The organism is Sinorhizobium sp. 7-81, from assembly GCF_030124405.1.
Classification (GTDB): domain Bacteria; phylum Pseudomonadota; class Alphaproteobacteria; order Rhizobiales; family Rhizobiaceae; genus Sinorhizobium; species Sinorhizobium psoraleae.
In genome coordinates this window covers 1-56211 of record NZ_JASKLT010000007.1, presented here as the reverse complement: position 1 = coordinate 56211, position 56211 = coordinate 1, and the positions used below count along the sequence as shown (strand labels likewise).

Genomic DNA, 56211 nt, shown 5'->3' with positions numbered 1-56211 from the left:
TTGTGCCAAGCAGGAAGATCATGAGATCGAGCGGGGCGTGGCTGTGGAGCATGGTCGGCAGGACGCGGGCTCCGTTGCGGTCGCAATCGGCGAGATGGTCGTCATAGGCTGTCGTGCGGCCGTTCAGCCCTTCGGCTATGACGTGCACACCCGGACCGAGGGCTTTTTGCAGCACGCTCGGCCAGCGGTCTTCCAACGCATGCCGGCCAAGGCCGCTCGCGTCATAGCCCCACGTCAGACTGTCACCGTAGCAAAGGACTGTCTTCATCGCTTGTGCCCGCGTTTACAGCGCCGCACGTCTTCTCAGACGCGCAAAGGACGCTGTAGCACTTTGAATCGCTGCACGTTTTTGTCCTTAAATCGGCTAAGATTTAAGGAAACCTGCAGCAGGGGAATGGACCGGCCAGAAAAGCCGGTCCGGATCGCATCAGACCAGCATGCCCATCGGGTTTTCGATGTAGCGCTTGAAGGCGGCGAGCAGCTCGGCGCCGAGCGCGCCATCGACGCAGCGATGGTCGGTCGAAAGCGTCACGGTCATCATGTTGGCGATGACCATTTCCTTGTTCTTGACGACGACGCGTTCCTCGCCGGCACCGACCGCAAGGATGGTCGCATGCGGCGGGTTGACGACGGCGGCAAAGTTCTTGACGCCCATCATGCCCATGTTGGAGACGGCCGTGGTGCCGCCCTGATACTCTTCCGGCTTCAGCTTGCGCTCCTTGGCGCGCTTGCCGAGATCCTTCATCTCGTTGGAGATGGCCGAAAGGCTTTTCAGCTCCGCCTGGCGGATAATCGGCGTGATCAGGCCGCCGGGAATGGATACGGCAACGCCAACATCGGCGTTCTTGTGCTTGACCATGTTCGTGTCAGTCCAGGATACGTTCGCATCCGGAACATCGCGCAGCGCCAACGCCAATGCCTTGATCACCATGTCGTTGACCGAGAGCTTGTAGACCGGCTTGCCGTCCTTCTCCGGGGCTGCGGCATTGAGCTGCGCGCGAAGCGCAAGCAGAGCATCGAGCTCGCAATCGATCGAAACATAAAAATGCGGGATCGTCTGCTTCGATTCGACGAGGCGCTTGGCGATCGTCTTGCGCATGCCGTCGTGCGGGACGAGTTCGTAGGAACCCGGCTCGAAGAGCTTGAGCACTGCGTCCTCGGACATGCCCTTGGCGAGGGCCGCCGGAGCGGGGGCAGCCGCGGCAGCGGCCTGAGGTGCAGCTGCCGGCTTGGCGCCACCGCCGGCAACAGCCGTCTCGACGTCCTTCTTGACGACACGGCCATGCGGGCCGGACCCGGCGATTGCGGAGAGATCGATGCCAGCTTCCTTGGCGAGACGGCGCGCAAGCGGCGAAGAGAATACACGCTTGCCATCCCCCGCAGCGGGTGCTGGCGATGGCGCTGCGGTCGGCTGGGCAACAGGTGCCGCAGCGGGCGCCGGCGCAGCGGTCGGCGCTGCCGGAGCCGGTTGTTCGGCTTTGGCGGCTGGTGCCGGCGCTGCCGCGCCGTTGCCACCCTTCGCAGCCGTTGCCACGTCCTCGCCATCGGCGGCTAGAACGGCGATCAGCGCATTGACCTTGACGCCTTCGGTCCCGGCCGGAACGACGATCTTGGCAACGGTACCTTCATCGACGGCTTCCACTTCCATGGTCGCCTTGTCGGTCTCGATCTCGGCGATGACATCGCCGGACCTCACCTTGTCGCCTTCCTTGACCAGCCACTTGGCCAGATTGCCTTCTTCCATGGTCGGAGAGAGGGCAGGCATCGTGATGTTGATTGGCATCGAAGCGCCCTCCCCTTATTTGTAGCAAACGGCTTTCACGGCATCGACGACCTCGGCAACGCTCGGCAGCGCCAGCTTTTCGAGGTTTGCGGCATAGGGCATCGGCACATCCTTGCCGGCGATCGTCAGGATCGGCGCATCAAGGTAATCGAAGGCCTGCTGCATGACGCGGGTGGCGATTTCGGTACCGACGGAGGACTGCGGGTAGCCTTCCTCGACGGTGACCAGCCGGCCGGTCTTCTTCACCGACTCGATCACTGTCGGAAGATCCATCGGGCGGATCGTGCGAAGATCGATGATCTCGACGTCAATGCCCTGCGCTTCGAGCTCGGCTGCAGCCTTGACGGCATAGGTCATGCCGATGCCGAAGGAAACGATGGTTGCATCCTTGCCGACGCGATGGATGCGAGCCTTGCCGATCGGCAGAACGAAATCATCGAGCTTCGGCACCTCGAAGGAATGACCGTAAAGGATTTCGTTCTCGAGGAAGATCACCGGGTTCGGGTCGCGGATCGCAGCCTTCAAGAGGCCCTTCGCATCAGCGGCCGTATACGGCATGACGACCTTGAGACCTGGAATGTGGCTGTACCAGGCGGCATAGCACTGCGAGTGCTGCGCAGCGACGCGGGCGGCCGCACCGCTCGGACCACGGAAAACGATCGGCGCGCCCATCTGGCCGCCCGACATATAAAGCGTCTTGGCGGCCGAGTTGATGATTTGGTCGATCGCCTGCATGGCGAAGTTGAAGGTCATGAACTCGACGATCGGCCGCAGACCGGTCATTGCCGCGCCGACGCCGACGCCGGCAAAACCATGCTCGGTGATCGGGGTATCGACCACGCGACGCGGGCCGAATTCCTGCAGCAGGCCCTGGGTGATCTTGTAGGCGCCCTGGTATTCGGCGACTTCCTCACCCATGACGAAAACGTCGTCGCTGGCGCGCATTTCTTCGGCCATCGCATCACGAAGCGCCTCGCGCACCGTTATCGAAACCATTTCCGTGCCGGCGGGGATCGCGGGATCGGCAGGAACTTCCGCCTTCGGCTGTGCCGCAACCGGCGCCGGGGCCGGCGCGGCGGCAGGCGCTTCATTCGCAGCAGGCTTCGGTGCCTCCGCCTTCGCCGTCGCAATATCGCCGGCAGCCTCACCGTCCTGCAGCAGCACGGCGATCGGCGTATTGACCTTCACGCCTTCGGTGCCGGCTGCGATCAGGAGTTTGCCGATCGTGCCTTCATCGACGGCTTCCACTTCCATCGTCGCCTTATCGGTTTCGATCTCGGCAATGACGTCGCCTGACGACACCTTGTCGCCCTCGTTCTTCAGCCATTTGGAGAGCGTGCCTTCCTCCATCGTCGGGGAAAGGGCGGGCATGAGAATTTCTACTGGCATGATTGTCCCTCCCCGGATCAAAGCAGGATGTCGGTGTAGAGCTCGGATACATCCGGCTCCGGATCAGACTGAGCAAAATCGGCGCTGTCCGCAACGATGTCGCGAACATCCTTGTCGATCTGCTTCAGCTCGTCCTCGCTCGCCCAGCCCTTTTCGGTAAGCCGGGCCTTTACCTGCTCGATCGGGTCATGCTCGGAGCGCATCTTCTGCACTTCGTCCTTCGACCGGTACTTCGCCGGGTCGGACATGGAGTGGCCGCGATAACGATAGGTCAGCATCTCGAGGATGATCGGCCCCTTGCCGGAACGGCAATATTGAACGGCTTCATCGGCTGCCGCCTTGACCGCGCGAACATCCATGCCGTCGACCTGATAACCGGGAATGCCGAAGGACGCGCCGCGCTGCGAGAAGTCAGTTTGCGCCGATGCGCGGGACACGGATGTACCCATGGCGTAGCGGTTGTTCTCGACGATGTAGATCACCGGCAGCTTCCAGAGAGCAGCCATGTTGAAGCTCTCATAGACCTGCCCCTGGTTGGCGGCACCATCGCCGAAATAGGCGAGGCTGACATTGTCGTTGCCGCGGTACTTGTTAGCGAAGGCAAGACCGGTGCCGAGCGAGACCTGCGCGCCAACGATGCCGTGGCCGCCATAGAAATGCTTTTCCTTGGAGAACATGTGCATCGAGCCGCCCTTCCCCTTGGAAAGGCCGCCGCGACGGCCGGTCAGTTCGGCCATCACGCCGCGTGCGCTCATGCCGCAAGCAAGCATATGGCCGTGATCACGGTAACCGGTGATGACCTGATCACCTTCCTTGAGCGCCAACTGCATGCCGACCACGACGGCTTCCTGACCGATATAGAGGTGACAGAAGCCGCCGATGAAGCCCATACCGTAAAGCTGGCCGGCCTTTTCCTCGAAACGCCGGATCAGCAGCATTTCGCGGTAGGCTTTGAGATCATCTTCCTTGGAGAATTCGGCGATGGTGCCGCCGGCGAAATCCTTTTTTGCGGACTTGGCAGCGGTCTTGCGGCTGGAGACGGACGCGGTTTTTCGCGGAGCCATTCATTCCTCCCAAATGGTTAGCCTTTGCCGGCTACCATAGGGAAAGAAGAGCGACACAGCAATGCCATATTTGCATGGCTATTATTCTGCGCAACTATTTGATTTTTATTCGGAATTTTCGATTAACTCAATTTAGGTTAATTCTGGTTGCGATGAAAAATAACGATCTCATCGCTCCGCGACATGTTGAGCGCGAGGCGAGCCTTCTCATCCAGCATATCTCGTTCCAGCGAACCGTCGCTCATCAGCTCGACCTCCTTTTCGAGGATTTTTCGCTGATGGGTCAGCTCATCCAATCGGGCTTGCCGCACGGCGATCTGTCGGTCGAACTCCTCTGTCGCTCTCAGGCCGTATCCTCCGTGGATCGAATGATAGCCGAAATAGGAAAGAAACGCGACCGCCATGAGCGGCACCACCAGCCGCCCCAATCTCCGTTTCTTGTGATGTCGTGTCCACATGATCCATGCCCTGATACGCAATACAAGACGATACTAACGTCGATTGATTAACCGACCGTTGACCATGAATGGCAGGAAAAATGAAACCCGCCTGCCGTGAGGCAGACGGGTCGAAATTAACAGATCGCGAAGTTTGGCGCGGGATTCGCCCTCACCCTGCCCTCGCCGCGAATGCAGGAAGAGGGAACTTCGGCCGCCGAGCTATCCGCTTGTCCCTTCTCCTGCCTGCGGGGAGAAGGTGCCGGCAGGCGGATGAGGGACGGCGTCGGGGCCGGACTTATTTAACCGCGCAGGATCGAGCGGCCGGCGTATTTGGCCTGCAGACCAAGCTGCTCTTCGATGCGGATCAGTTGGTTGTACTTCGCAAGCCGGTCGGAGCGCGCGAGCGAGCCGGTCTTGATCTGCCCGCAATTGGTGGCGACCGCGAGATCGGCGATCGTCGCGTCCTCGGTTTCGCCGGAACGGTGCGACATAACGGCGGTGTAGCGGGCCTTGTGGGCCGTCTCGACCGCATCGAGCGTTTCCGAGAGCGAGCCGATCTGGTTGACCTTGACGAGGATCGAGTTGGCAACCCCCATCTTGATGCCGTCGCGCAGTCGAGCCGAGTTCGTGACGAAGAGATCGTCGCCGACGAGCTGGACCTTGGAGCCGATCTTGTCCGTCAGCGCCTTCCAGCCATCCCAGTCGTCCTCGGCCATACCATCCTCGATCGAGATGATCGGGTACTTGGCAGCGAGTTCGGCGAGGTATTCCGCCATGGCGACGGGCTCCAGCGTGCGGCCCTCACCTTCGAGCACGTACTTGCCGTCCTTGAAGAATTCCGTCGAAGCGCAATCGAGCGCGACATACATGTCCTCGCCCGGCTTGTAGCCAGCCTTCTCGATCGACTTCATGATAAAATCGAGCGCCGCGGGGGCGGAAGCCAGGCCCGGAGCGAAGCCACCTTCGTCGCCGACATTGGTGTTGTGGCCGTCGGCAGCCAGCTGCTTCTTCAGCGTGTGGAAGACTTCCGAACCCATGCGCACGGCGTCCTTCAGCGTTTCCGCGCCGACCGGCATGATCATGAATTCCTGGAAATCGATCGGGTTGTCAGCATGCGCACCGCCATTGATGATGTTCATCATCGGAACCGGCAGGAGATGCGCGTTCGGACCGCCGACATAGCGGTAGAGCGGCAGGCCGGCCGCTTCCGCTGCGGCCTTTGCAACCGCCAACGAAACGCCGAGAATGGCATTGGCGCCGAGGCGCGACTTGTTCGCCGTGCCGTCGAGCTCGATCATGGTCTTGTCGATCTGGATCTGGTTTTCGGCGTCGAGGCCCCCGATCGCTTCGAAGATCTCTCCGTTGACCGCGTCGACGGCGCGCTCGACGCCCTTGCCGAGATAGCGAGTACCGCCGTCGCGCAGTTCGACCGCTTCGTGGGCACCGGTCGAGGCGCCCGAGGGAACAGCGGCCCGGCCGAAACTACCGTCTTCGAGATGAACGTCGACCTCGACGGTCGGGTTGCCGCGGCTGTCCAGAATTTCGCGGCCGATGATATCGATGATTGCAGTCATGATCTCTTCCCTGGTTAGGACGACGGTGTGGTCGGGCCTGTCTTAATTCATGGCCTCGAAATTACAATGGCGCGAAGGATGCAAATGCCGAAGCGCCATTGCGGTTCATGAAAATTTCACGAAGGCCGGCGCAGCTCAGGCCTTGGCAATCGCGTCGAAGGCAAGCAGCTTTTCAAGAAGCCGCGGCATGTCCTTCAGGTGCACCATATTGGGGCCATCCGAAGGCGCGTTGTCTGGATCTTCGTGCGTCTCGATGAAGAGGCCGGCGACGCCGACAGCAACAGCGGCGCGCGCCAAGGTTTCAACGAACTCGCGCTGGCCGCCGGTGGAGCCGCCCTGTCCGCCCGGCTGCTGCACGGAATGCGTGGCGTCAAAGATCACCGGCGCACCCAGCGCGGCCATGATCGGCAGCGAACGCATGTCGGAAACCAGCGTGTTGTAACCGAAGGAGGCGCCACGCTCACACAGAAGAACATTCGGATTGCCGCTCATCGTGAACTTGGCGAGCACGTTCTTCATATCCCAGGGCGCGAGGAACTGGCCCTTCTTCACGTTGATCGCGCGCCCGGTCTTGGCGGCCGCGACGAGCAGGTCGGTCTGGCGCGACAGAAAGGCCGGGATCTGCAAGATCTCGACCGTCTCCGCGACGATCGCGCATTGCTCTTCGGTGTGAATGTCGGTCAGCACCGGAAAGCCGAACTCCTTCTTGAGGTCCGCGAAAATATCGAGCGCATTGTCGAGGCCGATGCCGCGCTTGCCGGAGAGCGAGGTGCGGTTCGCCTTGTCGAAGGAAGACTTGTAGACGAGGCCGAGCCCCAGCGACTTGCAAAGCTCGACGAGCTTTCCGGCCATCATGAAGGCATGATCGCGGCTCTCCATCTGGCAGGGGCCAGCGATCAGCGCCAGCCGCTCCTTCTGCGAAAAGACCACCTGGCCGGCACCCTCGCCGACGACAACCCTGGCATTCGTTTCCATCATCACACTCCAAATGCGAAAATCACCCCTTGCCCCGGCGCTTCCGGAACAATGAGGCGTCCGCCCATTTCTGCAAATTCGATATCGTTCTTGGCAAAGAGCGCGCGCGTCGCTTCGAGGTCAGCGACACGGAACACGACGGCGCGCCCTCGCAGGCCGCGCTCGGCACTGCGGACCGAACGGCCGAAAAAGGCCTCCATTCCGGCAGCGTTGAGCACCGAAAGCTTGGCGTTGCCCGTTTGAATGTCCATGCCGAAGGAGTGGGCCGAAACCTCGCGGTCATCGACGCCTTCCTGCAGCAGATACTGGAAGTCGGTGGGATTTGGCTCCGACAACACAACCTCGGCAATGCCGAGCACACCGTTCTCATGACGATGAAGGGCGGTCTGCTCGACCGGCAGCGCGCGAATGCGCTGACAACTGAAGAGGAAGAAATCCGGGGAACGCAGATCCGCCGCAAATGCCAGCCGGAAGGAGCCGAGGCCTTCACGGCCGTCCGGCAACCGCATCGGCCGCGAGAATTCCAGCATGTCGCCGCCAGAGACGCCACTCGCGCGGAAACGCATGTGATCGGTCGCGGCATCGGAGGTTGCGACAACGATCGCCGACATGCCTTCCGGGCCTTGACGGAAGCGGAATGCCTGGTCACGGGCGACAAAGACATTGCCGGCGAGCGCCGCGGCCTCGCACTCCTCGCGCGAGGCGATGGCAAGCGGTTCCAGATAGGTGTTATCGGCGAAGAAAACGCACGCATTCTCCGTGCCGAAGGGATGGCGCGCATCGTCGGCAACCACAAAGCCGAGATCGCTCAAGCGCCGTCTCGCCTGCGCAAGCTCGGCCACCGGCAGCACGAGATGATCGAGCGGGCGGGTGGTGCGCTTGGATAAGCTCATGGCGTGTTCCCTGATGGCCGGTTCGTCGCTGTTTGCAACTTTTGCCGGCCGATTGCAAGCATGCCCCGATCGGGCAGACGCTGGACGATGGAGGATTTGGCGGCGAAGCACCGTGCCGCCCGAAAAGGAAGCGGCCGGTCCGTGAGGGCCGGCCGCGAAAGAAGCTACAATGTGAGAAGGCCCCGTTAGACGAGGCGCGATTGCTCCAGCGCCGCCTCGATGAAACTCGCGAAAAGCGGGTGCGGATCGAGCGGCCGAGACTTCAGTTCCGGGTGGTACTGAACGCCGATGAACCAGGGATGGTCCTGGTACTCGACCGTTTCAGGCAAAACGCCGTCCGGCGACATGCCGGAGAAGACCAGGCCACAGGATTCCAGCCGCTCCTTATAATCGTTGTTGACCTCGTAGCGGTGACGATGGCGCTCGGAAATGTCGGTCGAGCCGTAGATGTCGGCAATCTTGGTGTTCTGCTTGAGGGCCGCGCGATAGGCGCCAAGGCGCATGGTGCCGCCAAGATCGCCGGAGGCGGAGCGCTTTTCAAGTTCGTTGCCCTTCACCCACTCGGTCATCAACCCGACCACAGGCTCCTTGGTCGGGCCGAATTCGGTCGAAGAGGCCTTCTCGATGCCAGCGAGGTTGCGGGCAGCCTCGACGACGGCCATCTGCATGCCGAAGCAGATGCCGAAATAGGGAACCTTCCGTTCCCGCGCAAAGCGGGCAGCATTGATCTTGCCTTCGGAACCGCGCTCGCCGAAACCGCCGGGAACGAGAATGCCGTGGACCTTCTCAAGCCAGGGCGCCGGATCCTCCTTCTCGAAGATTTCCGATTCGATCCATTCGAGCTTGACCTTGACGCGGTTGGCGATGCCGCCGTGGTAGAGCGCTTCGATCAGCGACTTATAGGCGTCCTTGAGGCCAGTATACTTGCCGACGATGGCAATCGTGACTTCACCTTCCGGTGTGCGGATACGATGAGCAACGTCTTCCCAGGCTTCCATGCGTGGCTTTGGCGCCGGCTCGATACCGAAGGCGGCGAGGACCTCGTTGTCGAGGCCCTCCTTGTGATAGGCGATCGGCACGTCATAGATCGAGGCGACATCGAGTGCCTGGATGACGGCGGACTGGCGGACATTGCAGAAGAGCGACAGCTTGCGGCGCTCCGCTTCCGGGATCTCGCGATCGGCGCGAACGAGCAGGATATCGGGATGGATACCGAGCGCCTGCAGTTCCTTGACCGAATGCTGCGTCGGCTTGGTCTTCAACTCGCCGGCTGCGGGGATATAGGGCATCAGCGTCAGGTGAACGTAGACAGCGGTGCCGCGCGGCAGGTCGTTGCCGAGCTGGCGGATCGCCTCCATGAAGGGCATCGCTTCGATGTCGCCGACGGTGCCGCCGATCTCGCAGATGACGAAATCGTAATCGTCGTTGCCCTCGATGACGAAATTCTTGATTTCGTTGGTGACGTGCGGGATCACCTGAACCGTCGCGCCGAGATAATCGCCGCGCCGCTCCTTGTCGATGATGTTCTTGTAGATCCGACCCGTCGTGATGTTGTCGGTCTTCGTCGCCGAGCGCCCCGTGAAGCGTTCGTAGTGGCCGAGATCGAGATCGGTTTCCGCCCCGTCGTCGGTGACGAACACCTCACCGTGCTGTGTCGGGCTCATCGTGCCCGGATCGACATTGAGATAGGGGTCAAGCTTGCGCAGTCTCACCCGATAGCCACGCGCCTGCAGAAGCGCTCCGAGAGCGGCTGCAGCGATGCCTTTTCCGAGGGAGGAAACCACGCCGCCAGTGATGAATACATATCGCGCCATGGGAGTCACCGGATACCTTTTCACAAATGATTCCGCCACCGAAAAATTCGTTTATTGGAATTTTTCCGTCTTCGAAGGGGCAGATTTCACACAAAACAAAACCGGCGGATGAAACATCCGCCGGTGGGTTCTTCTGATTTGCGACCTTATTGGCCGCTCGGAACTTGCGATCCCGTATTGCCGTTGGCCGGCGTTTCGGTCGAGGGTGCGGCACCAGCGGGTGCCTGACCCGCGGCGGGCGCACCGCCGGCCGGCGCAGCGTTGTTGGTGCCGTTGCCGGCAGGCGGCTGCTGGGCGTTTCCGCCAGCCGGAGGAGTCTCACCGCCGCCGAGCGAGTCAAGCACGCCACCGCCGCTCGAGCTCGTGCCCGGGATGCGGTCGAGAATGTCGGTCGCCTGCGGCTCGTAACGGGAGAGAATGCCCATCGCGAGCGCCAGACCGAAGAAGAGGAAAGCGAGAACGGCTGTCGTGCGGGTCAGCGCGTTGGCCGTACCGCGGGCGGACATGAAGCCCGAGCCACCGCCGATGCCGAGACCGCCACCTTCGGAACGCTGAATGAGGACGACGCCAATCAGGGCGACGACGACCATGAGATAGATGACGAGTAGTACGGTCTGCATCAGCTTCCAGTCCTGCCCTCTTGGGCACACGAATCAAACCCGGCGCGAAACACGGCGTGGCCGGGCGCAAGTGGCGCCTCTTTATACCAAGCCGCCGGCTATTCCAACCCCCCGCCCGCGCGGAGGAACAATCAGGCTGTCAATTCTTTATATGCCCCGTAGATGGCGAGGAAGTCTTCCGCTTTCAAGCTTGCGCCGCCGATCAGGGCACCGTCCACGTTTGCGACGCCCATCAGTTCCTTGGCATTCCCGGGCTTGACGGAGCCGCCATAGAGAATGCGCATCTTGCCGCCTGCAGCCGCGAAGCGCGAGACCAGTTCGCTGCGCATGAAAGCATGCGCCTCCTCTACGTCCGATGCTGTTGGTGTGAGGCCGGTGCCGATCGCCCAGACAGGCTCGTAGGCAATCACCGTGTTCTCCGCCGTCGCGCCATCCGGCAGGCTTTCTACGAGCTGGCGCTTCAGGACATCGAGCGTCTTGCCGCCCTTGCGCTCATCGCCGGTCTCGCCGATGCAGACGATGGCAACGAGGCCGGCGGCATGAGCGGCTTCCGTCTTGGCGCGCACCAGCGCGTCACTCTCGGCGTGGTCGGTGCGGCGTTCGGAATGACCGACGATGACATGGGTGCCGAAGCAGTCGGCGATCATCTCGGCCGAGACGTCTCCCGTGTGGGCGCCGGACTGTTTCTGGTGGCAATCCTGCCCGCCGATCATCAGTGGACTGTCGTCGCAAAGGGCGGTGGCCACGTAGAGCAATGTTGCCGGCGGGCAGATCAGCGTTTCCACCTTTTCGGACAGACCGCCCTTGACGCCCTCAGCCATCGCCTTGATCTGGTCGAGCGAGGCACGTGTTCCATTCATCTTCCAGTTTCCGGCAACGAGCGGGCGGATATCGGGCGTCATGAAATTCCTCCGGGTCGGGTCTCTTTTCCGGCTAGCGGCCTAGCAAATCGCCGGGGCAAAAAAAAGCGCTTCGTCCGGAATAATCCGGCACTGCCGACGATCCCGCACCCGGCCGGAGACATATTCTCTGCTGCCCTGAAGTGTTCGGCGCGCCTTTGCCGCACTGTCGCGAACCAATTTTGCGGCATCGCCAACGAATAAAAACGGGGCGTCGTGCGTCTCATGCGGTGCACCGGCCGGCAGAAAGAATTGCGACCTGGATGCCCGGAGGTAGCGATGTTGCGCAACAGCGAGACCCGATTCGGATTGGTGACAATCGTGCTGCATTGGACGATTGGATTGCTGATCCTCGGGTTGCTCCTGCTCGGCTTCATCATGCGACGCACCGGGGTCGATCCGGCGTTACAGTTCGCGCTCTATCAATGGCACAAATCGTTCGGCTTCGCCGCGCTCGGGCTTGCCCTCATCCGAGCGATCTGGTGGCTCGTCGAACGAACCCCATCACCGCCCGCGAGCGTCAGTCCGCTCGAACGCAAGGCCGCTCGCCTGACACATGACATTCTGATCGTTCTTGGGATCGTCGTGCCGTTTACCGGTTGGGCGGTCGCCTCTGCGTCGACGCTGAACATTCCGAGCTTCTTTTTCAACATGATCGTCATTCCGCATCTGCCGCTGGCGAGATCGGAGACGTCGGAAAATTTTTGGACCTTCGCCCATGCGCTGCTTGCCTATGTGGCAATGGCCCTGATCGCGATCCACGCTGCGGCGGCGTTCTATCACCATTTCAAGCGAGGTGACGAGGTGCTTACACGAATGCTCCGCCCGGGAGTTCGCCCAGTTGGCGCGGGCTCGGGCGGCACCAGTGCGCGAAAACGTGACGACGCGGCTGTCGGGAGGAAATGATCGATGACGGTTACGATCAATTCGGCGGTAAAAGCGACGGTGTACATCGCTTTCATATTCTCAACATCAGTGGCAAACGCCCAGGCACCGGCACTTGCGGACGCCGCCGGAAGCTACCGTATCGCCAGTTCCTCGAGCATCCGGTTCAGCGTTGGGCAGGTCGGCGGAGGTGGCGGCATTGCCGGCAGATTCGCCAAGTTCTCCGGCGGCTTCCGTATCGATGGCGGCAATATCGAGCGCTCCTCCGTCGAGTTCACGCTTTACCCGGAAAGCGTGAGGGCGAGCGAGCGGCGGGTGGAGGATTTCCTGCGTTCCAGTGCTGTTTTCGATGCGGCAACCTTTCAAACCGTGACCTTCCGTTCGACCCGCGTCAGGCAAACGGGGCCTGCCACTGCAACGGTCGAAGGTGCGCTGACGGCACGCGGCAAGACACGCAAGGAGCGCTTTGCGGTTACGCTCATCGATTGGAACAGGCGCTCGATCTCCTTCACCATCCGTGGCAGCATCCGCCGTTCACCCTATGGGATGGACGTCGGCACGCCGATCTATTCCAATGTGGTCGAGTTCGACATGAGAATAATCGGGCAAAGGAGATGAAGGCCGCCCTGCCCTTATCTTTTCAAGGCCAGTGCGGTGCGCCGCCAGAAGTCAGAAACCATAGCCGGATCGCGCAGCTTTTCGAGTCTTTCCCATGAGGGGAACGACGCTTCGAAGATTTCCGGGCTCATGCGAGTGTCGTTGCATGGATTTACAGAGCCTCCAGCGTCCATGACGATGCGGTCGAGGGCGTCCAGTAACTTCGCCGTTGCGTCACCCTGATCGGCAAAATCCAAAGTCAAAGCAAAACCCGGCCGTGCGAAGGAAAGAAGGCCGCGAGGGACAATGTCGCCAAAGCGCCTTAGCACCGTCTGAACGGAAGCATGCCCGGCGCGGCGCGCCGTCTCCAATAGTCGCGCGGTGATCTCCGGTGCATTCTCGATGGGATAGACGCTTTGATGCTGGCACGGTCCTCTTGGACCATAGAGCCGATTCCAGTCGCCGATCGCATCCTGCGGATAGAAGTAGGAGGTCCATTTCATCGTCGAAACGGTCTCGGCGGGCCTTTCCCGACGAAAGCGGCATTCGTTCAGAGCTCTCAATGTAATCGTGTTCAGAGGATTGAACGGTAGGGAGAACGGTAAGGAAAACCGCAGTCTCTTGGGAATGTCCGGGAATTCGCAGGATCCATCCGCATGATCGCCGGCTAGAAAGACGCCCCGGCCCATCCGGCGCCCGGTCGCAAGCTGATCGATCCAGGCCACGGAGTATTCATGTTCTTCATCGATGCGCTCGGCGAGAGCGAAATATTCATCGAGATTGCCGAAGCGGATTGCATGCTGCTGGACATGCGGCGACGGCACCTTCATCAGCCGAAGATCGACGGTGAGGATCAGTCCCGTCAGCCCCATGCCGCCGATCGTGGCGGCAAAGAGTTCGGCGTTTTCGTTCACTGAACATACCAAACGCTCGCCGTTGGAACGCAACAGGGTCAGGCGTTGGACGTGATTGCCGAAGGTGCCGCGGGCATGATGATTCTTGCCATACACGTCGGTGGCGACGGCACCGGCGACTGTCGCAAATGCGGTGCCAGGCGTGACTGGCAGGAAGAAGCGGTGCGGGATCGCCCGAAGAAGGATGTCGTGGAGCGTGACGCCGCCTTCGCAGCAGATCAGGCCCGTTCCCGGGTCGAACGCCAGGATGCGGTTGTGCATCGCGCTGTCGATAAGAGTTCCGCCATTGTTGCGGCAGCAGTCACCGTAGCTGAGGCCGTTGCCGAACGGCAGGTATGCCATCGGTTCAATCGAGCCAACCTGATCCTCATAGTCGTCCGGAGACACGGCCCGGCGCGGCCGGTCCTCGATACGTCCCGAACGTTCGAACGCGTTCATCTTTGTTGCGGTCCGCTTCAAGACGTCCTCTACCGGCTGGCAATCCAATTCAGGGCGTCTCGCCAGTCGGTCATCCGAACCGGCGTACCATGCGAACCTGTCTCGAACAGCACGAAACGCGCCGGATAATCTCTGGCCCTGAGTGTGCGATAGAGCGCCACCTGATCCTCGGCGCGATAGACACTGTCGCGGCTGCCGTGGCTGAAAAACACCGGCAGCCTGGCCCTATAGGCGGCGCTTCCCACAAATTTCGGATCGGTCGCGCCACCCATGATCATCATGCCGCCGAGCGCCGCCACTGCCGTCTGTTCGCGAGCAACGCCCCAGCAGATGAAGCTCCCCATCGAAGCACAGGAAAGCACGACGGGCCGGCCGCCGGAGCGCTCGGCGGCGAAGCGGATCAATGCCGAGATATCGTCGACGCCCGCCGCATCGAAGGACCGCACGCTTGGAGCATAATAGGTGCCGCCATTGGCAAAGGCGAGATTCTTGAGGCGGTTGAAATTGCCGCCGAAGGAAAAATCGTTTGCACCGAGACGCCGGTCACCGCCGCGACCATGGATGAAGATCACCGTAAATGCGGCACCGCGGTCCGGACCGACGCGCATGACATTGAGCGAGCGTCCGCCAAGGTTGAGTGTCTCGTTGACCTGCGCGCTTTTGACCCCAAGGGAAACGTAGGCCCGCTTGACGCGCCTTTCCGGAATCTGGTCGCGCTCGTTGATATCGCGCAGTTCCTGATAGTCGACGACGCGGAAATCACCACCGTCGGTCTCTTCGAGCACATTGCGATAACCGAACAGCTCGTCCCTGTATGGCTTCAGGGGCGCTGCCTCGGCGGCGAGACCGACAAGAAGAAGGCTCGGGAAGAGAAGCCCTGCCATCAGACGCCGGACGGAAAAAACAGTTGTGGACATGAACAGCCGACGGGCTCCCTCGTTCGGTACATGCCTTGCCATCGCCATCTCGGCAAAGCAACACTGAAGCAGACAGCCCAAGCTCTTACGGTATTCTGCCTGTCCGAGATACCGAAATTCGCCTTTTGTTCGCGCTTGGCGCAAGACTCTGGCAGAATTCGGGTGATTCGCGCGACACAATGATGGCGGCAGCGTCCAGCTCTTGCTATGGGCCTCTGCGACGCCAGACGACAGGAACGATCTGAACGACCCCATGGACGACAGCAGCGATCTCTTTTCAGCAATGCCCCCGCAGCCGAAGCAGGCGGCAGCCAACGCGCCTTCGCGCAAGCCGGCACCACCCACGGCCAGCGAAGAACCGCGCCCTGCCCCGAAGACCAGCGACGGCAGCGATTACGACGCCTCGGCGATCGAAGTGCTCGAGGGGCTGGAGCCTGTGCGCCGCCGTCCGGGCATGTATATCGGCGGCACGGATGAGAAGGCGCTGCATCATCTCTTCGCCGAGGTCATCGACAACTCGATGGACGAAGCGGTCGCAGGTCATGCGAATTTCATCGAAGTGAGCCTCGACGCCGACGGCTTCCTCACCGTAACGGACAATGGCCGCGGCATCCCGGTCGAGAACCATCCGAAATTCCCCAACAAGTCGACGCTTGAAGTGGTGATGACGGTGCTGCACGCCGGCGGCAAGTTCGACGGCAAGGCCTACGAAACCTCCGGCGGTCTGCACGGCGTAGGCGTTTCCGTCGTCAACGCACTGTCGGACTCGCTCGAGGTCGAGGTCGCGCGCAACAAGAAACTCTACCGCCAGCGCTTTTCGCGCGGGATCCCGCAGGGCGGCCTCGAGGAACTCGGCGATGTCCACAACCGCCGCGGCACCAGGGTGCGCTTCCATCCGGATCCGCAGATCTTCGGTCCTCACGCGCATTTCGAGCCGGCACGGCTTTTCCGCATGGCCCGCTCGAAGGCCTATCTCTTCGGCGGCGTCGAAATCCGCTGGTCCTGCGATCCATCGCTGTTGGCGGAAGGTTCGGAGATCCCGGACAGGGCCGTCTTCCATTTCCCGGGCGGCCTCAAGGACTATCTCGCGGCAACACTCGGCAAGGAATTCACCGTCACGCGTGAGATCTTTGCCGGAAAATCGGAAAAGTCCGGCGGCCACGGATCGCTCGAATGGGCCGTCACCTGGTATGGCGGCGACCAGCAGGTTCACTCCTATTGCAACACGATCCCGACGCCGGAGGGTGGGACGCACGAGGCGGGCTTCCGCATTGCGCTCACCAAGGGACTCAAGAACTATGCGGAACTGACCCAGAACAAGCGCGCGGCGATCATCACCACCGACGACGTGATGATCTCGGCGGCGGGCATGCTCTCGGTCTTCATCCGCGAGCCGGAATTCGTCGGCCAGACCAAGGACAAGCTGGCGACCGTCGAAGCACAGCGCATCGTCGAAAACGCCCTGCGCGATCCTTTCGACCACTACCTCGCCGACAATCCGGCGGAAGCTGCAAAGCTTCTCGACTGGGTGGTCGAGCGCGCCGAAGAGCGTGTTCGCCGACGCAAGGAGAAGGAGGTTAACCGCAAGACGGCGGTGCGCAAGCTGCGTCTGCCGGGCAAACTGGCCGACTGCTCGCAGAACACAGCCGAAGGTGCCGAACTCTTCATCGTCGAGGGCGACTCGGCAGGCGGGTCGGCGAAGCAGGCACGCAACCGCGCGAACCAGGCCATCCTGCCGCTGCGCGGCAAGATCCTGAACGTCGCCAGCGCGGGGCGCGAAAAGCTCAGCGCCAACCAGCAGATCGCCGATCTGATCCAGGCGCTCGGCTGCGGCACGCGGTCGAAATATCGCGAAGAGGACCTGCGCTACGAGCGCGTCATCATCATGACCGACGCCGACGTCGATGGAGCCCACATCGCGTCACTGCTCATCACCTTCTTCTATCAGGAGATGCCGGAACTCATCCGCGGCGGTCATCTCTACCTCGCGGTCCCCCCGCTCTATCGCCTCAGTCAAGGCTCGAAGACGTTCTATGCGCGCGACGATGCGCATCGCGAGGAGCTGATGCGCACGGAGTTCAACGGCCGCGGCAAGGTTGAAATCGGGCGGTTCAAGGGTCTCGGCGAGATGTTGCCGGCACAGCTCAAGGAAACGACCATGAATCCGGCAAACCGGACACTACTCAAGGTCGAGATCGACGACGTCGATTTCGAGGGTACGCGCGAGGCCGTCGACAATCTGATGGGAACCAAGGCCGACGCCCGTTTCCGCTTCATCCAGGAACGCGCGGTTTTCGCCGACAACCTGGACATCTGAGCGGAAGGGCGACGCGCGCCTTTCCGATCAGGCAGCCTGCCGGACCGACTTTTCCATGAAGAGGCTCAGTGGATCGGGCAGGTAGCTCCCGAAGGGCGGGCGCTCCTCATAGCCGAATGCCTTGTAGAGGCCGATCGCCTCCGGCTGATAAATGCCCGTTTCCAGCCGGATTGCCGCAAGCCCGCGCGTTTCTGCCTTGGCTTCGAGAGCTGCAAGAAGGTGCTTGCCGATCTTCAGGCCTCTCACCTCGGGGTCGACGAACATCCGCTTGATTTCCGCCGTGCCGTCGCCCGCCTCCACGAGCGCGCAGCAACCGACGATTTCACCATCGCGCCGTGCGACGAAAAAGGAAACGGTCGGCTTCTCCAGCGTGGAGAGATCGACAAGGTGGTTGCTCTCTGCAGGGTAAAGCGACGCCGCGTAGGCATCGGACAATTCGAGCAGACGGACGACGGCCGGCTGGCGGGGGCTTTCCTCGGCAATGGTGACAGCGGTCAATTTCAGTTCCTCGACAGACGCTTTGCAGCACAATGGATAGCGCCGCATTTCAACCGGACCAATACGACAAATGGCGCAGGATTGCGGATCGCAGATTACAAAACGGGTAACAGGCGGAAACAATTCTTTTTGCCGTCGCAACAAGTTTGCCCTACTCCCGAAAGAATCGGTCCGTCATAACAACTGCCAGACTATGCGCCCGCTGCCTGCTCAAACACCGGAGAGACCATGAAAGCCGCCCTCATCGTCATGACGATTCTCGGCTGCGACGACAATGTCAGCCAGTGCCACTATATCTCGACCGTCAATGGCAGTTGGCAGTCGGTTACCCAGTGCGACACGGAATCTGAGCAGGAACTCCCCAGGTTTTCGGACAAGAACTATCCGGTCGTTGTTGCCGTATGCGAAACCTCGGGGCCGGACATGATGGCATCCACCGCCCCTCAACAGGATGTCGCCGCCGCTCCGCAGCAGACGACAGCAGTGCCGCTGCAAACAACAGCCCAACCGCAGCCGCAGCCGCAGCCGGATGAAGCGAAGCCGGGCATGCCTAAGCGAGCCCTGGCCTTGCTCAGCGGCGCCGTCCCGGATCGGGAGAAGCTAAAGGCGATCGTCAGCGCACCCGTCCACTATATCGAAGATGGCTATTCGTGGGTCGCACGTCGTTTCGCCGACTGACCGGACCCCTGCCGGCATCGGTGGAGCCCCGCGCACGAAATGCTCAGGCAGCTTGGCGCGCGGCCACCAGTGCATAGTTTCGCGCAGTTTTTCGCTGCTCGGCGAAAGCGAGGCGTTCCACGAGTTCCGCCATCGCACTCAAGGCTTCCGAAGGCTTAGGCTGGCGGCGAATGTGCGCAAGGAGAGCCGCGGCGACTGATTGCGGTGCGCCATCGGCACCCGCGCCGATGTCCTTTCGCCAGAGAAGCACGGCCTCCGCAAAGGCTTCGCTCACGTCGCGACCGAGCCCGGCACTTTCGAACAGTGCGCGGATCGGATGGACGCGGCCACCTGAAAGGATCGCGCGAACGCGCTTTTCCGCGACACCTGAGAGATCGACGATCGCGGCCGAGAAGAATTCTGTTCGACCGCTGCAGAGCGCGTTGAGGAGGAAGGCCGGCGTCAGGCGGCCTGCCTCGCGCAAATGGGTGGCAAGGTCAGGCAACTCCTTTTGCGAAGCGGCCTCGATGATTGCAAGGGCAGCCGTGTCGCAGGCCTCTCGCGCGACGCGCTGCACACGCCCTTCACCGATCACCGCCTGCACAAGTCCGCAAATCGCGAGCGCAGCGCCGACCTTCTCGACCAGCTCATGGCGGGCCTCGCTCGGGAGGTCATCGCGCGCCAACAACCGATCGCGCACCGCCGGCGCATTGCCAAGACGGTTGGCGATCCTCTTCAACGACCAGCGCGACAGCGTTGCACCCTCGTTCTCGAGCAGGATCAACACCTCGTCCTCGCCGCCGATCTCCGCGATGGCTGCCGCGACCGACCGGGACACCGCGGTACGGGCCGCGATCAAGGCGCGTGTCTCTGCCGTTCCCCGCGCCGCCAGATCGACGAGGTCTTCATCTGTCAATACGGGCGAACGGGAAATGGCGATATAGGCGATCTCGGGCTGGTCTTCCGCGAGCGCCATGACGATCGCGCGTGGAACCGTCGAGCAATCCGCCAGCGCCTCGATCAAAGAACGCCGCACCTTCGGCGAAGGATCGTCGAGCAGAAAGGTCATGGCCATTTCGGCGGCGCGCCGGTCGATCCCGTTCATCTCGGCTTCGACATAGGCGCGGCCTAGCGCGCTTGCGGCGCGGACGCGATCGCTCGTTCTCGCCGTTTCTACCCAGCGAAGAAATGCTTGTATGATCACCTATGCCCCACTAGACACCGAACAGCCCCAATGTTCGGAGCCTAGCGGCCAAAGGTTTAAGATTGGTTCACCATGTCTGTTAACCGCCAGCAAACCATCAAGCCGCTCCTCTATCTGCCGGCAACCGCATCGCTTCCTGAGCCGGGCATCCTGAGCGCGGTTCAAGCCATCGTTGTCGAGGCGACGGGCGACAACGGAATACACGAGATAGCCGGAGCCGCTGCAGCCAAAAGTGCATCTTTGCTTCGATTTGCGAGGATCGGGCCGATCGAGACCATCACCGAGGCGGGTCTCGATTCGCTCCTTGCGTCGAGGATTGATGGTGTGGTCCTTGCCGGATGTCGCGGGCCTGCGGATATCCAGAATCTGGATGTGTTGCTTAGAGTTGCGGAAGCAAACGCCGGAATCGCAGCCGAGGGCACGGCGATTCTTGCGGAATATGCGACGACGCCGCAAAGCGTTTTGTCGCCTCACTCGCTAGCGGGCGCTTCGCCGCGCCTGGCGGGACTGATCTTCAACGCATCAGCACTTGCCGAAGCGACCGGTTGCAGCGAACTGACGGGGGAGACTGACACGGCGTCCGTTATCGTTGTTGGCCGCGCAGCGGCCGTGCTCAGGGCGCGGGAGGCAGGAATTGCCGCCTATGACGTGCTGCCGGCTCATGCGCTCGACGACGCTGCCGTCAAACGATATTGCGCGACGAGCACGAGGGACGGCTTTTCGGCGGTGGTCGTGCAGCCGCAACAGGTCGCTCTGCTCGATCCATCGGCTTCGCTGTCATCTCGTCCTACAGCTGGCGCTCAGCGGTAGGGTCGGAATCTGGCGTCAGCGCCTGGGCCGTACCATCTCGAAGACGTCGCCGCCATCGCAATAGTCCATGTAACCCAGTCGGGCGAGCGGCCTGACGGTCGCCGCGTCGAACCGGCCATCGCGGATCGCTTCATCGCGGATATGAATGCCCACGACCTCACCGAAGACGACATAGCTATCGGAAACCACGCCATCGAGGCTCTTGGGGCGGAATATTTCTGTCATGCGGCATTCGAGCGCCGCGAAAGCCTCGCCGACGAATGGTGCCTTGACAAGGGTGCCTTCGACCGGCGTCAACCCCGCGACTTCGAACTCGCTTTCGCCGTGTGGTGCAGCAACTGAAGTCAGGTTGACGGCGGCGCTCAAGTTGCGGCTGGCAAAGCTCGCGGTGAACTCGCCGGTCTCCTCGATATTGCGCACGGAATCCTTGTAGCCGCTCGAGGAGAACATCACGAGCTTCGGGCGGTCGCTGATCGCGTTGAAGAAGGAATAAGGGGCGAGGTTTTGCGAGCCCCCTGCGGCCCGCGTACCGATCCAGCCGATCGGCCGCGGCGACACGATAGCCTTGAAGGGATCGTGTGGCAGGCCATGCCGGTTCGCGGCCGTGTCGTAGAACATCAGGTCTCTTCTCCGACCCAGGTGACGATTTCGGCGAGTTCCGGCCGGGGGCGTTCGGTCGGCGGCACCATGGCGGTGCCGATGTGAATGAACCCGGCAACCCTTTCGCCTGGCCCGACACCGAGCAGAGGATAGGCCCTCTCGTCGAAGGCGAACCATTCGGTGAGCCAGTTGGACGCATAGCCGAGTGCATTCGCGGCCATCAGCAGGTTGAGGCAGACGGCCCCCGCGGACATCACCTGTTCCCACTCGGGGATCTTGAAGTGCGGCGCGGCCTTGCTGACCACGGCGACAACGACCGGTGCGCGCGTCAGACGCGTCTCTTCCACCTTGATCAGGTCCTCGGGAAGCTCGGGTCTCGCGGCAAGGGCCATCTTCTTCAACTCAGTGCTGATGCGCGCCCTCTCCTCGCCGCGATAGACGATGAAGCGCCAGGGTGCGAGCTTGCCGTGGTCCGGCACGCGCGACGCGAGCGTCAGCATTTCCTCGACCTCGGCCTTGCTCGGGCCGGGAGGCCCCATCTGGAAGGCGGGAATGGACCTGCGCGAGGCGAGATAATCGACAAGCTTTATTTCGGTTTTCATATTGTCTGAATTCCATTAATTTGCCGCCGGACCGGCAGCCACGAAAATGCCATACCGGCGTCTCAAGTGGAGTCACCCAGTCAGGAAGTCAACTGTTCTCATGCGCATCCGTCCTCGTATTTTTCCGAGTACCGTCTTGGCGATCATGCTCGTCAGTGTCGGTGCAGGATATGCGCTTGCAGAAGATCCGACCGACGCCTTCAAGAGCTTCCCGTCGATTTCCGGCACCCGGAAAATGCCGAAGCTCACAAGCTTCAACCCGCTGATTTCCGATCCGACCCAGGGCGGAGAAATCAAGGACGTCAAGCTCGAGGCTTTGTTGACGGCAAAGGGAAAGCCGGTCGAATCGGGCCTGACCTGGCGGGTCTTCAGCCCGATCCCCGGCAGCGACGGAAAGCTGCCGTTGCTCGCCACGTCCGAGGGTGGTTCGACAGCCTTCAACCTGGTGCCCGGCGAGTACTTCGTCAATGTCGCGTTCGGCCGAGCCGGCGCCACGCGCAAGATTCGCGTGCCCGAGCAAGGCAGCCTCGACAAGCAGGTGCTGGTGCTAGACGCCGGCGGCGTCACGCTTAACGCCGTTTCCGGCAGCGACGTGCGCATCCCGCCGAACGAACTCAGTTTTTCGATCTTCTCCTCCGACGTGAAGGAAGATGGCGAGCGCGCCCTGATCATCGCCGACGTCAAGCCTAACACGGTGGTCAGGCTCAATGCCGGAACCTATCACGTCGTCTCCGATTACGGCTCGGTCAATGCCGTGATCCGCGCCGACATTCAGGTGGAAGCGGGAAAACTGACCGAAGCGACGATCCAGCACCGCGCGGCGAAACTGACTTTGAAGCTCGTCTCGGAAGGGGGCGGCGAAGCGATCGCCGATACGGCCTGGTCGATCCTCACCTCCTCGGGCGATGTCGTCAGCGAAAGCGTCGGTGCCTTCCCGACCCTCGTCCTCGCCGAGGGCGGATATACGGCCGTGGCGCGCAACAAGGACAAGATCTATCAGCGCGATTTTGCCGTGAAGGCGGGCGTCAACACCGACGTGGAAGTGCTGCTAAACGGGAACGACGCGGCCAATACGGCCGCGAACGCGGAAGCACAGGACTGACGCGAACGATTGCGCCGCCGCTCCCTACGGGAGCCTCCTGTCGTCACATCACCCGATACGCTTGAGAAGCCGACGATGCGGTGGAGCCATCGAGAACACTGCGTCATAGATACGGGCAAGCAGATCCTTGCGGTCGCCATGAACGCGCAATTCTTCCCAGGCAAGAACACGGCCGATGCGAGCGGCAATCGTCGTGCCTGATAGCCGTCGGAATTCGCGGATCAGCAATGAAATTCTCAGCGTCAGCCACAGCTTGCTGGCGAGATGAAACAGCGGTCCGTTCTGCCCCTCGAAGTAGATTGGGATGACGCTTGCCCGGGCAGACTGGATCAGTCGCGCCGGGAACATTTTCCATGGCAGATCCTCGGCCTTGCCGAAGCCTCTTTTCGCCGTCGCAACGCCGCCGGCGGGGAAAACGACGATCGTGACCCCCTCCTTCAGGAGCCGCACCGCCTCGTGGCGCGTCGCCATATTGAGCGCCAATGCTTCCTTTGTCTCATCGAAGGAAACGGGAAGCGAATAGGGTGCAATCTCCGGCACCTTCAGGAGCTCGTTGTTGATCAGGACCCGGAAAGGGCGGCCGAGTTGCTCCGCGAGAGAAAGAACGGCAATGCCGTCGCCGATGCCAAAGGGATGATTGGCGACGATAACGAGCGGCGTCTCGGGCAGATGGCGCGGCGGCCATTCTCCTTGGACACGCATGCGCACGTCGATCAATTGCAACATTTCGCCGAAGACGCGGTCGCTCTTGCCGACGATATCGGCGCGCCAGCGCGCGTAGAGCTTGGCGTAGCGGTTGCGACCGGACAGGCCCTCAACGGAGCGAATGAACCAGCGCTTCAGGCGCCGGTCGTTCTCGTTCGCATAGGACAATTCTTTGAACTGCACAGAAGACCGCTTCACACCTGCCCGCCCGTTCTGGGCGGCGCCTTCAGATCCGGATAGTCCCGGAACATTACAGTTTTCTGACAGGACGAAAGTCCCGGAGCGCTAGCCCCGGGCTTTCTTTTCCGCCTTGCGCTTGACGTCCGGCGCCATCGCCTCTGCCGAGAGCGATGCGATCGCCTCATCAAGCGACATCGCCGTCTGCGCCTGCGAGCCCAGACGACGGATGTTGACCGAACGCTCCTCCGCCTCGCGCTTGCCGCACACGACGATTACGGGCACCTTCGTCACCGAATGCTCGCGTACCTTGTAGTTGATCTTCTCGTTGCGGAAGTCGGTTTCAACGGTAAGTCCCGCCTCACGCAGAAGCGCTGCAACCTCGCGACCGTAATCGTCGGCCTCGGAGGTAATCGTGGCGACTACCACCTGCAGCGGCGAGATCCAGAGCGGCATGTGACCGGCAAAGTTCTCGATCAGGATGCCGAGGAAGCGTTCCATGGAACCGCAAATGGCACGGTGGATCATCACCGGCTGGCGCTTTTCGGAATCCTTGTCGATGTAGAAGGCCCCGAAGCGCTCCGGCAGGTTGAAATCGACTTGCGTCGTACCGCACTGCCATTCGCGGCCGATGGCGTCCTTCAGCGTGTATTCGAACTTCGGACCGTAGAAGGCACCCTCGCCCGGCAGGATACCGGTCTTGATGCGGCCTTCGGACTGCGTCTCGATCGTCTTCAGCACCTCCGTCATCACGGCCTCGGCGCGGTCCCAGAGCGCATCGGAGCCGACGCGCTTCTCCGGCCGCGTCGACAGCTTGACGACGATTTCCTTGAAACCGAAATCCTCGTAGACCGACAGGATGAGGTCGTTGATGCGCAGGCATTCGGCCGCCATCTGCTCATCCGTGCAGAACACATGCGCGTCATCCTGCGTGAAGCCACGCACGCGCATCAGGCCGTGAAGCGCACCCGACGGCTCGTAACGGTGCACGTTGCCGAACTCGGCGAGCCGAACCGGCAGCTCACGGTAGGACTTCAGGCCGTGCTTGAAGATCTGGATGTGACCCGGGCAGTTCATCGGCTTCAGCGCAAAGACGCGATCGTCATCCGTCTCTTCGCCTGCGACCGTCACCTTGAACATGTTGTCGCGATACCAACCCCAGTGGCCCGAGGTTTCCCAGAGCGACTTGTCCAAAACCTGCGGCGCGTTGACTTCCTGATAGGTGTTGGCGAGTCGCCGGCGCATATAGGCGACCAGCGTCTGGAACATGCGCCAGCCCTTGCCGTGCCAGAAGACGACCCCAGGGCCCTCCTCCTGGAAATGGAAGAGGTCCATCTCGCGGCCGAGACGGCGATGGTCGCGTTTTTCGGCTTCGGCAAGCACATGGAGATATTGATCCAGTTCTTCCTGCGTGTGCCACGCGGTGCCGTAGATGCGCGTCAGCATCGGATTGTTGCTGTCGCCGCGCCAGTAGGCGCCGGCCACCTTCATCAGCTTGAAGGCCGTGCCAATCTGACCCGTCGAGGCCATGTGCGGCCCGCGGCAGAGATCGAACCAGTCACCCTGATAGTAGATCTTCAGGTCCTGGCCTTCAGGGATCGCATCAACGAGTTCGACCTTGTAGTTCTCGCCCTTGGCGGCAAAAACCTCCTTCGCCTTCTCGCGCGACCAGATCTCCTTGGTGAAGGGTTTATTGCGCGCGATGATCTCCTTCATCTTCTTCTCGATGACCGGCAGGTCGTCGGGCGTGAAGGGCTCGTTCTTGGCGAAGTCGTAGTAGAAGCCGTTGTCGATAACCGGACCGATGGTGACCTGCGTTCCCGGCCACAGTTCCTGGACAGCCTCGGCCATGACGTGGGCCGCGTCGTGGCGGATAAGCTCAAGCGAACGCTTGTCTTCGCGCGTGACGATCTCGATGCGTCCATCGGTCACGGCGTCCGAAAGGTCGCGCAACTCGCCATCGAGCGCGATCGCAACAGCCTTCTTCACAAGCGACTTCGAAATCGACTCGGCCACATCGCGACCGGTCGTGCCGGCAGCAAATTCGCGAACGGAGCCATCAGGAAATGTAAGGGAAACGGTATGCGACATTATGATCTCCTATCCAGTCCCGCCAACGAATGCGGGTGGTATGGTTGCCGACTTCTGCATGACTGCAGCCGCCGATTATTGACGCGCGCCTGATAAATGTTTTTGACGGTCGAGTAAAGGAGCGGCCTACAGCGCCGCGCGTCTTATCAGACGCGCAAAGGACGCTGCAGCACTTTGAATGGCTGCAGTTTTTTCCTTAATCGGCTACGATTTAGCGAAGCATGCAGCAGTCAACCGCACAGCATCTCGCGCAGGCCGCGCACCGTGTTCCAGTTGCGGAACGTACCGACGCCCAGCCGCTTGGTAGTCAGGACGCCGAGCAGCTTCGATTCGCTGGCTTTCCCGGCGAAGTCCACCCAGAGGTCGCCGCCGACGATTTCCATACGCTCACCCCGGGAACAATGGCCGCGGAACATTTCGAGCACGCCGGCTTGAAGTGGTGAGCGCATCACCCGAACATGGACACGCGTCGGATCTGCCTCGCTTTCGTCGGGAAATGGGTTACCGGCGGCAAGCTTCCGCCAATCCTCGCCAACCCGCGCGATGATGTCGACGTGCCGCCCGAACGTGGCGGCAAATGCCGCTTCCAGTTCGGCCTCAATGTCGGCAAGTGGCTTGTCGGGCGCGTCGAACACGATATTGCCCGTGGAGACAAGGGTGCGCGGTCCGAGATAGCCGAGACGCTCCGCCATGGCCCGCAGGTCGCTCATGACGACACGCCGCTTTTCCCCAAGGATGATGCTGTAGAGCAGGGCCACACAATTCTTCATCCGCCCTCCCCGAACTCAGGCACGCCAGAAATCGGCTGCGCCTGCCGGCAGCCGCGCCAGCACGCGGTCAAGTACCGCTTCGTCCACGTTTCGACGCAACGCTGCCGCAACATCGGCAATTGCGGTATCCGGGGAAAGGTTGTGATCGGGGCGGAGCGATTGCACTTCGCGCGTCATCGCAAAACGGCCGGCGAAGGGCATCTGCGGCTCTTCCAGGTCCCAGTCGGCGACAAAGACCGCCCGAAGCACCGGCGGCAAGACATTTGCGAAAAGCAGCGCGTCGGGAACATCGAGACGCCGACGGAAAGTCTGCAAAACCGCCTGCACCATGGTATAGGCCTGATTGGTGGTCTGAAGACCGGCAATATCGCGCACGTCCAGAATAAATCGGTCGAAATCGGCAGAGGCCTGCCGGTATTCCAGCGGCACTGTCATCGTGCTCACGCCTCCTTTGGCCGCGATTGCCAATAGCGCCATGGCGCATACCAGATCTGGCGTGACGTCAGCGTTTCCGGCACCGGATCGAAACCATGGGTCCCCCCGGGCCCGCAGCGCGCCACGCGGAAGAACGTCATCCAGCCACCAGCCCAAAGGCCGTGGCGGGCAATCGCCTCGAAACCGTATTCCGAGCAGGTCGGCAGATGCCGGCAGGAGTTGCCGATGAAACTCGACAGCGTGAGCTGATAGGCGCGGATGAAGGCCATGCCGAAGATCCGCCCCGGCGTCTTGCGAAACGGGCCGGACCAATTCCGCCCCCCGCGGCGAGCCACCGGGGCGAAAGCATGGTCATCGTGAGGCTTGTTGCACATCGCTCAGACTGCGGCCGCAAGCCGCCTCGCCTCGATCTGGCCTATGGCGTCAACCACCGCATCGAAGGTCAGCATTGTCGAGGCATGGCGCGCCTTGTAATCGCGAACCGGCATCAGGAAACGCATGTCCTCGAAGCGACCCGATGGGCCCTCGCCGTCCGCCTTCAGCATGGCCAGCATATCTTCCCGGGCTCTCCGGATTTCATCGGCGTTCGCGCCGACGACATGGCGCGCCATGATCGAGGACGATGCCTGTCCAAGCGCGCACGCCTTGACGTCATGGGCAAAGTCGGTCACGACCTCACCATCCATCTTCAGCCAGATCCTTACTTTCGAGCCGCAGAGCTTCGAATGTGCCGCCGCCTCGGCGTCGGCATCCGCCAGCATTCCGATGCGAGGGATGTTGCCAGCGAACTCGAGAATTCTATTGTTGTAGATGTCATCCATCATTTGGCGCGATCCGGCTTATTTTTCGCGGTTTTGGGTAATTGGCGCATGATTTTCTCCGGTACATGGGAAAAAAGCACGGCGCTGCACATTCGGCCTCTTTCATCCATGTGGCACCATACTATATGCTATGTCGTGTTGGGGCGACAGTTCCGCAAGGGAGCATCAAGTCGCCTGTTGTTTGGGAAACCGTGCCGGACGGTCCAGTGCACTGCTAAGCCAGGACCCGAAAGCCCCGGAGCCCGCCAACGGAACCCAAGCCTGCAGGGTTAGGCGAATGGCCAGTGGCGAGTTGTCCGAAAGATAAAACGTCAGCAATCCCGTATTGCTTAAAGGGGCCATTATGGACGCCATAGTGAAGAACTTTCCTTTGCTCGACGATACGAGCGGCCGGCCGACCCAGAAGGAGGCCGAGGAAGCCGTTCGCGTGCTGCTCAGGTGGGCGGGCGACGATCCGGAACGCGAGGGCCTTAAAGACACGCCGGCGCGTGTCGTCAAGGCTTACAAGGAGCTGTTCGGCGGCTACGACCTCGCGGCAGAGGATGTCCTCGGACGAACTTTCGAGGAAGTCGCCGGTTATGACGATATGGTGCTGGTAAAGGACATTCCGTTCTTTTCGCATTGCGAGCATCATATGGTGCCGATCATCGGCAAGGCGCATGTCGCCTACATGCCGAATGGCCGCGTCCTCGGCCTTTCCAAGATCGCCCGTGTCGTTGACATCTATGCCCGCCGGCTGCAGACGCAGGAGACGATGACGGCGCAGATCGCTAAGGCCATCGATGAAACGCTGGCGCCGCGCGGCGTTGCCGTCATGATCGAGGCGGAGCACATGTGCATGGCCATGCGCGGCGTTCAGAAGCAGGGCTCGACAACGCTGACGACGACATTTACCGGTAGTTTCCAAACCGATCCGGCCGAACAGGCTCGTTTCATGACCATGCTGCGGGGCTTCAAGTAAGCTCTACTGCATGTTCCCTTAAATCGTAGCCGATTTGAGGATAAAAACATGCAGCCATTCAAGTGCCACAGCGTCCTTCGCGCGTCTGATAAGACGCGCGGCGCTGTAGCGACGGAGCCTACACCATGCCCCTCACCTTCGACGTCCCCTCAGAAGACAAGGCCGTTCTGGAGATCGGACCGGCCTTTACGCCCCGCTTCGACGAGAAAGGACTTGTCACGGCCGTCGTCACCGATGCGCGCGACGGCGCGTTGCTGATGGTCGCTCATATGAACGCCGAAGCGCTGGCCCTGACGATCGAGACCGGCATTGCGCACTATTACAGCCGCTCGCGCAAAGGCCTGTGGAAGAAGGGCGAAAGTTCGGGCAACCTGCAAAATGTCCAGGAAATCCGAACCGATTGCGACCAGGACGCCATTTGGCTGAAGGTCTCGGTCGCCGGCCACGACGCCACGTGTCACACGGGCCGCCGCTCCTGCTTTTACCGCACCGTGGGCGTCGAAGACGGCAAAGCCACGGTCACGATTACGGACGACCACAGACATTTCGATCCGGCAGCAGTTTACGGCAAAAATTAAACATCTGCATTTTCTTGGTGCAACTAGGTGTTATATTTATTTTTTGGCAACCAAAAGGGCGCCTAATCATTATTCATGAAGCGGTTACCGTCGAAACAGCGGCGAAGCCGAAAGTGTTGCAGGCTGTATCTAATGTTTATCGCTCCCGCCAAGATTGAAGGCGGGATCGGTGGTATATCTCAAATAAGGTGCCAGTCTTTCAGCAATGAATTCGAACAAGATGGCACCATCGCCGGCTTGGCAGGGGCCTCCTACAAGACGCGCGCACTTAGTAATCTATTCGGCGATGTTGGAGGTGCCGGATGTTGAATTGGACATTCACGCGCAGCAATCAGGTCCCCGATTTATCCGGTCCAGATGGATCTTCGCTTACGACTGCTCCGCCTGCACCCGCTCCTTACCCCTCGAAACCGAAGATCGCCATAGCCCTTGGCGGCGGCGCAGCTCGCGGCTGGGCGCACATCGGCGTCCTCCGGGCACTTGACGAGGAAGGCATCGAAGTGGGCATGATTGCCGGCACGTCGATCGGCGCCCTTGTGGGCGGCTGCTATCTCGCCGGCAAGCTCGACGAACTGGAGTCCTTCGCCCGCTCCCTCACCGTGCGGCGCATTGCCGGCCTGCTCGATTTTGCGATCCGTGGCGGCGGCTTGTTCGGCGGCCTGCGACTGACAAAACGCATGCAGGAGCACCTGCAGGGTCTCATTATCGAGGATCTCGATCGCCCCTTCATTGCGGTCGCGACCGAAGTTCACAGCGGTCATGAGGTCTGGATCGAGAAGGGTTCGCTTATAACCGCTATTCGCGCGTCCTATGCGCTCCCCGGAATTTTCGAGCCGATCAACGCCAATGGTCGACTCCTGGTCGACGGCGCTCTGGTCAACCCGGTTCCGGTTTCGGTTTGTCGCGCTTACGAGCAGCAGCTCGTCGTCGCTGTCAACCTCAACTACGATCTCTATGGACGCTCGGCTGTCGTTAAGCACAGCGCGGGCATGGAAGCAGTGGATGCGCAGATCAAGGATGGTTATTCCGCGCGGCTCGGCATGACCAGCGTCATGGTACAGGCCTTCAATATCATCCAGGACAGAATTTCACGCGCCCGGCTTGCCGGCGATCCGCCGGATCTCGCGCTTCATCCAAAGCTTAACGATATCGGTCTTTCGGAATTTCATCGGGCCGGCGAGGCAATCGATCGCGGCTACCACGAAGCGAAAGCCAAACTCGCTGAAATCCGGCGCATGCAGGAAGTGCTGGTGCGCTGAGCCCCCAGTGTGAGTGGCGAGCCGTCACACGCTCAAATGCGTCAAGTCACTCCGACTTAAGGACGGCGGCAGGGGACGAAAAGAAGTTATGCCCTGTAGAGGGCGGCCTCGCGCCGCCCCTCTCCTATCAGCCTGCAATATAGGCCTTGATCTGTTCGGCCTCGTGCTCAATTGCGCGGATATGGTGCTTCACGACGTCACCGATGGAAACGATGCCGGCTAGGCGGCCTTCCCTCTCTACCGGCAAATGCCGTGCGCGCAGCTTGCTCATCATTTCCATCAGCGTATCGATCGACATTTCCTCGCGGCAGCAATAGACGTTCTGCCACATGACGGTAGAAACTGGGCTGTCGAGACAGGCAGCACCATATTTGGCGATCGCGGCGACGACATCCCGCTCCGTCAGAATGCCGACGATCTGATCGTCCGGATCGACGACGACGACCGCCCCTATATGGTTATCATGCAAAAAGGTCGCGGCCTGATGAACTGTCACATGGGGCGTGACGGTCACGACGTTGTGGCCTTTTTCGTTGAGAATCGCTCTTACCGACATGCACACATCTCCCGTTACGACTAAGCCGGGCCGGCGGGGAGAGTTTCTGGCCGTTTCGTGTGCAGCGCCGAGCGTCGCTTCGGATGCTTGATGGTCGCTGTAACACCCTGAACCTCAGCATAATCAAGGAACTATGCAGAGTGGTATTGGCGCAGGAACTCGTCCCAATTTCCTATGCCGTTCACTGGCCGTCGCACGCTTCTGCGCAACGCCAAGCCCCCGACATCCGGTCTTCCACCGCTCGCCTTCAAGGCGACCGTAGGGAATGGTGCTCCAGTGATCTTGGGAAATCAAGCCTTGTAGCCCGGCCCCTCGGGTCTCCCAGGTATCACATTTGTGAATCCGGATTGAAACAATCCGGCATCACAAATGTGATCGTTTTTCGTAGCTTACAAATGGAAGTCGGAGAAAAACCGGTGCCCACTTTTCCTCATCCCGCTTGATCCGACGCGGGATGCGGGCGAAAAACCGGTGCCCACTTTTCCTCATCCCGCTTAGTCGCGCGGATCAAAAAGCCCGAACAGGAGGAAGCCGAAGAGGAAACCACCGATATGCGCTTCCCAGGCAACGGTTCCCGCACCCCCGACGGAGAACATGCCGAGTCCCACCAGAAAGTTGGTCAGGAACCAGATGCCGGTGAAGACCAGGACCGAGCGGTTGGCGAGCGTTTCCGTTAGCGAAAGTCGGCGGTTGAGATGGGCGAATTGGCGGCTGATGCGGCCGCTCGGCGAGAAAACGAAACGCGCCGCCGCCCCCATGAAGCCGGAAACAACGCCGGAGGCGCCAACCACGACGACAATTTCCCCCCAGTGAAACGCCGTGTGCAACGCGACGGCGGCAGCGGCCGAAAGGCACCAGAAGACGGCCAGACGTACCATACCGATGCGCCGCACGACCGGCGCCCCGAATGCGACCATCCAGAAGATATTGAAGATGAGATGATCCCAGCTGCCGTGCAGAAACGAATAGGTGACCGGGGTCCAGAGCCAGACGAGTCCTTGGTCCGACAGCGGAAGGGTGTAACGAACCGGCAGGAAGGCGAAGTTGAGGATCAGTTCCTGATCTGCGGCCGCTGACAAGAGATAGGTTCTCAACGCATGGACGCCGATCAGGAGCAAGAGGATACCAGTAAGCCCCGCCGGCAGGTTGAAGGCAGGCTCGCGGCTGCGGTCCCCTTCGTTCTCGGCATCGGTTGGCGTCGCTGCCTGATCTCGTTCCATGGCTGCTCTCTTCCATCGCTTACGCGTTCGCGATCAGGTTCGGCGGCTATGCCGCCGGCGGATAGCGCGAAGGCATAAGCAAACGAAAAAAGACCGTCCAGTAAAAACTGAACGGTCGGTGAGCCCTTATAGCCGAGCTCCAATCGCGTGCTGAAGGCAAACCTTCGTGAGTGATGGCATTTCAGTGCCAGCAGGCGGCGCCGAACGCAATCGAAACCGATCATTAACCTTAATATCGGCGTGGCACGAAATTCGCTCCTCCATTCCTGAAATCCAAGGAACCGCGGCGGCTGTGCCAATTGGAAACAGTCGGGCACGGTTGACGGAATGAACGGGCATCATGCGCAGCAAAACAACGATTGAGCTATTGCGATACTGGAACAGGTTGCGGGGCGAACGGGATCTCCCTCGCCGCGACGAGATCGAACCTCAAGAAATCTGTTCGCTGCTGCCGAACCTCTTCATCCTTGAACGGCAGGCAAGCGGTGACATCCGCTTCCGGCTCGCCGGGACTCATGTCTGCGCTCTTTTCGGTCGAGAGCTGCGGGGACAGCCGTTCGCCGCGCTCTGGCCTGCCGGCGATACGAGTGAAACCGTTCGGATTGCCGATCAGGTGATGATGCAACGCTCTCCGGTCGTGCTTTCCGCCTGCGGCGTGACGGCAGGCGGTGAACGACTGGACACCGAATTGCTGCTCACGCCACTCGGCTCGCCGCAGGGCCACAGCGACCGTATCCTTGGTTCCTTGGCACCGCTGTCGCGTCCGTCATGGCTCCACATGATATCGCTTGAATGCATTGTCGCGCACGACCTGCGGATCCTCGACAGCGGGCACCATGGTCTTGAGGATTTGGCCGAGACGCCCCATGCTGCCGACACGACGAGCCGACATGGAGAAGTCGGCCGCAGGGTTCAGCATCTGCGCATCTTCGAAGGCGGACGGGAAAGCTGATCGGGAGGCGCGCATGGTCCAGCCAAGCATTGAGCGAACCTTCTATTAACCGAGACCACTTATATTTTTGCAAGCAAGGATGCTTCGATCGCAGAGTGACCATGTTCTCGTTTCAGCACGCACAAAACAACGGCCCGAAGCCGCACCAGGAAAGTGCCTTTCAGCGCGTTTCGGTAAATCTTTCGGGGCGGCTGATGCTTGCCAATCGCGATGAGTTTGATTGCACCGCAGTCGACATGTCGCCGGGCGACGTGCTCTTTTCCTCGCCCGCCCGCCCGCGCGCCGGCGAGCGGATCATAGCCTATATCGAGCACGTCGGGCGTCTCGAGGGCACCGTGTCGCGGCTGGCGGAACATGCTTTTGTCATCCAGCTTAATGCGACGGAGCGAAAGCGCGAGAAACTGGCAGCGCAACTTACCTGGATCGCAAACAAGCATGAACTCGGCTTGCCGGAAGACCGGCGCCACGACCGTCTCGTCCCGCGCAAGGTGCTGACGGAACTCACGCTCGGCAACGGCGAAAAATACGCCTGCCGCCTCATCGATCTCTCCCTCTCGGGCGCTGCGATCGACGTCGAGAATCGACCGGCAATAGGCACGCCCGTCAAGCTCGGTACCATGAAAGGCAAGATCGTCCGCCACTTCCAGGAAGGCGTGGCGATCGAATTCTCCGGCATCCAGTCTCGCGAAGCGCTGGCCGAATTCCTTTGAGTGATACCGGCGGCGCCCGCCGGGCTGCCAGCAGCAGATCCAAGAACATCCTCGATAGCGGACATCTCACCGACATCTCGCGCATAGGTACCCCGCCGCACCAATGACGGTCGTTCGCCGTCGTGCACGCCCTTGTGGGCGTCGTTTGCAACGACAGGCACCATCGCGTGGGCGCTAAGCGCTCCGCAGAGCGCCAACAGGGGCGCGCCATGCCGCATGACATTCGCGCGCGCTGCTCGAATATTTTTTCGGAAAAGTCTCTGCCTCCTCGCCCCTGCCAGGGCAGAATTGCGCATTAATCGCAGTCTTGACGACCGGAATGCTCGACATCGGGACCGGCGACAAGGTTGAATACATGGCGCCTGCATTTCGGCTTTGCCGAGCGCTCCGTCCGAAATAACGCTTGTTTTTCCGAGCGATAGCAAAACTCCAATACTCCCTTGCGTTCTCGAGCGCGGGAAATTTCATTAAAATTTGAATCAAAATCTATTCTTATTTGAGCCGATATTTATTCTTATTTGCCGCGCATACTATTCTTATTTGTACTTGTTTTTACCTCGCGTCTTCGCCGCAGATAAAAAACTCTGTGCCATTGTCGAACCGTAACGGGGAGACAACAATGCACAACGCCATCACCAAGACGATAGCCGTCGCGGCCCTTTTCGTCGGGTTCCTGACCGAGGCAGCCCTCGCCCTTCCGGCAAACATCACGGTGGGCGGCACCACCAATCCGCCGATCGGTCACTACGAATTTTGCAAGAGCAATCCATCCGAATGCACCGCCAATGAAACCAATAGCGGCCCGATGGGCCTGACCCGCGAAGGATGGCAGAAAATTCTCGAGGTCAATTACGAGGTCAATCAGGCCGTGACCCCGATGACGGATATGGAAATCCATGGCGTCGAAGAAGAATGGTCCTATCCGGACGCAGTCGGCGACTGCGAGGACTATGTGCTCCTGAAGCGCCGCAAGCTGATCGAGAGCGGTTTCTCTCCCGCCGATCTCTTGATCACCGTCGTGCTGCAGCCAAACGGCGACGGCCATGCGGTTCTGACCGTCCGCACCGACCGCGGCGACTTCATCCTCGACAACATGCGCAGCAAGGTGCTCCGCTGGTCGGAGACCGAATATACCTTTCTGAAGAGGCAGTCTTCGGAGAACGCCGGACGCTGGGTGAAATTGCAGGACGGCCGCGCCGTGGCAGTCGGCAGCGTGAAGACGCAATAGAGAATATCGAGGCACCCCGTCTGCAATGCCTTTCGGGCTTCCGGTCCCGCGTCCCCGTGCAAGACCAAGCCCTCGCCGGTTCCCGTTGTCCCCGGGGCCGGCTTTCTCTTTTCCAAGGGTCCGACGCCCGTCCGTAACCACGCCGCGACGAACGGACTTCATCGAAAATTAACCATCTTCAACGACCGTCGGGCGGATAGAACGCACCACCAGGCTACCGCGACGGACGACCCTTCATGAACGCGCCATCCAGCGGCAGCCCCGAACCGGAATTTTCGCCGCTCCTCTCGCCGCGCTTCATATACAAGGTTACGGCTGTCGTCGTTCTGCTGGCGGTGCTGACCACGATGGTCTCGTTCTCCGGACACTGGTTTGGAGAAAATCTCGCCCTTGCCGGACACACCTCCAGTCGTGAGACCTACGATATCTTCATCGGACAGGATCACCTGCGGCTGCCGGCCAATATGATCCGCTTCGAAAGCCAGCGCGCGACCAGCATTGCCGAGCGCGTCGATCTTTACCTGACCTGGCCGGCGCTGGAAGGCTACAGCGACGAAATCCGGCACCTGTTCAACGATATCAACCGGCCGGAAAACCTGATCTTTCTGCAACTTTCGCAGAGCACGATGTCGCAGGACATGTCGGGTCGGCTCGGGCCTATCTATCGCCACATCCTCAGCGAAGAGACGCGGCCCGGTCCCGCCGGGTTGATCCGACATGACACCAAATCGAATACCGGTTATGCCGGCGAGGTTTTCTTCACTGCGGACCGCGACGGGCGACCATCCTATGTCCTGCGCTGCATGCTGCCCGACGACGCCGACGCGTCGACGAGCGCCGATTGTCAGCGCGACGTGCACGTCGGCAAGGACCTTGCCGTCCTCTACCGCTTTTCGAGCAAGCTGCTGCCGCAATGGCGATTGATCGACGATTCCGTAGAAACCTTCGTTCGCAGCCGGCTCGCGCCCTGATTTTGTCCAAGAGTCGTGGTGCAGCGAAGCGCCGACCGTCTTGGTCGACCGGGTGCCGTTCCCGAACAAAACGGGCCACCCGGGGAAACCAATCATTCATCATAAACCGATTGGTAACGCTATCCCGATACTGTCGCAGGAACGGTCGTTCCCGGCGACGGCGTCCGGACGGCACCCATTAAATGAGAATGAAGAGCAGCGTAGTGTCTCAATCCGTTTTTTTTGATATCGCGAAACGCCCGCTTGGGGTCTTTTCAAAAATCGCAGGACGGATTGTCCTCGCCGCCGCCATTGCCGTATTGGCCCTTTCCGCTCCGGCAAATGCCAATCCGAAATACGCCGGCATCGTCGTCGACGCGAAGACCGGCAAGGTGCTTTACGGCGAAGATGCCGACGAGTTACGCTACCCGGCTTCTCTCACCAAGATGATGACACTGTATCTGACGTTCGAAGCTCTCGAAGCCGGACGGATCAGCAAATCCACGGCCGTTCCATTCTCCAAGAACGCTTCAGCAGAGCCCCCGTCGAAACTGGGCGTCAAAGCCGGTCGATCTATCACCGTCGAGCAGGCGATCCTCTCTCTCGTGACGCGCTCCGCCAATGACGCCGCCACGGCGCTGGGTGAGCTCCTGGGCGGTTCGGAACAGCGATTTGCCCGGATGATGACCAACAAGGCGCGCGCGCTCGGCATGACGCGCACGACCTATCGCAACGCCAACGGCCTGCCGAACCCCGAGCAGAAGACGACCGCGCGCGATCAGGCGCGGCTCGGCCTCGCCCTGCGGCAGCACTTTCCGCAGTATTATGACTATTTCTCAACGCGAAGCTTTCGTTTCGGCAAGCAGACGATCGGCAACCATAACCGGTTGCTTGGCAATGTCCGCGGTGTCGACGGCATCAAGACCGGCTACACCCGTGCATCTGGCTTCAATCTGGCAACCTCGGCAGAAGTCGACGGCCGCAGCATCGTCGCCGTCGTCCTCGGCGGAACGTCCGGTGGTTCGCGCGACGCCCAGATGCGCAAGCTCGTCGCCAAATACCTGCCCGCAGCCTCGCGCCGTGGCGGGGGCAATCTGATCGCGCAAGCGCCGATCGCCGAACCGCCAGCGGCGCCAGTCGCTGCCGTCGCGCAGGCTGAGGTCAAGTCCGCGGCAGCGCCGGTCGCCGTCGCCTCGGCCGCCATGAATTTGCCCAACACCGGCCCGGTTCCGGATTTCCGCTACAACGGCGAAAATTCAAGGCCTGTGGAAATGGCCTACGCCGCAACGAAGCCGGCGTCCGACAATCCGGTGCTTTCGGACAAGATCGCGCCGAACACGCTCGAAGCGCAAAGCGCCAAGCTCGCCGCACAGCCGGCCGACGCCGACGTCGATACCCAGATCACCAACTCGGTTGCCGCCAAGGCTGAGGCTCAGCCGGAAGCAGAGGCGCAACCGGAGGGTTGGGTGATCCAGATCGGCGCGACGCCGGACAAGGCCCAAGCGATGACGCTTCTCGGCAATGCCAAGGAGAAGGGCGGCAAGGCACTGCGCAACGCGACGCCGTTTACCGTCGCCTTCAGCAACGGCGGCGGCCAGCTCTACCGCGCGCGCTTCGGCGGCTTCGACGATCAGGACAAGGCCGTCAATGCATGCAAGGCCCTGAAGAAGAAGGGTTTCGCTTGTTGGGCGAGCCAGCAGTAACAAACGCGACTTGCTGACGGCCGGGTGTGTTTTGCCGGCCGTCTTCCTCGGATTTGTAAAGCGTAACGAGGTTGGTCATGGCAGTGAACGAGAACGTTCCCGGTGTTACCGTGATGCCGGGAAAGAAAACTAAATCTTCGCGCGTTGGTCTGCACCCGCTGCATGAAGCTGCCATGCGCATCGCCGACATGGGGCTGAACCGGTCGAAAGCGAAGACACGCGATCTCGTCGGCATGCTTTTGACGCATGGTGCGCGCGCATGGCGCTCGACCCAGCCCCGCGCCGGCATTCACCTGCACGTGTCCGCGCCGGGCCGCCGTCATCCGCTCCGATTGCGCATCCATTGATTCCGAGAATTGCCGGGAGCGGCGCTCCCCTTCCGCCTAGAGAAGGCCGAGTTCCGCCAGTTCACGCCGCAACTCCAGCGGCATATCCGCCTCGCCGGAGGAAAGCGAAGCGAGATCGCGCGGCGCCTCCTTGTCCTGCAGGTAGCGCCATCCCTGAAAGGCGCGGCGCGGCTGAAGCTCGGTCTCCACCACTTCCGGCCCGAGGATAAGGTTGCAACGGCCTATGCCGTCGCTGTCGGTGAAGGTCTCTACGCCGATCAACAACTGCCGCGCCTGCACATGTCCTTTGATCACCCAGTAGAGCGACCCGCCGGCAAGGAGTTCCTCGGTGCGTTTGGGAACCATCCGGGTCGTATGGAACGAGTGAGGCTCCTGCCCGGCCGCAATCGCGGCCAGCGCCTTGCGCGACACCCATTCGCGCAAGTCCTCGACTGATTCTGCTCCGACGCAGAGCTTTATGAGATGCAACGCCATGAGAACCTTGAACACCCGTCCGCCGGCCGCGGTCAAGCGCGCTGAACCCGTTCGTCCACAATAGCAATGCCCGTCCGGCACTCACCATCCTATGACGGGATTGGGGCGGAAAACCGCGTTGGGTCGCGGCTTACGCGTTCCGGCAACGCCCAGGCGGAAGCATCAACACTCGACGACGTTCACCGCGAGACCGCCTGTGGAGGTTTCCTTGTATTTCTCGTTCATGTCGACGCCGGTCTGCCGCATGGTCTCGATACAGGCATCGAGCGGCACGAAATGTTTGCCATCCCCCTTGAGGGCGAGCGATGCCGCGGTGACCGCCTTGACGGCGCCAAGGGCGTTGCGCTCGATACAGGGCACCTGCACGAGGCCGGCGACAGGATCGCAGGTCATGCCGAGATGGTGCTCGAGAGCGATCTCGGCGGCGTTCTCGATCTGCTCCGGGGTGCCCCCCATGACTGCGGCCAGGCCGGCGGCAGCCATGGCGGAGGCCGAGCCGACTTCGCCCTGACAGCCTACCTCTGCGCCGGAGATCGAGGCATTGTGCTTGATGATGCCGCCGATCGCTGCAGCCGTCAGCAGATAGTCGCGGATACCCTCCTGATCGGCGTCGTCATGGAAATGCATGTAATAACGGATGGTCGCCGGAACGACGCCCGCGGCACCATTCGTCGGCGACGTCACGACACGGCCACCGGCGGCGTTCTCCTCGTTGACCGCCATCGCGTAGACGCTCAGCCAGTCGTTTGCGAGCAGCGGGTTGGTCTTGTTGGAGCGCCACTCCTCCTGAAGCTTGTCGTGAATCGAACGAGCCCGCCGGCGAACCTTCAGGCCGCCCGGCATGATGCCGTCCTGGCTCAAACCCCGGTCGATACAGCTCTTCATCGCCGCCCAAATTCGATCGAGGCCAGCGTCGAGCTCTTCCCTCGACATGGTGCATTCCTCATTCGCCCGCTTCATCTGGGCGATGGTGAGCCCAGACCGTGCGGCCATATCGAGCATCTGCTGCGCCGTCGCGAAGGGATAAGGCACCTTTACGCCCCCCGGCTTATTCTTGGCGGCCCGCATCGCCTCAAGCTCCGTGTCGGTCACGACGAAGCCACCACCGATCGAATAATAGATTCGCTTCAAGAGCAGCCGTCCGTCGCGATCGAAGGCCGAGAAGGACATGCCGTTGGCATGGCCGGGCAAAGGCACTTTCTTGTCGAAGACGAGATCCGTTTTCGGCTGGAATGCGTAGGGCGGATGCCCGGCGGGCGTGATGCGGCCCGTGCGCTCCACCGTGTCGATGATCGTGTCCATGCTGTCGGGGTCTACGAGATCCGGACGCTCGCCCATCAATCCAAGGATTACCGCGCGGCCGGTGCCATGGCCGATGCCCGTATGCGCCAGCGAACCATGCAGGCTGACCTTGATGGCGGCAACGCTCGCATGTGCCGGTCGCGGCCAGTCATCCGACAGGATGAGGTCGAGGAACCTGTTTGCCGCCGACATCGGTCCCATCGTGTGCGAACTCGAGGGGCCGATGCCGATCTTGAAAACGTCGAAGACGGAAAGAAACATAAACTGCCTGTCCTGGAGCACGGAAACGCGGTCGGGCATGCCACCCGAAGCGCCAGCCGATGATTGCAAGGTCGACGCCCGCATCGGCTCCTCCTTGAGCGCCTGCGGTGTCAGTTGTCCATAAATATAGGATCAAACCCTAAGCCATCCTATGCCGATCGATCAGGCGACCGACCGACATCGGATCTTGTTCGTGCGACATTACGCAAAAGCTTGCTTACAGAAAGGCTGCCATCGAATCAAAACGACGCGGTCCTTGGGAAACCGCGTCGCTCCGACGAAATGTTTTGATCTCAAAGGCCGCCGAAAAGGTAGGCCAGGACCAGAACGCCAGCGAAACCAGCTACGGCGCGAAGAGTCACGCCCCAGCACGACTTCTGTATTGTATTGTCCATGATGTCTCCGAGTACTCAGCGGTCGGCGAGTACGTATTCGCTACCCGCGCATGCGCCATGCATACTGAAGAATGTGTAAATGCGCAACGCCGAAATATGGCAAAATCGTGTCAAGACGAACTCGCAGTACACAACAGCGCGGGAGCATCAGCGCTTTTCCAGCGCCAAACGCGCGGCTTTGCACCCAATTTCCTTGCGAATTCGCCGCAATTGCGGCGCAATGATTAATCTCGCACGCGACTGTGTGCCGGGGGGCCGGTCTTGCATTTTCGAACAGCCGTGCCAAAAACGCATGCATGACCTTCGAAGATTACATCGCACTTGCCATCTTCGTCTTGCTATGGGGCGGTTTCAGTTGGGCAACCGACGGCCGACGCAATTTCACGCGTGTCAGCCTGACCCGGCTGATGAACGAAAACCGGCGGCGATGGATCCGCAACTCGCTCAACCGCGATCTGAAGATGATCGACACGCAGATCATCGCCGGGTTGCAGGCGGGCACCGCCTTTTTTGCCTCGACCACCATCTTCGCGCTCGGCGGCTGCTTTGCGCTGCTTGGCGCGACCGAACAGGTGCAGATGATCTTCAACGACCTTCCGCAGGTCTTTCGCGGCGGACGGACGGGCTTCGAACTGAAGGTCGGCGGGCTGACCTGCCTCTTCGGCTACTCCTTCTTCCAATTCGGCTGGTCCTATCGCCTGTTCAACTATTGCTCCATCCTGATGGGCGGCATTCCGATGACGGCGGAAATGACGCGCGACCGGCAGGCGGCCGAGAGGGCCGCGGAGCGTGCAATTCGCCTGAACATCCTGGCGGCCAAGCATTTCAATGCGGGATTGAGAGCGATCTTTCTGTCGATCGGTTATCTCGGCTGGTTCATCAGCCCCTATGTGTTCATCGTTCTCACCAGCTTCGTCATCTTCGTACTAACGCGCCGGCAGTTCTTTTCCGAGGCGAGAACCGCGCTCATCGAGGATGCTCACGAGGCTCTCAAGCACTAAGATCTGCGCTACTGCATTTTCCTTAGATCGTAGCCGATTCAAGGATAAAAACCTGCAGCAATTCAAAGTGCCACAGCGCCCTTACGCGTTTGATTAAGACGCGCGGCGCTGTAGGCAAACAAGCGCTGCCCCTCTGTGCGAAAAGCATTCGCGCGTGGCCGGCGCAAGCCAGACATGCGACCTTATCGCGAAACAGGATGGCCAGAGCCGATGTCCGAGAACACAGCAACGACGATCACCGAGACGCAGCGCTCTTCGTCGGGCGTGGACAAGCGTCGTCGGATCACGCTTTTGGACGCGCTCCGGGGCTTGGCGCTCGTTGCCATGGCGATCTATCACTTCGTCTGGGATCTCGAATTCTTCGGCTATGTGGCGGCGGGCACCGCGGGTACCGGCGGCTGGCGGCTTTTCGCCCGGCTGATTGCAAGCAGTTTCCTGTTCCTGGCGGGCTACAGCCTGGTGCTCGGCCAGCGCCCACATTTTCGCGCGGCCGCCTTCGCTCGCCGCTTCGTGAAGATCGCCGGCGCGGCGATGCTGATCAGCATTGCGACCTGGTTCGCCATCCCGGAATCTTTCATCTTCTTCGGCATCCTTCACTCGATCGCGGCGGCAAGCCTCGTCGGCCTCCTGTTCCTGCCGCTTCCCGCGATCGTCGCCTTTCTGGCCGCTGCCGCCGCCTTCGCAGCGCCTATCTACCTGCGCTCGGCTATCTTCGATGCGCCGCTGCTCTGGTGGGTTGGACTTTCCGAGACGGTCCCGCGCTCGAACGACTACGTACCTCTCCTTCCCTGGCTCGCGCCCTTTCTGGTCGGCCTCGGAACGGCAAAGCTGCTTCACCCGCTGCTCATGAGCCGCGGGGTGTCCGCGGAATCGGAGGAGAGCCGGAGCAACCTGTGGATCAAGCCGCTCGCCTTCGGAGGGCGTCACAGTCTGGCCGTATACCTCGTCCACCAGCCTCTACTTATCGGCCTCGTCTACCTCTTTGCCCAGATCGCACCCGCCGCAGCACCGGACCCGGCACAAGCCTACCGCGCGAATTGCGTGGCGGCCTGCAACCGCGGAGACCCCGCCGCGCCATGCGAAGCCTTCTGCGGCTGCACACTCGACCGGCTGAAAGAACAGAGCCTTTTCGAGGACTTAAACATGGGCAAGATCGACGTGAACACGGATGAACGCATTGCGCGAATCGCCAGTCAATGCACAATGGACGTGCAATCAGGGGACTAGGACATGAATGCCTATCGTGCCAAGCCGCTGAGTTTCCCATGGCCGCCCGTGCTCTATGGCGCGGCTGCTCTGGCTGCACTGGTTTTCAACCATTTCTTCCCGATCCCGGTGGCGAATGGACCCGGCTGGTTCGCATGGTTGGTCGGAGGCGCATTGATCTTTGCGGCGATCTCCATAGACCTGTGGGCTGTCAAGACGCTGCTCGATCGGCACACCGCGATCCTGCCGACACGATGCGCTACCTGCCTCGTTACCTGCGGCCCGTTTCGCTTCACCCGCAATCCGATTTATCTCGGTTACACGCTGCTGATGGTCGGCATCGGACTGGTTACGGCCAATCCATGGTTCTTCATCGCGGCGATCACGGCTGTGGCCCTGACGACCCTTTTTGTCATCCGCAATGAAGAGCAGCATTTGCTGTCGCGCTTCGGCTTCGAATTCGAACGGTATTGCCGTCACACCACCCGATGGATTTAAAACCGGTCAATAAAAAAGGTGGCGCGAAGCCACCTCTTCAATGATCTAGCTCTTTGAACCCACGCAACTCCGGACGGAAAACCATTATACACGTTTCCTGGAATTGCTCTGGCCTCAAGTGCCGACGCCGATCTCCGCGAGACGCGTCAGGCAGGCTTCCTCGACGTTGTCGAGCTCGGTAAGCGTGTCGTCGATATCCTTGCGTTTCTGCCGCAACTCCTCGCGTTTTTCCTCAACGCGCGTCATCAAAAGCTGCAGTTGGCCCATCTCGCCCGGCGGATCCTTGTAGACCTGAATGATCTCCCGGATCTCGGCAATGGTGAAGCCAATGCGCCGGCCGCGCAGGATTTCCTTGATGAGGTGACGGTCCGCCGGTCGAAACAGCCGCGTGCGGCCGCGACGCTCCGGATGAATAAGACCCTCATCCTCGTAGAAGCGCAGCGTTCGGGTCGAGATGCCGAATTCCCGTGTCAACTCAGTGATGCTATAGTATTTATTCACGCCGCCGTCCCATCAAAATTCGAGGCGCCACTATCGTTGACTTTGACGTAAAAGTCAAACAACGCCGAGTCCGTCACGTGACGTGGAACCACCAGGTGGCGATACCGAGAAAGCTGAAGAAGCCGGTGATGTCCGTGACCGCGGTGACGAAGACCGCCGAGGAAACGGCCGGATCGGCACCGGATTTTTCCAGAAGAAGCGGGATCATGATGCCGGCGAGGGCCGCGGCCATCATGTTGATCAGCATTGCCGTCGCGATGATGCCGCCGATATTGGGATCCTGAAACCACAGCCCCGCCACAAGACCGATGAACGTCCCGAAAATCATGCCGTTCAGAAGTCCAACTCCGGCTTCGCGGCGGATGATCCTCGGTGCATTGTGAATATCGAGGCCGCGCGTCGCAAGCGCCCTCACGGTCACGGTCATGGTCTGCGAGCCGGCGTTGCCGCCCATGCCGGCCACGATCGGCATCAGGATGGCCAAGGCCACGATCTGCTGGATGGTGGCGTCGAAAAGACCGATCACCGAGGCGGATATGCAGGCCGTCATCGAGTTGACGAAAAGCCACGGCACCCGAGAGCGCGAGGCTTCGGCAACGGAGTCGGACAATTCCTCGTCGCCGACGCCGCTCAGGCGCAGCAGGTCCTCTTCTGCCTCCTCCTGGATCACGTCGACCACATCGTCGATGGTCAGCACGCCCACGAGCCGGCCGTTGTCGTCGACGACGGCGGCCGACAGGAGGTCGTACTGCTCGAAGAGCTGGGCTGCCTCTTCCTGGTCCATCTCGGCGGGGACGGCATGGCTGGTGTCGCGCATGATGGCATCGACCTTGATCGAGCGCTTGGTGCGCAGCACACGGTCGAGATCGACGGTTCCGAGGAGCTTGAAGGTCGGGTCGATGACGAAGATCTGCGTGAAACTGTCAGGAAGATCCTCGTCCTCGCGCATGTAGTCGATCGTCTGGCCCACGGTCCAGAACGGCGGCACCGCAACGAACTCCGTCTGCATGCGCCGGCCGGCGGTGCTTTCCGGATAATCGAGCGAACGGCGCAGGCGAACGCGTTCGGTGAAGGGCAGCTTGGCGAGGATCTCTTCCTGGTCCTCCTGATCGAGGTCTTCCAGAATGTAGACCGCGTCGTCGGAGTCCATCTCCCCGATGGCCTCGGCAATCTGCTCGTTGGGCAGATGTTCGACGATATCGAGACGGATGGCCTCGTCGACCTCGGTCAGCGCCGATAGATCGAACTCCTTGCCGAGCAGCGAGACGAGCGCCAAGCGTTGTTCCGGCTGGATAGCCTCGAGAAGATCACCGAGCTCGGAGGCGTGAAGGCCGGCGACGTGCTGCCGCAGGTAGATCGTATCACGATCCGCAATCGCGGCGCCTACATGCATCAGGAAATCGGAACGCACGGAGCCGTCGTCGGCATAGATATCCGAGCCGTCATAAGCGGTGATTTCTTCCGGACCGCGGTCGTCGTCGCCGATATTGCTCATGGAGCCGCCCTCGAAAAAACAAAGCCGCCCGAATCAATTGGGTCGAAGATCCCGAAAGGCGAGCGTGCCATTTCAATTGATCGCCGTGCCCTCGCGAGCAAAACGGCGTCTTGCCTCGCCACAGCGCCCCGCTTTCCTCCTCGCAAAGTCGCTGTAACGTCTTGAATTACCGCGTGATTTTATCCTCGGATCGATTCCGACCCCGGAACTCATGCAGTAGCGCAAAGCTCCAGCGAGGTCCACAGCGCAGAAGGTGCGAATGAAGAACCGGCGAAAGTTTTGTTCAAGCTGTTGCAAATGCATATGAAACTCGTAGATCAATCAGCCGAAACGGCAGATGACAGCCGAGACGAAGAGCGACGCATGGCTATTCTCCCCATCGTACGATTTCCGCATCCGGCACTCGCTACTGCGGCTGAAACCATTGAACATTTCGACGACGATCTTCGGCAGCTCGCAACCGACCTTCTCGAGACGATGCGCGCCGCCCCTGGGATTGGCATTACCGCGAACCACGTCGGTGTTTTGCGACGGCTGATGGTGATCGAACTGGATCAGAAAAGCGGCGCGCGCACCTTCGTCAATCCCCAGATTATCTGGCAATCCGAGGATCTGATGCGGCATGCAGAAGGCAGCGTCTCAATGCCCGGTATTTCGGAGGAAGTCGAACGACCGCGCGCGATACGGGTGCGCTTTCAATCGCTGTCTGGAGGAACGCTCGAAGAATATGCCGAAGGACTGATGGCGATCTGCCTGCAGCACGAGATCGACCAGCTTTCCGGTATCTTCTGGACGCAGCGCCTTTCGCGGCTAAAACGCGAGCGCGCCATCAAGCGATTCGAAAAATTGACCAGAGCTGAGCGGTGATCCACAGTCCGATCAACTGAATGATTGCTTCCGCCGAAATACGTTTCATCAAGGGATACAATATGAAAGTCCTGCGCCTGATACCCGTCTTTGCATTTGTGTTGGCTGGATGCACGGCTGCTTCACCTGATCTCGAACCCCTCCCCGGCAGCCTCACTTATGGCGAGAAGGCGGCATCGCGTAGAACGCAAGCAGCGCCCGGCACGATGATCCAGAACCGCTTCCTGCATCAGGGGACCATGGTCTTCGAAACGTACGAGGTTCAGGCTGACCATTCCTACAAGCTCGTTCGCCGCAGCGTCGCGGACACCTGGCCCCCTCGCTGAGTTCGAAGCGTTCGAGGACAAATCGGCCACGAGGTCGTTGCGACCCGGAACATTTGTGATCGCCGTCTCGTTTTCCATTGATAGATCAGTGGAGATTATTCGATGACCAAGTACCTCGATGAACGCGGCGATCCGGTCTCGAAGACGCATGACGCGGACAGGGAGAAATTCTCGGCGCAGGAAACCAGGCAAGGCTCGCTCGGCGTCCGTGTCCTGGCGGTGTTGACCGGCGGACTGTTTCTCGCCTTGCTGGCCTGGGGCGCCGTCGAACTCTGGGGCGAAATCAACGACAACGATCAGGCAACGCAAACGGAGCAAGTTCAACCTGCTCCATCGCCCGAACAAACCGGCAGCGTCCAGGCACCCGCCCCCGCCGACGGCCAAGAGGCGTCCCCGACAGACAGAGATCCGACCGCCGAGTCGGGAACCGGTGGACCATCGCAACAGATCTCGCCCGACGGCACGGAGAAATGACGGGCCGTCGGTTGCCGTGATGCCGGGGTAATCATTCCTTCACCGGCCGACAGGCTCATTGTTTCATCGTAACCGTGAACCCGTCGAAACCACGCAACTCCGGAAAACCGTTACACACCACAGCCGCGCGACGGTCGCGCAGCGCTTAATCGCTGCACGTCTGATCCTTGAATCGGCTCGGATTTAGGAAGCATGCAGTGCCGTTTAATCGAGATCCAGCGCCGTCGAGCATTCATAGAGCACGTCATCCGTTTCCGCGTCGATGCCGGCCAGGCTGACGTCGTATCCCCAGAGATGGCGCACGTGACGAAGCGTGGCGTCGCGGCTCGCCTCGTCAAGGAGAATGCCGTTCTTGACGTTGTGCTGCAGGCGAAGATGGCGGTCGCCCAGGAGGTCAACATCCACGACCTGGATATCCGACTGGTTCGCCGCGACATCATAGTTGCGGGCAAGTGCAGTGCGGATGGTCTCGTAGCCGCGTTCATTGTGGATCGAGCCAACCTCGCAGTAATTGTCGCCAGCCTCGTCGGTCAGCAGGAACAGCCTGAATTTGCGGATCAACGCAGGGCTCAGATATTGCAGGATGAAGGATTCGTCGCGGTGGTTCGCCCAAGCATCGATCAACGTCTCGCGCCATTTGCCGCTGCCGGCGATCTCGGGAAACCAGTCGCGATCTTCCGATGTCGGATCGGTGCAGATGCGCTGGATGTCCTGCATCATGGCAAATCCCAGCGCATAGGGATTGATGCCGGGAAAGCGCGGATCGTCGAAAGAGGGCTGGAAGACCACGTTGGAGTGGCTGTGAAGAATTTCCAACATGGCGCCTTCACTGATCCTGCCCTGATCGAAGAGCCTGTTCATGATGGTGTAGTGCACGAAGGTCGCACATCCCTCGTTCATCACCTTCGTCTGCCGCTGTGGATAGAAGTACTGCGCGATAACGCGCACGATGCGAAGAAGCTCCCGCTGCCAGGGTTCAAGGATCAGGCTGGTCTTTTCCAGGAAGTAGAGCAGATTTTCTTCCGGCAGGTTAAGCGCCTTCTTTCGCTCCGAAGCGTCGCGCTCGGCGGCCTCCTTGGCGCTTTCGCCGTCGGCTGAAGGCGGAAGCGTTCTCCAAAGATCGCTGTAGGTCTGCTCCTCGTATTCCAGCCGCTCCCGGGCTCGCTCCCGCTCCTTCTCGGACGAAAGACGCGGTGGACGACGATAGCGGAAGACCCCCTGGTCCATGAGCGCGTGGGCGGAATCGAGAATGACCTCGACTTCGGACGTTCCGTAACGCTCCTCGCATTTGGTGATATATTTCTTGGCAAACTCCATATAGCTGAGGATGGCGCTGGCGTCGGTCCATTGCTGGAACAGGTAATTGTTCTTGAAAAAGTGGTTATGGCCGAAGGCCGCGTGCGCCGTCACCAGGGCCTGCATGGCCATGGTGTTTTCCTCCATCAGATAGGTGATGCAGGGATTGGAGTTGATGACCAGCTCGTAGGCGAGGCCGCGGCGGCCCTTGCGATAGAGATGTTCTTCGAAAACGAAACGCTTGCCGAAGGACCAGTGCTGATACATCAGCGGCATCCCGACCGAAGAATAGGCATCGAGCATCTGCTCGGACGAGATGATCTCGAGTTGGTTCGGATAGACGTCGAGCTGCAGTTCATCGAGTGCGATCGTTTCGATCGCATCATAGGTGCGCGACAGCGTTTCGAAGTTCCAATCGGAACCATGAAACAGAAGGTTTGAGGCTGCGCCCTTGGGCATTCCGGTCGCCTTTTCAGTTGCGCAGTTGCATGGTTGGCTGTCTGGCGAAAAGCTTCCGGAAGACCGGATAGATGTCCGATGGTCTCGCTATCCGCGTCATCTGGAAATTCGACCATTCGCTGTCGACCGTGCGGTAGGCGCGCCAGAGGGACGTACCGTTGTCGGTTGTACCGAAAATCTCCGTCTCGCGCTCATCTATGATTTCAACATAGGCATAATATTGGCAAAGGCGCATCACCTGCCGGTGGAGAAGCGAGACGCAAAGATCCGAATCCCCGGCGCTGTTCTCGCCGTCGGAGGCCTGAGCGGCATAGATGTTCCACTCCCGTGCCGGATAACGCTCCTCAATGATGCGGAGCATCTCCTCCAGAGCCGTGGAAACAACGGTGCCACCACTCTGCTTGCTGTAGAAGAAGGTATTTTCGTCAACCTCCCCTGCCTCATCCGTGTGACGAATGAAGACGATATCTATCCGCTCGTAACGTCGTTTGAGGAAGAGATGCAGCAGGACGAAGAAGCGCTTGGCCAGGTCCTTCTCCCGCTCGCCCATCGAGGCTGAAACGTCCATCAGGCAAAACATCACGGCGCTTGCGTTCGGCAGCGGCTGCGGTTCGAAGCGATTGAAGCGGATATCGACGGGATCGACATAGGCGATGCGCCGGCGGCGGCGCTCCAGCTTGTCCAATTCCTGGCGCAACGCCTCGATGCGCTTCTGGTGGATGCGACCGGCGTTCTGTTCCGCCTCCAATTTGGCGATTTCTTCGGAGATTGCGGCCAGTTCCGCGCGTCGCGGCCGCCGCAGCGCGATGCGGCGGCCATAGCTGTTGCGCATTGTGCGCCCCACATTGATGTTCGTGGGAGACCCGGATGTCGCGAAGCCGGCCCGACGCCGCTTGAACGCCACCGACTCTTTCAGATTGAGCTTCACCATGTCCGGAAGCTCAAGATCTTCGAAAAACAGATCGAGGACCTCGTCGCGCGACAGCACGAACTGGAAATCGTCCTCGCTCTCACCGGTTCCCGCGCCGGAGCCTGAGGCACCGCCGCGCGCACTTGGTTTCGGGATGCGATCGCCCGGCGAGAATTCATGATTGCCGGGCAGGATATACTGCCTCTCGCCGCTGTTTGGCGAAGGCTGGAAGGATGGTTCACCGACGCCGCGCTCGGGCATGGGCACACGGTGCTCGGCATCCACGTCGGCGATCTTGCCTGCTTTGATCTGCTCCTTGATCGTCCGTTTCAGCTCTTCCCGCGCCCGTTTCAGGAAACGCCGTCGGTTGCCGAGACTCTTGTCCTTCGGGTTAAGACGGCGGTCGATGAAATTCGGCATTGGCAAACCCCCGTGCGCATCTTCAGCCCGCCTTGTTCACTCGCATGTACCAGTCGACGAGCCGCCGAACCTGCCGTTCGGTATATCCGCGTTCAATCATGCGCTGGACGAACTCGGCATGCTGTTTCTCGGTCGCGCTGTCCTTCTTGGAGCCGAAGCTGATGACTGGCAGCAGATCCTCGACCTGGCCGAACATACGCTTTTCGATGACTTCGCGCAGCTTTTCATAACTCGTCCAGGAGGGATTGCGGCCGCTGTTCTTGGCGCGGGCACGCAATGTGAACTTCACGACCTCGTTGCGGAAGTCCTTCGGATTGGCGATACCCGCCGGCTTCTCGATCTGCGACAGCTCGCTATCGAGAACCTTCCGATTGAGGATCTGTCCGGTGTCGGGATCCTTGAAGTCCTGATCTTCAAGCCATGCGTCAGCATAGGCGATATACCGGTCGAAAAGGTTCTGACCATATTCGCTATAGGATTCCAGATAGGCCTTCTGGATCTCGTGGCCTATGAATTCGGCATAGCGCGTGGCCAATTCCGACTTGATGAAGTCGAGATAGGCTGCCTCGGTTTCCTTGGGAAACTGCTCACGTTTGATCGCCTGCTCCATGATGTACATCAGATGCACGGGATCGGCAGCGACCTCCTTGGTGTCGTAGTTGAACGTCTCCGACAGCACCTTGAAGGCAAAGCGGGTGCTGACGCCCGTCATGCCCTCGTCCACGCCGGCGGCGTCACGATATTCCTGTACCGATTTGGCCTTCGGATCGGTGTCCTTCAGGTTCTCGCCGTCATAGACCCGCATCTTCGTGTAAAGCGGAGAGTTCTCGTGCGGCGTAAGGCGGGTCGACACCGTGAACCGGCTCAGGCACTCCAGAACTTCCGGCGCGCAAGGATTGTCGACCAACTCGCTTTCACGAAGGAGCTTCTCGTAGATCAGCTTCTCTTCGGTGACGCGCAGGCAATAGGGCACCTTGACCACCAGAATGCGGTCGAGGAATGCCTCATTGTTCTTGTTGTTCTTGAACTGAAGCCACTCGGATTCGTTGGAATGCGCCAGCACGGTACCCTGATAGGGAAACGCGCCGAAATTCTCGGTGCCGTTGTAGTTGCCCTCCTGTGTCGCTGTCAGCAGCGGGTGGAGAACCTTAATCGGCGCCTTGAACATCTCCACGAATTCAAGCAGGCCCTGCGTGGTGCGGTTCAGCCCGCCGCTGTACGAATAGGCGTCCGGGTCGGCCTGGCTGTAGTTCTCGAGCTGGCGGATGTCGACCTTGCCGACGAGCGAGGAGACGTCCTGGTTATTTTCGTCGCCCGGCTCGGTCTTCGCGATGCCAATCTGGCGCAAGCGGGACGGCACCAGTTTGACGACGCTGAATTTCGAGATATCGCCGCCGACTTCGTCCAGCCGCTTGGCAGCCCAGGGCGAGATCAGCCCTGTGAGCCGCCGCCTGGCAATCCCGTACTTGTCCTCGAGAAGATCGGCCATGCGTTCCGGGTGGAACAGACCGAGCGGCGATTCGAACACGGGGCTGATCTTGCCGTTGACCATCAACGTATAGATCGGCCGCTGCTCCATCAGCTTCTTGAGGCGCTCCGCCAACGAAGACTTGCCTCCGCCGACCGGTCCCAGCAGGTAAAGAATTTGCTTGCGCTCTTCCAAACCCTGGGCTGCATAGCGGAAATACCCGACAATGCGCTCGATCGTATCCTCCATGCCATAGAAGTCGGAGAATGAGGGATAGATCTTGATCGTTCGATTGGCGAAAATTCGGCCAAGACGCTCGTCCGCGCTCGTGTCGACGAGGGTCGGCTCTCCAATAGCTTCCACCATCCGCTCCTGCGCGGTGGCATACATACTCTTATCGTCGCGGCAGGCGAGGAGATATTCTTGCAGACTTATCTCTTCTTGCGCTGCGCTCGTATAGATCTCTGAAAAGAGATCGAAGACGTCAGATTCACTCCTTGTCATCATGCTCTCCCGCGGGAGGCCGGTTAACCGAGACGGGTTCGCTGCCTGTTGGCTCCCTGCTTACAGTGAACTGTTTCCTGCCTCCAAAGTTCCTTCAACACGTTGCGGTTTAGCCAGCGGATGCCGAAGCAGTGGCCAACGGTGAGCACCCGCCTTCTCGGTACGGCGCGCGGCGCTTTCCACAGGCGCAACGGGCACCGTAATACTTTGAATTGCTACAGATCTTATCCTAAAAGTCGAATCGGATATAAGAAATCATGCAGCAGGTTCGCCGCTCTGTCACCCCATCATATTGACCGCTTTTCACAATTCCGCGATGAGGATGGGGGATCGCATCCAGGCTCTACCGTCGTCTCCGTAGTCCGAATTCGGGCCGGACGAAAATTCTGCAGAGACCCCACGGCCAGATTCTGGCACAAGTGCGGCGGCGGCTCCATTTCGCTTGCTCGTTACAGCATGCGTCGGCGACACCGCTCGATAGCTCTTCTAACAACACAATATGGCATTTTGGTCGCGGGTGCTACCGGAGGCAATTGTTTGGAGTTTCCGGCGTCGAAGTGCGAGTAACGTGTGCACATGCCCGCATTGCGCGGCGCTGCGGGCACAACCGGCCGTGGCGTCACTGACAGCCAATCCCCAGAAATGAAAAACCCCGTAGAACCGGACGGTTACGGGGGCTTCTTAGTCTAATTTGGTGCGGTCGAGAAGACTCGAACTTCCACGGGTTGCCCCACAGCGACCTCAACGCTGCGCGTCTACCAATTCCGCCACGACCGCATCGTGGTAGGTGCCGATTGCGTCGGCGGGGGTGCATGTAGCAAAAGCATCTGGGGTGCACAAGGGCAAGACGACAGAAATTTGACGAGAAAAGAAACTATTTCAACAGCGCCCTCGCGAGGTGTTGGAAATGCTGGACTCTTGGCGCGCGCCATCCCATTTACGGAGCCGGGAAAACCAGGAATACGGCCTCATGCAGCGCGACAATCTCAGCCAAAACATGTTCGCACCGCCGGGTTCGCCGGCCGTGCGCTGGCGGATCGCCCCCTCCATCGTCGATTATCCACAGGCGGTCGAAATCATGGAACGGGAAGCCGCGGCGATCGCGGCCGGCACCGCGGACGAATTGGTCTGGCTGGTCGAGCATCCACCTCTTTATACGGCGGGCACCAGCGCCGATGCCTCCGACCTGGTGATGCCCGACCGCTTCCCCGTCTTTGCGAGCGGCCGAGGCGGCGAATACACCTATCACGGTCCGGGCCAAAGAGTCGTCTATGCCATGCTTGACCTGAAACGGCGCCGGCAGGATGTGCGCGCCTTTGTCGCAGCGCTCGAGGCAGTCATTATTACCACGCTCGATTCGATGAATGTCAAAGGCGAACGCCGGGAGGACCGGGTCGGCGTCTGGGTGCGTCGTCCGGAAAAGCCGCTTCTGCCAGACGGATCCGAGGCCGAGGACAAGATCGCCGCCATCGGCATCCGGCTGCGCAAGTGGGTAAGCTTCCATGGCTTCGCGCTGAATGTCGATCCCGACCTCGACCATTTCGGGGGTATCGTTCCCTGCGGCATCCGCGGCTATGGTGTCACGAGCCTGGTCGACCTTGGTCTGCCCGTCATGATGCCGGACGTCGATATTCGACTGAGAGAGGCATTCGAAACGGTCTTCGGGCCGACACGGGCCGAAAGCGAGGGACACTTGATCTGAGGACCAGCAACCCGGACCGCCGGCCGGCGAGACTCACGCCGACTTTCGCCTCTGCGCCATGCGCTCTCGCCAGATAATATACAGTCCGGATGCGACGATCACGAGAATGCCGAGCCACTTCGACGGCGTCGGAAAGTCTTCAAAGACGATATAGCCGAGCGCCGTCGCCGAGACGATCTCGAAATAGTGGAACGGCGCAAGCAGCGATATCGGTGCCGCTTGGAATGCCTTGACGACGAGGAGATGGCCCCAGCCGGAAATGGCCCCTAGAGCAACGACGAGCACCCAGCCAAGCGCCGATTGCGGCAGCGACGGTTCGAAGTCGACGGCACCCATCCCATTGCCGAAGGCGATCACGGCGGCCATGAACAGCGTTCCCCCTATTCCGGCAACGGTCTGCATGGTCAGCGGTGGATCGGCGTTGCCGACCGCGCGGTTGAGGAAAAGGTAGCAGGCAAAGAGGAAGGCGCAGGCGACCGGCAGCAGCGACGTCAGCCCGAAGATGGCAAAGCTCGGCTGGATGACGACCATTGCGCCGCCGAAACCGACCGCGATCGCCGACCATCGGCGCCATCCCACCTTCTCGCGCAGGATAAGCGCCGAAAGGCATGTCAGAATGAACGGTTCGACGAAGTAGATGGCGAACACGTCCGCGAGTGGCATGTATTTCACTGAAACGAAGAAAAAGAGCGCCGCCGCCGCGAGCAGCACCCCGCGAAGAATATTTGGCCAGAGCCGCTTCGGATAGAACGCCCGCACGCCGCCTGCCGAGAGCAACAACGGCGCCGTCGATACGAGTTGAAAGAAGAAGCGATAGAAGGTCACTTGGCCGGGCGACATGCCCTCATAGACCGCCATGTATTTTGCAATGGCATCCATGCAGGGGAGGATGAGCATGGCGAAAAGCATGATCGCCACGCCCCGCATGACCGTATTATGCGGCGCAGCGGCCGTTGGCACATATTCATTCATGGGCAGATTTCCAATATCGGGGCCGAACTTAACCCGTTTCGTCGAGGTTTCAACGCGCGACGGATAGTGAGCCGCATTTGACAGGGTTTTTGGCGTTTCGAGGTGGTCCGTCGACAGGGGAATGCCTATAAGCTCATTTCACTCTCGCCCCGCAGCGGGAAGCCAGGGGCGCTTCCGGCAACTATCCGGGACCTTTGAACGTAACAGTGCCAAGGGAGAAAGCCATGCGCTTATCGACCGAAACCATGATCGCGCGTCTTCGCGAAACAGGAGACGGCGACACGCTTGGGGGACGCATCTGGAGGGCCCGCGACGCCGCGAACCTCTCGATGAAGGACCTGGCGGATCAGCTTGGCGTACGCTGCGAAACAGTGGCAGCGTGGGAACGCGACCGCGCCGAACCTCGTACCAACCGCCTCTTCATGTTGGCTGGCGTGCTGGGTGTCACTCCGGCCTGGCTGATTGCCGGCATCGGTCGCGCACCGGACGACGATGCAGCCGTTGCCTCGAGGGAAGCGCTTCGCGAGCAGCTCGATCTCGTCAAGAAACTGCACGCTCAGACCGGTGAGGCCATCGCGGCGCTGGAAGCGGAACTCGACCGTATCCAGCAGACTATTCGCTCAAAAGGATGAACAAGGCTGAAGCGCGTTTTCCGCCCGTTTCCCATTTAACGTAGTAAAATAGCTTAAAGCCGATTCCAGCTTATCACAGCGATTGCCACGGCATCGACGATCGCAATCGCTGCCTGCAAACACTTGCATTCAAGGGAGAAGAGACATGGACGTACGCGCCGCCGTCGCCACTGAGGCCGGCAAACCTCTGGAAATCATGACGGTTCAGCTCGAAGGGCCGAAGGCCGGCGAGGTGCTGGTCGAGGTCAAGGCGACCGGCATCTGCCACACCGATGATTTCACGCTCTCGGGCGCCGATCCGGAAGGGCTGTTCCCGGCGATCCTCGGCCACGAGGGCGCCGGCATCGTCGTCGATGTCGGCCCCGGCGTCACGAGCGTCAAGAAGGGCGACCACGTCATTCCGCTCTATACCCCGGAATGCCGCTCGTGCCCCTCCTGCCTGTCGCGCAAGACCAATCTCTGCACCGCCATCCGCGCCACCCAGGGGCAAGGGTTGATGCCCGACGGCACCTCGCGGTTTTCGCTCAACGGCGAGAAGCTCCACCACTACATGGGCTGCTCGACCTTTGCGAACTTCACCGTGCTGCCGGAGA

Annotated in this window: 57 protein-coding genes and 1 tRNA gene (1 of these 58 only partly in view); 24 read left to right on the top strand and 34 right to left on the bottom strand. The window is 60.6% G+C overall.

Going from position 1 to position 56211, the window contains the following annotated elements; translation table 11 throughout:
• The 11 genes from QN224_RS21965 to tpiA form a co-directional block, all read right to left on the bottom strand.
• On the bottom strand, nt 1-268 hold the 5' end (the start) of the coding sequence (locus QN224_RS21965; RefSeq protein WP_283978363.1) for an SGNH/GDSL hydrolase family protein. 374 nt of this gene lie to the left of the window's left edge; only the first 268 of its 642 coding nucleotides appear in the window; the start codon lies at nt 266-268; its stop codon lies beyond the left edge, outside the window.
• Nucleotides 269-427: 159 nt separating this feature from the next.
• Nucleotides 428-1783: a pyruvate dehydrogenase complex dihydrolipoamide acetyltransferase gene (locus tag QN224_RS21960; RefSeq protein ID WP_283978362.1), complete on the bottom strand. Its 1356-nt coding sequence runs from the start codon at nt 1781-1783 to the stop codon at nt 428-430.
• 15 nt (nt 1784-1798) lie between these two features.
• Entirely contained in the window at nt 1799-3172 is a 1374-nt protein-coding gene (locus QN224_RS21955) for a pyruvate dehydrogenase complex E1 component subunit beta (RefSeq protein ID WP_283978361.1), read from the bottom strand.
• Between the two features lie 17 nt (nt 3173-3189).
• Complete coding sequence (gene pdhA, locus QN224_RS21950; RefSeq protein WP_173512681.1) at nt 3190-4236, bottom strand: pyruvate dehydrogenase (acetyl-transferring) E1 component subunit alpha; 1047 nt, start codon at nt 4234-4236, stop codon at nt 3190-3192.
• 137 nt (nt 4237-4373) lie between these two features.
• The gene (locus QN224_RS21945) at nt 4374-4694 is read right to left on the bottom strand and encodes a septum formation initiator family protein (RefSeq protein WP_269284246.1); all 321 of its coding nucleotides are present in this window, start codon (nt 4692-4694) and stop codon (nt 4374-4376) included.
• Between the two features lie 281 nt (nt 4695-4975).
• Nucleotides 4976-6250 carry a phosphopyruvate hydratase gene (gene eno / locus QN224_RS21940; protein ID WP_283978360.1) on the bottom strand — a complete coding sequence of 425 codons (1275 nt, stop codon included), beginning with the start codon at nt 6248-6250 and terminating at the stop codon, nt 4976-4978.
• Between the two features lie 135 nt (nt 6251-6385).
• Complete coding sequence (gene kdsA / locus QN224_RS21935) at nt 6386-7228, bottom strand: 3-deoxy-8-phosphooctulonate synthase (RefSeq protein ID WP_283978359.1); 843 nt, start codon at nt 7226-7228, stop codon at nt 6386-6388.
• Nucleotides 7228-8118 carry a VOC family protein gene (locus QN224_RS21930; RefSeq protein ID WP_283978358.1) on the bottom strand — a complete coding sequence of 297 codons (891 nt, stop codon included), beginning with the start codon at nt 8116-8118 and terminating at the stop codon, nt 7228-7230. The genes kdsA and QN224_RS21930 overlap by 1 nt, the downstream gene beginning before the upstream one ends.
• Nucleotides 8119-8303: 185 nt before the next feature.
• The gene (locus QN224_RS21925) at nt 8304-9941 is read right to left on the bottom strand and encodes a CTP synthase (protein WP_283978527.1); all 1638 of its coding nucleotides are present in this window, start codon (nt 9939-9941) and stop codon (nt 8304-8306) included.
• A gap of 137 nt (nt 9942-10078) precedes the next feature.
• Nucleotides 10079-10552, bottom strand: coding sequence for a preprotein translocase subunit SecG (gene secG, locus QN224_RS21920; protein WP_283978357.1), 474 nt, complete (start codon nt 10550-10552; stop codon nt 10079-10081).
• A gap of 131 nt (nt 10553-10683) precedes the next feature.
• Nucleotides 10684-11454, bottom strand: coding sequence for a triose-phosphate isomerase (gene tpiA, locus QN224_RS21915; RefSeq protein ID WP_173512675.1), 771 nt, complete (start codon nt 11452-11454; stop codon nt 10684-10686).
• A gap of 276 nt (nt 11455-11730) precedes the next feature.
• On the opposite strand from tpiA, the gene QN224_RS21910 reads away from it, so the two are divergent.
• Both QN224_RS21910 and QN224_RS21905 read left to right on the top strand, forming a co-directional pair.
• Nucleotides 11731-12357 (top strand): cytochrome b, encoded by a 627-nt coding sequence (locus QN224_RS21910; protein ID WP_283978356.1) that lies wholly within the window; start codon nt 11731-11733, stop codon nt 12355-12357.
• Nucleotides 12358-12360: 3 nt separating this feature from the next.
• Complete coding sequence (locus QN224_RS21905) at nt 12361-12954, top strand: YceI family protein (protein ID WP_283978355.1); 594 nt, start codon at nt 12361-12363, stop codon at nt 12952-12954.
• Between the two features lie 14 nt (nt 12955-12968).
• Here the strand turns inward: QN224_RS21905 and QN224_RS21900 are convergent, their stop codons facing one another.
• Together QN224_RS21900 and QN224_RS21895 are read right to left on the bottom strand one after the other, a co-directional pair.
• Nucleotides 12969-14285: an FAD-binding oxidoreductase gene (locus QN224_RS21900; RefSeq protein WP_283978354.1), complete on the bottom strand. Its 1317-nt coding sequence runs from the start codon at nt 14283-14285 to the stop codon at nt 12969-12971.
• A 29-nt stretch (nt 14286-14314) separates the two neighbouring features.
• Entirely contained in the window at nt 14315-15244 is a 930-nt protein-coding gene (locus QN224_RS21895; protein ID WP_283978353.1) for an alpha/beta fold hydrolase, read from the bottom strand.
• 211 nt (nt 15245-15455) lie between these two features.
• Here QN224_RS21895 and parE point away from each other — a divergent pair, with 211 nt between their 5' ends.
• Nucleotides 15456-17519 carry a DNA topoisomerase IV subunit B gene (parE, locus tag QN224_RS21890; protein WP_283978352.1) on the top strand — a complete coding sequence of 688 codons (2064 nt, stop codon included), beginning with the start codon at nt 15456-15458 and terminating at the stop codon, nt 17517-17519.
• 27 nt (nt 17520-17546) lie between these two features.
• Here the strand turns inward: parE and QN224_RS21885 are convergent, their stop codons facing one another.
• Nucleotides 17547-18017, bottom strand: a complete 471-nt coding sequence (locus QN224_RS21885; RefSeq protein WP_283978351.1) for a GNAT family N-acetyltransferase — start codon at nt 18015-18017, stop codon at nt 17547-17549.
• 228 nt (nt 18018-18245) lie between these two features.
• Here QN224_RS21885 and QN224_RS21880 point away from each other — a divergent pair, with 228 nt between their 5' ends.
• Nucleotides 18246-18695, top strand: coding sequence for a hypothetical protein (locus QN224_RS21880; RefSeq protein WP_283978350.1), 450 nt, complete (start codon nt 18246-18248; stop codon nt 18693-18695).
• A 43-nt stretch (nt 18696-18738) separates the two neighbouring features.
• Here the strand turns inward: QN224_RS21880 and QN224_RS21875 are convergent, their stop codons facing one another.
• Entirely contained in the window at nt 18739-19878 is a 1140-nt protein-coding gene (locus QN224_RS21875) for a DUF2336 domain-containing protein (RefSeq protein WP_283978349.1), read from the bottom strand.
• Nucleotides 19879-19950: 72 nt separating this feature from the next.
• Between QN224_RS21875 and QN224_RS21870 the strand changes: the two genes are divergently transcribed.
• Nucleotides 19951-20688: an aldolase/citrate lyase family protein gene (locus QN224_RS21870; RefSeq protein ID WP_283978348.1), complete on the top strand. Its 738-nt coding sequence runs from the start codon at nt 19951-19953 to the stop codon at nt 20686-20688.
• Nucleotides 20689-20703: 15 nt separating this feature from the next.
• On the opposite strand, the gene QN224_RS21865 is transcribed toward QN224_RS21870, so the two are convergent.
• Nucleotides 20704-21306, bottom strand: coding sequence for a flavin reductase family protein (locus QN224_RS21865; protein WP_283978347.1), 603 nt, complete (start codon nt 21304-21306; stop codon nt 20704-20706).
• The gene (locus tag QN224_RS21860; RefSeq protein ID WP_173512664.1) at nt 21306-21890 is read right to left on the bottom strand and encodes a nitroreductase; all 585 of its coding nucleotides are present in this window, start codon (nt 21888-21890) and stop codon (nt 21306-21308) included. The genes QN224_RS21865 and QN224_RS21860 overlap by 1 nt, the downstream gene beginning before the upstream one ends.
• A 100-nt stretch (nt 21891-21990) precedes the next feature.
• Between QN224_RS21860 and QN224_RS21855 the strand changes: the two genes are divergently transcribed.
• Nucleotides 21991-22992, top strand: coding sequence for a hypothetical protein (locus QN224_RS21855; protein WP_283978346.1), 1002 nt, complete (start codon nt 21991-21993; stop codon nt 22990-22992).
• Between the two features lie 48 nt (nt 22993-23040).
• Here QN224_RS21855 and QN224_RS21850 read toward each other — a convergent pair whose 3' ends face one another.
• The 6 genes from QN224_RS21850 to QN224_RS21825 form a co-directional block, all read right to left on the bottom strand.
• The gene (locus QN224_RS21850) at nt 23041-23880 is read right to left on the bottom strand and encodes a lysophospholipid acyltransferase family protein (protein WP_283978345.1); all 840 of its coding nucleotides are present in this window, start codon (nt 23878-23880) and stop codon (nt 23041-23043) included.
• A gap of 102 nt (nt 23881-23982) precedes the next feature.
• Nucleotides 23983-25965: a threonine--tRNA ligase gene (thrS, locus tag QN224_RS21845; protein WP_283978344.1), complete on the bottom strand. Its 1983-nt coding sequence runs from the start codon at nt 25963-25965 to the stop codon at nt 23983-23985.
• Nucleotides 25966-26195: 230 nt separating this feature from the next.
• Complete coding sequence (locus QN224_RS21840) at nt 26196-26735, bottom strand: DUF1697 domain-containing protein (RefSeq protein WP_283978343.1); 540 nt, start codon at nt 26733-26735, stop codon at nt 26196-26198.
• A 15-nt stretch (nt 26736-26750) separates the two neighbouring features.
• Nucleotides 26751-27179, bottom strand: a complete 429-nt coding sequence (locus QN224_RS21835; RefSeq protein WP_283978342.1) for a DUF2267 domain-containing protein — start codon at nt 27177-27179, stop codon at nt 26751-26753.
• A complete protein-coding gene (yidD, locus tag QN224_RS21830; protein WP_283978341.1) occupies nt 27176-27544 on the bottom strand; it encodes a membrane protein insertion efficiency factor YidD in 369 nt (122 codons plus the stop codon). The genes QN224_RS21835 and yidD overlap by 4 nt, the downstream gene beginning before the upstream one ends.
• A gap of 3 nt (nt 27545-27547) precedes the next feature.
• On the bottom strand, nt 27548-27994 hold the full coding sequence (locus QN224_RS21825) for an iron-sulfur cluster assembly scaffold protein (protein ID WP_283978340.1): 447 nt from the start codon (nt 27992-27994) through the stop codon (nt 27548-27550).
• A gap of 340 nt (nt 27995-28334) precedes the next feature.
• Here QN224_RS21825 and folE point away from each other — a divergent pair, with 340 nt between their 5' ends.
• The 3 genes from folE (at nt 28335) to QN224_RS21810 (ending at nt 30789) form a co-directional block, all read left to right on the top strand.
• Nucleotides 28335-28952, top strand: coding sequence for a GTP cyclohydrolase I FolE (gene folE, locus QN224_RS21820; protein ID WP_173512658.1), 618 nt, complete (start codon nt 28335-28337; stop codon nt 28950-28952).
• Nucleotides 28953-29077: 125 nt separating this feature from the next.
• Complete coding sequence (gene hisI / locus QN224_RS21815) at nt 29078-29530, top strand: phosphoribosyl-AMP cyclohydrolase (protein WP_283978339.1); 453 nt, start codon at nt 29078-29080, stop codon at nt 29528-29530.
• A gap of 302 nt (nt 29531-29832) precedes the next feature.
• The gene (locus QN224_RS21810; protein ID WP_283978338.1) at nt 29833-30789 is read left to right on the top strand and encodes a patatin-like phospholipase family protein; all 957 of its coding nucleotides are present in this window, start codon (nt 29833-29835) and stop codon (nt 30787-30789) included.
• Nucleotides 30790-30916: 127 nt separating this feature from the next.
• On the opposite strand, the gene QN224_RS21805 is transcribed toward QN224_RS21810, so the two are convergent.
• Together QN224_RS21805 and QN224_RS21800 are read right to left on the bottom strand one after the other, a co-directional pair.
• A complete protein-coding gene (locus QN224_RS21805; protein ID WP_173512655.1) occupies nt 30917-31345 on the bottom strand; it encodes a CBS domain-containing protein in 429 nt (142 codons plus the stop codon).
• A 494-nt stretch (nt 31346-31839) separates the two neighbouring features.
• Nucleotides 31840-32565, bottom strand: a complete 726-nt coding sequence (locus tag QN224_RS21800) for a rhomboid family intramembrane serine protease (RefSeq protein WP_283978337.1) — start codon at nt 32563-32565, stop codon at nt 31840-31842.
• Between the two features lie 340 nt (nt 32566-32905).
• On the opposite strand from QN224_RS21800, the gene QN224_RS21795 reads away from it, so the two are divergent.
• The 6 genes from QN224_RS21795 (at nt 32906) to QN224_RS21770 (ending at nt 38455) form a co-directional block, all read left to right on the top strand.
• Nucleotides 32906-33517, top strand: coding sequence for a PAS domain-containing protein (locus tag QN224_RS21795; RefSeq protein WP_283978336.1), 612 nt, complete (start codon nt 32906-32908; stop codon nt 33515-33517).
• A 101-nt stretch (nt 33518-33618) separates the two neighbouring features.
• Nucleotides 33619-34227 (top strand): PilZ domain-containing protein, encoded by a 609-nt coding sequence (locus tag QN224_RS21790; protein ID WP_269276295.1) that lies wholly within the window; start codon nt 33619-33621, stop codon nt 34225-34227.
• A gap of 619 nt (nt 34228-34846) precedes the next feature.
• Nucleotides 34847-35455, top strand: coding sequence for a transglutaminase-like cysteine peptidase (locus QN224_RS21785; protein ID WP_173512651.1), 609 nt, complete (start codon nt 34847-34849; stop codon nt 35453-35455).
• Nucleotides 35456-35691: 236 nt separating this feature from the next.
• Nucleotides 35692-36426, top strand: a complete 735-nt coding sequence (locus QN224_RS21780; protein ID WP_283978335.1) for a hypothetical protein — start codon at nt 35692-35694, stop codon at nt 36424-36426.
• A gap of 182 nt (nt 36427-36608) precedes the next feature.
• Nucleotides 36609-38108: a D-alanyl-D-alanine carboxypeptidase gene (locus QN224_RS21775; RefSeq protein WP_283978334.1), complete on the top strand. Its 1500-nt coding sequence runs from the start codon at nt 36609-36611 to the stop codon at nt 38106-38108.
• A 77-nt stretch (nt 38109-38185) separates the two neighbouring features.
• On the top strand, nt 38186-38455 hold the full coding sequence (locus tag QN224_RS21770; protein ID WP_283978333.1) for a hypothetical protein: 270 nt from the start codon (nt 38186-38188) through the stop codon (nt 38453-38455).
• Nucleotides 38456-38491: 36 nt separating this feature from the next.
• Here the strand turns inward: QN224_RS21770 and QN224_RS21765 are convergent, their stop codons facing one another.
• Both QN224_RS21765 and QN224_RS21760 read right to left on the bottom strand, forming a co-directional pair.
• On the bottom strand, nt 38492-38929 hold the full coding sequence (locus QN224_RS21765; protein WP_283978526.1) for a DUF1489 family protein: 438 nt from the start codon (nt 38927-38929) through the stop codon (nt 38492-38494).
• A gap of 162 nt (nt 38930-39091) precedes the next feature.
• Nucleotides 39092-40492: an L-serine ammonia-lyase gene (locus QN224_RS21760; RefSeq protein ID WP_283978525.1), complete on the bottom strand. Its 1401-nt coding sequence runs from the start codon at nt 40490-40492 to the stop codon at nt 39092-39094.
• A gap of 691 nt (nt 40493-41183) precedes the next feature.
• Here QN224_RS21760 and QN224_RS21755 point away from each other — a divergent pair.
• The 3 genes from QN224_RS21755 to QN224_RS21745 all read left to right on the top strand — a co-directional run bounded on the left by QN224_RS21755 (nt 41184) and on the right by QN224_RS21745 (nt 43592).
• Nucleotides 41184-41888 (top strand): DUF599 domain-containing protein, encoded by a 705-nt coding sequence (locus tag QN224_RS21755; RefSeq protein WP_173512647.1) that lies wholly within the window; start codon nt 41184-41186, stop codon nt 41886-41888.
• Nucleotides 41889-42098: 210 nt separating this feature from the next.
• On the top strand, nt 42099-43115 hold the full coding sequence (locus QN224_RS21750) for a DUF1624 domain-containing protein (protein WP_283978332.1): 1017 nt from the start codon (nt 42099-42101) through the stop codon (nt 43113-43115).
• A gap of 3 nt (nt 43116-43118) precedes the next feature.
• Nucleotides 43119-43592 carry an isoprenylcysteine carboxylmethyltransferase family protein gene (locus tag QN224_RS21745; RefSeq protein WP_173512645.1) on the top strand — a complete coding sequence of 158 codons (474 nt, stop codon included), beginning with the start codon at nt 43119-43121 and terminating at the stop codon, nt 43590-43592.
• 114 nt (nt 43593-43706) lie between these two features.
• On the opposite strand, the gene QN224_RS21740 is transcribed toward QN224_RS21745, so the two are convergent.
• Nucleotides 43707-44093, bottom strand: coding sequence for a MerR family DNA-binding transcriptional regulator (locus QN224_RS21740; RefSeq protein ID WP_283978331.1), 387 nt, complete (start codon nt 44091-44093; stop codon nt 43707-43709).
• A 73-nt stretch (nt 44094-44166) separates the two neighbouring features.
• A complete protein-coding gene (gene mgtE, locus QN224_RS21735; RefSeq protein WP_269276308.1) occupies nt 44167-45588 on the bottom strand; it encodes a magnesium transporter in 1422 nt (473 codons plus the stop codon).
• Between the two features lie 363 nt (nt 45589-45951).
• On the opposite strand from mgtE, the gene QN224_RS21730 reads away from it, so the two are divergent.
• From QN224_RS21730 to QN224_RS21720, 3 genes are all read left to right on the top strand, one after another.
• Nucleotides 45952-46455, top strand: coding sequence for a peptide deformylase (locus tag QN224_RS21730; RefSeq protein WP_283978524.1), 504 nt, complete (start codon nt 45952-45954; stop codon nt 46453-46455).
• Between the two features lie 62 nt (nt 46456-46517).
• Nucleotides 46518-46781, top strand: coding sequence for a hypothetical protein (locus QN224_RS21725; RefSeq protein WP_269276309.1), 264 nt, complete (start codon nt 46518-46520; stop codon nt 46779-46781).
• Nucleotides 46782-46883: 102 nt separating this feature from the next.
• Nucleotides 46884-47255 (top strand): hypothetical protein, encoded by a 372-nt coding sequence (locus tag QN224_RS21720; protein WP_173512641.1) that lies wholly within the window; start codon nt 46884-46886, stop codon nt 47253-47255.
• A 204-nt stretch (nt 47256-47459) separates the two neighbouring features.
• Here the strand turns inward: QN224_RS21720 and QN224_RS21715 are convergent, their stop codons facing one another.
• From QN224_RS21715 to QN224_RS21700, 4 genes are all read right to left on the bottom strand, one after another.
• On the bottom strand, nt 47460-49010 hold the full coding sequence (locus QN224_RS21715) for a SpoVR family protein (protein ID WP_283978330.1): 1551 nt from the start codon (nt 49008-49010) through the stop codon (nt 47460-47462).
• Nucleotides 49011-49023: 13 nt separating this feature from the next.
• Nucleotides 49024-50340 (bottom strand): YeaH/YhbH family protein, encoded by a 1317-nt coding sequence (locus QN224_RS21710; RefSeq protein WP_269276310.1) that lies wholly within the window; start codon nt 50338-50340, stop codon nt 49024-49026.
• 22 nt (nt 50341-50362) lie between these two features.
• Nucleotides 50363-52312 carry a PrkA family serine protein kinase gene (locus tag QN224_RS21705; RefSeq protein ID WP_283978329.1) on the bottom strand — a complete coding sequence of 650 codons (1950 nt, stop codon included), beginning with the start codon at nt 52310-52312 and terminating at the stop codon, nt 50363-50365.
• A gap of 692 nt (nt 52313-53004) precedes the next feature.
• Nucleotides 53005-53089: transfer RNA gene (locus tag QN224_RS21700), tRNA-Leu, on the bottom strand.
• A gap of 193 nt (nt 53090-53282) precedes the next feature.
• Here QN224_RS21700 and lipB point away from each other — a divergent pair.
• Nucleotides 53283-54014: a lipoyl(octanoyl) transferase LipB gene (gene lipB, locus QN224_RS21695; RefSeq protein ID WP_283978328.1), complete on the top strand. Its 732-nt coding sequence runs from the start codon at nt 53283-53285 to the stop codon at nt 54012-54014.
• A gap of 33 nt (nt 54015-54047) precedes the next feature.
• Here the strand turns inward: lipB and QN224_RS21690 are convergent, their stop codons facing one another.
• The gene (locus QN224_RS21690; RefSeq protein ID WP_283978327.1) at nt 54048-54986 is read right to left on the bottom strand and encodes a DMT family transporter; all 939 of its coding nucleotides are present in this window, start codon (nt 54984-54986) and stop codon (nt 54048-54050) included.
• A 224-nt stretch (nt 54987-55210) separates the two neighbouring features.
• On the opposite strand from QN224_RS21690, the gene QN224_RS21685 reads away from it, so the two are divergent.
• On the top strand, nt 55211-55618 hold the full coding sequence (locus tag QN224_RS21685) for a helix-turn-helix domain-containing protein (protein ID WP_283978326.1): 408 nt from the start codon (nt 55211-55213) through the stop codon (nt 55616-55618).
• 145 nt (nt 55619-55763) lie between these two features.
• On the top strand, nt 55764-56211 hold a 448-nt coding region (locus QN224_RS21680), incomplete at its 3' end, for an alcohol dehydrogenase catalytic domain-containing protein (protein WP_283978325.1).

Bases quoted from the DNA above. Each gene is read 5' to 3' on its own strand.
- QN224_RS21730 (WP_283978524.1), top strand. From the start codon at position 45,952: ATGGCTATTCTCCCCATCGTACGATTTCCGCATCCGGCACTCGCTACT.
- QN224_RS21775 (WP_283978334.1), top strand. From the start codon at position 36,609: ATGAGAATGAAGAGCAGCGTAGTGTCTCAATCCGTTTTTTTTGATATC.
- QN224_RS21755 (WP_173512647.1), top strand. From the start codon at position 41,184: ATGACCTTCGAAGATTACATCGCACTTGCCATCTTCGTCTTGCTATGG.
- QN224_RS21825 (WP_283978340.1), bottom strand. From the start codon at position 27,994: ATGATGGATGACATCTACAACAATAGAATTCTCGAGTTCGCTGGCAAC.
- QN224_RS21715 (WP_283978330.1), bottom strand. From the start codon at position 49,010: ATGCCCAAGGGCGCAGCCTCAAACCTTCTGTTTCATGGTTCCGATTGG.
- QN224_RS21840 (WP_283978343.1), bottom strand. From the start codon at position 26,735: ATGAAGAATTGTGTGGCCCTGCTCTACAGCATCATCCTTGGGGAAAAG.
- QN224_RS21780 (WP_283978335.1), top strand. From the start codon at position 35,692: ATGAACGCGCCATCCAGCGGCAGCCCCGAACCGGAATTTTCGCCGCTC.
- QN224_RS21955 (WP_283978361.1), bottom strand. From the start codon at position 3,172: ATGCCAGTAGAAATTCTCATGCCCGCCCTTTCCCCGACGATGGAGGAA.
- folE (WP_173512658.1), top strand. From the start codon at position 28,335: ATGGACGCCATAGTGAAGAACTTTCCTTTGCTCGACGATACGAGCGGC.
- QN224_RS21690 (WP_283978327.1), bottom strand. From the start codon at position 54,986: ATGAATGAATATGTGCCAACGGCCGCTGCGCCGCATAATACGGTCATG.
- QN224_RS21785 (WP_173512651.1), top strand. From the start codon at position 34,847: ATGCACAACGCCATCACCAAGACGATAGCCGTCGCGGCCCTTTTCGTC.
- QN224_RS21900 (WP_283978354.1), bottom strand. From the start codon at position 14,285: ATGAACGCGTTCGAACGTTCGGGACGTATCGAGGACCGGCCGCGCCGG.
- QN224_RS21910 (WP_283978356.1), top strand. From the start codon at position 11,731: ATGTTGCGCAACAGCGAGACCCGATTCGGATTGGTGACAATCGTGCTG.
- thrS (WP_283978344.1), bottom strand. From the start codon at position 25,965: ATGTCGCATACCGTTTCCCTTACATTTCCTGATGGCTCCGTTCGCGAA.
- parE (WP_283978352.1), top strand. From the start codon at position 15,456: ATGGACGACAGCAGCGATCTCTTTTCAGCAATGCCCCCGCAGCCGAAG.
- QN224_RS21930 (WP_283978358.1), bottom strand. From the start codon at position 8,118: ATGAGCTTATCCAAGCGCACCACCCGCCCGCTCGATCATCTCGTGCTG.
- lipB (WP_283978328.1), top strand. From the start codon at position 53,283: ATGCAGCGCGACAATCTCAGCCAAAACATGTTCGCACCGCCGGGTTCG.
- QN224_RS21800 (WP_283978337.1), bottom strand. From the start codon at position 32,565: ATGGAACGAGATCAGGCAGCGACGCCAACCGATGCCGAGAACGAAGGG.
- QN224_RS21725 (WP_269276309.1), top strand. From the start codon at position 46,518: ATGAAAGTCCTGCGCCTGATACCCGTCTTTGCATTTGTGTTGGCTGGA.
- pdhA (WP_173512681.1), bottom strand. From the start codon at position 4,236: ATGGCTCCGCGAAAAACCGCGTCCGTCTCCAGCCGCAAGACCGCTGCC.
- QN224_RS21710 (WP_269276310.1), bottom strand. From the start codon at position 50,340: ATGCCGAATTTCATCGACCGCCGTCTTAACCCGAAGGACAAGAGTCTC.
- kdsA (WP_283978359.1), bottom strand. From the start codon at position 7,228: ATGATGGAAACGAATGCCAGGGTTGTCGTCGGCGAGGGTGCCGGCCAG.
- QN224_RS21860 (WP_173512664.1), bottom strand. From the start codon at position 21,890: ATGAAAACCGAAATAAAGCTTGTCGATTATCTCGCCTCGCGCAGGTCC.
- QN224_RS21685 (WP_283978326.1), top strand. From the start codon at position 55,211: ATGCGCTTATCGACCGAAACCATGATCGCGCGTCTTCGCGAAACAGGA.
- QN224_RS21810 (WP_283978338.1), top strand. From the start codon at position 29,833: ATGTTGAATTGGACATTCACGCGCAGCAATCAGGTCCCCGATTTATCC.
- QN224_RS21855 (WP_283978346.1), top strand. From the start codon at position 21,991: ATGCGCATCCGTCCTCGTATTTTTCCGAGTACCGTCTTGGCGATCATG.
- QN224_RS21865 (WP_283978347.1), bottom strand. From the start codon at position 21,306: ATGTTCTACGACACGGCCGCGAACCGGCATGGCCTGCCACACGATCCC.
- QN224_RS21905 (WP_283978355.1), top strand. From the start codon at position 12,361: ATGACGGTTACGATCAATTCGGCGGTAAAAGCGACGGTGTACATCGCT.
- QN224_RS21720 (WP_173512641.1), top strand. From the start codon at position 46,884: ATGACCAAGTACCTCGATGAACGCGGCGATCCGGTCTCGAAGACGCAT.
- QN224_RS21705 (WP_283978329.1), bottom strand. From the start codon at position 52,312: ATGACAAGGAGTGAATCTGACGTCTTCGATCTCTTTTCAGAGATCTAT.
- yidD (WP_283978341.1), bottom strand. From the start codon at position 27,544: ATGTGCAACAAGCCTCACGATGACCATGCTTTCGCCCCGGTGGCTCGC.
- QN224_RS21880 (WP_283978350.1), top strand. From the start codon at position 18,246: ATGAAAGCCGCCCTCATCGTCATGACGATTCTCGGCTGCGACGACAAT.
- QN224_RS21745 (WP_173512645.1), top strand. From the start codon at position 43,119: ATGAATGCCTATCGTGCCAAGCCGCTGAGTTTCCCATGGCCGCCCGTG.
- QN224_RS21895 (WP_283978353.1), bottom strand. From the start codon at position 15,244: ATGGCAAGGCATGTACCGAACGAGGGAGCCCGTCGGCTGTTCATGTCC.
- QN224_RS21750 (WP_283978332.1), top strand. From the start codon at position 42,099: ATGTCCGAGAACACAGCAACGACGATCACCGAGACGCAGCGCTCTTCG.
- mgtE (WP_269276308.1), bottom strand. From the start codon at position 45,588: ATGAGCAATATCGGCGACGACGACCGCGGTCCGGAAGAAATCACCGCT.
- QN224_RS21805 (WP_173512655.1), bottom strand. From the start codon at position 31,345: ATGTCGGTAAGAGCGATTCTCAACGAAAAAGGCCACAACGTCGTGACC.
- QN224_RS21870 (WP_283978348.1), top strand. From the start codon at position 19,951: ATGTCTGTTAACCGCCAGCAAACCATCAAGCCGCTCCTCTATCTGCCG.
- QN224_RS21760 (WP_283978525.1), bottom strand. From the start codon at position 40,492: ATGTTTCTTTCCGTCTTCGACGTTTTCAAGATCGGCATCGGCCCCTCG.
- QN224_RS21765 (WP_283978526.1), bottom strand. From the start codon at position 38,929: ATGGCGTTGCATCTCATAAAGCTCTGCGTCGGAGCAGAATCAGTCGAG.
- hisI (WP_283978339.1), top strand. From the start codon at position 29,078: ATGCCCCTCACCTTCGACGTCCCCTCAGAAGACAAGGCCGTTCTGGAG.
- tpiA (WP_173512675.1), bottom strand. From the start codon at position 11,454: ATGACGCCCGATATCCGCCCGCTCGTTGCCGGAAACTGGAAGATGAAT.
- secG (WP_283978357.1), bottom strand. From the start codon at position 10,552: ATGCAGACCGTACTACTCGTCATCTATCTCATGGTCGTCGTCGCCCTG.
- eno (WP_283978360.1), bottom strand. From the start codon at position 6,250: ATGACTGCAATCATCGATATCATCGGCCGCGAAATTCTGGACAGCCGC.
- QN224_RS21945 (WP_269284246.1), bottom strand. From the start codon at position 4,694: ATGTGGACACGACATCACAAGAAACGGAGATTGGGGCGGCTGGTGGTG.
- QN224_RS21790 (WP_269276295.1), top strand. From the start codon at position 33,619: ATGTTCTCGTTTCAGCACGCACAAAACAACGGCCCGAAGCCGCACCAG.
- QN224_RS21960 (WP_283978362.1), bottom strand. From the start codon at position 1,783: ATGCCAATCAACATCACGATGCCTGCCCTCTCTCCGACCATGGAAGAA.
- QN224_RS21795 (WP_283978336.1), top strand. From the start codon at position 32,906: ATGCGCAGCAAAACAACGATTGAGCTATTGCGATACTGGAACAGGTTG.
- QN224_RS21770 (WP_283978333.1), top strand. From the start codon at position 38,186: ATGGCAGTGAACGAGAACGTTCCCGGTGTTACCGTGATGCCGGGAAAG.